Consider the following 57,671-nt stretch of genomic DNA (forward strand, 5'->3'; position numbering starts at 1 on the left):
GGGTAATACCCGAAACTGGGAAGTGACGGGAGCTGTCTCGCTCAATCCCTGTAAACTCGAGGAAATGGAGCGAAATAAAATGGCTGCTTAGACAGTCTTATTTGGACAACTGGGTTGAGTCTCGCTCAATCCCTGTAAACTCGAGGAAATGGAGCGAAATAAAATGGCTGCTTAGACAGTCTTATTTGGACAACTGGGTTGAAAATCACCGATCCTCTGGAGTTTTTCAGGGAGCAAATGGTCGTCTGACAATCCGGTTCTACTTTTTTCTGGGTTGGGAAAATAGTCTTCAAAAGTTACGTAATCTGCTTCCCAGCCTGTCGGCCCAGCGACATGCTCCATATCCTCCGAATTCATGTGTGACTGGCGAAACATTATCGTTTCGCATCCCTGACACTGGATAATTTGGTACTCGTTGTCCCACCCGTAAATCAGTGTCTCTTCGGTCTCCTCTCGCCCTGACAGATCGATGCTCGCCAGCACTTTGTGTTTGGTGCTTCTTTTGCACTCACCGCAAGGAGCATCAACGATATTGTTCAAGGTTTTGTCTTTTTCTAATGTGACTCTGGGCATGAACTGATCCTTGTATAACAGCTAATTAAGCGACAAATGACATCTATGCAGAATGCGCTTATTTTTTGCCAAACATAGACACCCTCATTAAAAAACCAATATTATCAACACCTTACAGCCAAACAAAAGTGGCACATCGATAATTAAGCGACAACTGTCGTTTTTTGCGAAAAATGGTCGTTCGCTTATTTATTTTTATCCACATCAACTATTTCATACTTTTCAGTACTTTATAAGCCTTTAAGCTACAAAATTACGGAGTTTTACGACAACTGTCGTATAACTCCATTTTCGTTAGGCAATGGCGGTAATATCAGCCTGCTCACAGATAAACGCACTGGGGATGAGTTTTCTTGTAAGGTGTTACACAGTAAGATGTTTTTTATTAATCTAATAGTTAACTGACGCTGTAACGCTGCCTAACGGGCTGGATAAGAAAGGGATATGTGATGAAGAAGCTGGCCAAATTCCTACTGGTGTTGGTGCTGGTACTGTTACTGGCCGGCTGGCTGTTGCTGAGTGTATTTGATGCTAACCAGCTAAAAAAGCCGGTATTGGGCTGGCTAAACGAACACGCTGAGCTCGACCTAACAGTCGGCAACCTAGAGTTTAATCCGCTGCACCCTTATACCTTGCTGGCGGAAGATGTGCAGTTAGGTGATTGGTTTAGCGCGGGGCAGGTATATGTGCAGTTGGCGCATTTTTCGCCGCTGTCTAATAACACCCGCATTGCCGCGCTTGATGTTATTGATGCCCAGTTACAGCTCGATAAGGCCGGTGATATTGCACTGCCGAGTAATTTAGCCAATATTCGTATCGATGAATTTACCAGCAAAAACCTAAGCGTTAGCTGGCAAGATTGGCAGGCAAAAGGGGCAGATGTCACCTTAACAAATTGGCAGCCTCGCCTTGATAGCCATTGGCAATGGTGGTCAGACACACAAATAAAGGGCCAGTTACGTCAACTCACGCATCCTCACTTTGCCATGGCACAAATGAGCTTTCATGGTCAGGTAGCCGATCAGCAGTTACAGCTGGCACGGATACAAAGCCGTTTGTTTGATGGGCTATTGGATGCGGCGTTAACGCTGGATGCTCAACAACAAGCACTGACCTTAACCGATGCCTCTTTTAGCCGTAATCGGCTGCAGCTTGAGCAGTTACCGCTCTGGGGTTCTCATTGGCGTGTGCAGCTTAATCGCGCAACATTTTCTGATATTAGTATTACCAGCCCACAGTTAACGAGTAATGGCATTAACGGTGAGCTTCGTTATCTTGAGTGGCAAGCTGGCGGTTTGCCTGAAGCTCGGGGGCACTGGCAAGCTGATGAAGCCGTACTCGATTGGTTACGCCTAGGCAAGCACCAAGGCGAGCTACTCAGTAGCCGCAATAAATTGGGGTTAAGCTTAACGGGGCAAGCTTATGAGGGCACCTTTAACAGCGAGCTAAGTTGGACTCCGGCACAAGCACGCTTAGACATAGACTCGCTGCAACTGGCAGATAATAAGCTGATTTGGCAGCCTGAGCTATATTGGCCCAGCCCAGATGTGCGCTTGCATAAGTTAAATGCCAGCCAAGTTGAGTTGTTATCGTTAGATGCTGAGTTACCACTGTCTATTTTAGGCGCCAATGTATTTGTAACCGACTTGGCTCGCTCTGCTGGGCAGTGGCGTCCGTTAAGTGAGCAAGCCCGATTAGAGGCCAGCTGGAATGAAGTAGCGTTTAACAGCATAGTGGCGCGTCACGGGCACACCAAAGCACGCTTAGATGATACCCAATTGACGGTTGAGCAGCTAACCACTGAGATATTAGAAGGTAAGCTGTCGATGCAAGGAGAGATCAGCCGTTATGCGCCTTATGTGGGGCAATTACAGCTGGCAGCACAAGCGCTAGATATACGGCCGCTGTATCGTTGGCAACAAGGTGAGCATGAGTTTTCTGGCATGATCGATCTTAATGGCAACTTACAGGGTGCATTAGCACAAACTGAAACCTGGCAGGGGCAGCTGGCAATAACAGGCCAAGATGTGTTTATTGAAAAAGTAGGGCTAGATAGCTGGCTTAAGGCGCGATTAGCCGAAGATTATCGACAAGTGCGCCAAGTAGACCCCGCACTCGCCGCATTAGATTTAAACCAAGGCGATGCCTTTATTTATCAGATGCAACTGGCAGGCCCCATCAACCAAGGCCGTTGGCAGTTAGATGGCAGCGCACTACAAAGTGTTCGCCACTTATTGGCCTTGCGCGGTCAGTTAGACTTTGCCGGTGCTTGGCAGCTGGAGCTCGGCGCCATTAACGACAGTGGTTGTAGAGAGTTGGCCATTGCGCTAACCAAAACATGGCGCGCGCCGCAGCTTAGCCTGCATCAACCCAAACTCGCTACCCCTTGCACGCCTTGGTATCGCGGTGACATCCCCTACCCTAAGGCAGGTTTGTCTGGCCCGCTTATTGATGCAGTACGAAAACTTAACTCCACTCACCCCTAGGCTAGTGGGGCATAATAACGTAGCGACCGTTGAAAACGGCGGCTTTTTGCTCACCGCTGTACAGGGTTACTTGTAAGTCAATGCGTACCCGCTTACCGAGCTGCAAAGGCAGTAGTTGCTCTCGTAATCGGCCCTGCACTTCGGCGTTGGGTTCATCCCAAATGGGAGTTAAGTATTTAATATCGCCTTGGCCCTGCACTATGTCGCCAGTTAACCCAAATTCTTGCATTTGTAACCAAATTAGTCCCCAACCCGTTAATACACATTGGCTATAAATGCTGCCGGCAAACATAGACTCATGCAAATTAAGGTTGGCTGTAAGGTTGGCTTTGGTTTTAAAACGACTGCCAGTGTATTGAATAATGCGAATGCCCATTTTCTCGCTAATAGGAATACGCCTATGCCACTGGCTTTGTAGCTCGTCACACAGCTCTGAACAGTGGCGAATTTGATGAATAGAGGTAAGGGCTTTAATCATTTGCCGGTGGGGTATTTTACCAAAACTAATCGGCCCCTCGCCCACCACAGTAAAACCACAACGGCTGTAAAATGCTACCGCTTCTTCACGGGCATTCATCACCAAGCGGCGGGCACTTTGCTGGCGTGCAACCTGCTCTAATGCTTGCACCATACGCGTACCTAAGCCTAAATCTCGGCACTCTGGCACCACGGCCATAAAACGAATTTGCGCTTCATCGCCGCTCATATACAGGCGCCCTACCGCCACTAGTTTATTTGAGCTATCCACCATCATACGATGATGGGCATACTCATCAAATTCATCTCGCTCAGATCCCTCGGGCTGTTGCCAAGGCTTGCGTAGTAGCTGCCAGCGTAGATGATAATAAGACTTTAGCTCCGCGTCCGTTTGCGGGGTTACCACGCGATACATGGCCTGCTCCTAATAATTTGGTAAAGGTAAACCAAGCGGATAAAGAGCAAACTCCCTTACGCCTGCAACCAAAAAGTGACGGGGCCGTCGTTGACTAAGCTCACTTGCATATCTGCAGCAAAGCGACCCGTTGCGGTAGTAATGCCTGACGCTTGGGCTGCGCTTACAAAGTAGTCATACCAAGTTTCAGCCTCAGCAGGAGAGCCTGCGCTAGAAAAGCTGGGCCGCAAGCCGCTGTTGGTATCGGCGGCCAACGTAAACTGCGACACCACCAATAAACTGCCACCCACTTGTTGCACATTCAGGTTCATTTTATCGGCATCATCTGCAAACACCCGATAGCCCAATACTTTACGCAATAGCTTATCAGCATTGTCTTTGGTGTCATTACGCTCAACGCCCAAAAAGACTAATAAACCTGGGCCAATGGCCCCTACCGTGTCTGCGCCAACCACAACCGATGCCGAACTCACACGTTGAATTAGTGCAATCATAACTGAGCTAACTCCTTGGCCATGTGATCGGTAACTTTCACTAGGGCATCTATCATAGGGGGTTCAAAGGCTGAGTGCCCAGCACCGGGCACAATATGTAGCGTTAACTCCGGCCAATGGGCCGCCAGCTCGGTGGCCGCAGCCGGCTTACAAATGGCATCGTAGCGCCCGTGCACTAATACAGCGGGTATGTTGCGCAGTGCGTTTATCTGGCGAATAATGTGATTCTCTTCAATAAAGCACTGATGAATAAAGTAATGGCTTTCAATTCTTGCTAGGGCTAATGCCCCATGTACTTCGCCATAATATTCTTGCGCATCGGCCCTTGGCAATAAGGTAGAAATACGTCCCTCCCAAATCGCCCACGCACGCGCAGCATTAAGTCGCGCCAGCTCGTTGCTACTGGTAAGCAGGCGATAATAATGACTGAGCAAGTGACGCGTATCGCCTTCTAGTGGCGCAATAAAGTCTTGATAATAATCGGGGAATAATTGCGCCGCACCACCATCGGGCTGATATAACCAGCGCAAGTCTTGCTGACGCGCTAAGAAAAGCCCACGCAGTACTAATGCGCGCACTCGCTCGGCATGTTCAATGGCGTAACACAGTGCCAAGGTAGAGCCCCAAGAGCCGCCAAACACGAGCCAAGACTCAACGCCTAATAGCTCACGGATCTGCTCAATATCAGCAATTAAGGCCTGGGTATGGTTATCAGCTAAGTCAGCATGGGGCTTAGATTGCCCCGCACCGCGCTGATCAAACAAAATAATACGATAGCTTTCTGGATCAAAAAACCGACGATGCTGCTCACTAATGCCTGCTCCTGGCCCGCCATGGAGCACTATCACCGGAATACCCAAGGGGTTACCACACTCTTCTATATACAACTGGTGGCGATCACTGACCGTCAGCCAATGCTGATTATAATAACCAATGCTGGGATATAAGGTGCGCATTAGCTTATCTCCTCTTCGGCATCGGGGTTAACGTCTTCAAAGCGTTTGCCTCTTAGGCTTTCGTACTCCCCTAAACCAGCGGTAATTTCAGCCCCTAATAAGGCCACCATCCAGCTTAAATATACCCACACAAAAATGATAGGTATGGTGGCCAAGGTACCGTAAATCGCCTCGTACGAGGGAAACTTCACAATGTAAAAGGCAAAGCCTCGCTTAGCGATTTCAAAAAGTAAGCCTGCCACTAAGGCGCCACAAACTGCGTGACTAAACTTCACGCGGGTATTCGGCACTACCATGTAAAACGCAATAAACATTATGGTAGATAAAATAAAAGGGAACAAAGATAACAAATGCCCCCCTAGCCCCAATACGTCATTCTCAAACAACCGTATACTGGTAACGTAAGAGGTAATTGCCAAACTTGCACCCACCAAAATAGGCCCTAAGGTCAATATCATCCAATAGGTTGCAAAGGCCACCGATACTCGCCGCTTTTGGCTCACTCGCCAAATATAATTAAAGTTTTGATCAATCGCAGAGATTAATAACATGGCGGTAAACGCCAGCGCCACTACCCCCACCGCCGTGGTTTTAGAGGCATTATCCACAAAGCTCTGAATTTTAGTTTGCACCACATCGCCTGCCGCCGGCACAAAATTGGTAAACACAAACTGTTGAATGGTGTCTCTTAGCTCGGCAAACATCGGAAACGCCGACATCATGGCAAAAATAACGGCCAGCATGGGTACTAAAGACAGCAAGGTGATATAGGCTAAATAACCTGCGGTTATTTTTAGCCGATCATCTTTTACACGCTGTAACAAAAAACGTGAAAAGCTCCCACCATGCTCCCGTATGAAATACAGCCGATGAGTAAGCTGTGCAAGTATCTGCTTCATAACGCTCTCTTTTTTATCCCTAAATATTATCATTGTGGCAAATTACCCCACCACAGCGCCAGTCGGATATCACTTACCCTGCAACTTGCCTCACAAAGATATAAAAAAGGGTGCCCTTAGGCACCCTTTTTAGCAAATGTCAGTCGCAATTAACTGCGACCGGCACGCTTACGTTCGTTTTCAGTTAAGTGACGCTTACGAATACGCAAGAATTGTGGCGTAACTTCTACCAACTCGTCATCATCAATAAACTCTAACGCTTGCTCTAGTGTCATCTTGATCGGTGGCACTAAGGTTAGGGCTTCATCGGTACCAGAAGCACGTACGTTGGTTAACTGCTTACCTTTAATACAGTTAACGGTCAGGTCGTTGGCGCGGCTATGAATACCAATCACCATGCCTTCGTACACTTCGGTGGCGTGATCAATAAACAGGCGGCCACGGTCTTGCATATTAAACAGTGAGTAAGCCGATGCTTTACCTTTACTGTTAGAAATTAATACGCCGTTAGTACGAGAGCCAATTTCACCGCCTTTATGTGGACCATAATGGTCGAAGCTGTGGTTCATTAAACCAGAGCCTGAGGTCAGCGTCATAAACTCGGTTTGAAAACCAATAAGACCACGAGCAGGAATGATAAAGTCGATGCGAACACGGCCTTTACCATCGGGAACCATATCGGTCATTTCACCTTTACGCTCGCCCAACTTCTCCATAATGGAGCCTTGGCTTTCTTCTTCAATATCAACCGTTAAGGTCTCAAAAGGTTCTAGCTTAACGCCATTTTCTTCTTTTAAGATAACTTCTGGGCGAGATACTGCCAGCTCGAAGCCTTCACGGCGCATGTTTTCAATCAAAATGCCTAGGTGTAATTCACCACGGCCAGATACACGGAACTTATCGGGATCTGAACCTTGCTCAACGCGCAATGCTACGTTGTGCACCAGCTCAGAGTTTAAGCGCTCCATGATATTACGAGAGGTTACATACTTGCCGTCTAGACCAGCAAAAGGTGAGTTGTTCACCTGAAAGGTCATGGTTACGGTAGGCTCATCAACCGACAACGGTGGCAAGGCTTCTACTTCACCTTGAGCACAAACAGTGTCAGAGATTTTTAGCTCACCTAAACCAGTAATAGCCACAATGTCACCGGCAGAGCCTTCACCTGAATCGGTACGCTCCAGCCCTAAGTAACCCATTACTTGGCCTACTTTACCGTTACGAGTACTACCATCAGCCCCAATCACAGTCACTTGCTGGTTGGTTTTAACGGTACCGCGCTTAATACGACCAATACCAATAACGCCAACATAAGAAGAGTAGTCTAATTGAGAAATCTGCATTTGCAGTGAACCATTAGGATCGGCATCCGGTACTGGCACTTGCTCAACGATGGTTTTAAATAAGGTGGTCATATCTGGTTCAGGTGCATCAACGTCAAGCGTTGCCCAACCGTTAATGCCAGAAGCATAAATAACTTGGAAGTCTAACTGGTCGTCAGTTGCACCTAAGTTATCAAACAAATCAAACACTTGGTCTAGTACCCAGTCTGGACGAGCACCAGGCTTGTCTACTTTGTTGATAACAACAATCGGCTTTAGGCCTTGAGCAAAAGCTTTTTGGGTTACAAAGCGCGTTTGTGGCATCGGGCCTTCTTGGGCATCAACCAGCAATAATACTGAGTCGACCATAGACATAACACGTTCCACTTCACCACCAAAGTCGGCGTGTCCTGGGGTGTCTACTATGTTGATGCGGTATTCTTGATTTTCAGGGGACGTCCAGCGGATAGCGGTGTTTTTGGCAAGAATGGTAATGCCGCGCTCCCGCTCTATGTCGTTGGAGTCCATGACTCTGTCTTCCGCTTCGCCGCGGCTTTCTAGCGTACCAGACTGCTGCAGCAGCTTGTCTACCAAGGTGGTTTTACCATGGTCAACGTGAGCGATGATTGCGATATTACGTAGGTTATCTAACATTCCTGCCTCAAAATACTGGGGGTGGATAATAAATCGTCGGCTATTTTACTCGCCTAGCACGGATCTACCTAGAAGTATCGAAAATAACTGCAAGCGAGCTTTTCAAGTGCCGCCGAATGCACCATGATAACTGGGTATAACAACTCAATACTTCTAGCATGGACTGGCGAACTTAATGCGTACCCAAAACGGCTTGGTGTTTCAAAAATCAAACTGAATGTCATGCGCGCCAGCATTTAACAATGTGACAGAGATTTCGCTTTGTTGTGGTTATTTTCTAATTTGTGCTTTAAATTTCGTGTAGTTTTATCGCTGGCAACTGATGGGGCGCTTGTTCCAACCCCTCATCAAACCATAAAATGATTATTTTTGGAGGTCGAAATCCATGTCAATAGACAACGTAATGGACATGATAAAGGAATATGAGGTCAAATTCATCGATCTGCGCTTTACCGATATAAAAGGTAAAGAGCAGCACATCAGTTTTCCTGCAGGTCAGGTCGATGAAGACTTCTTTGAAGAAGGCAAAATGTTCGACGGCTCGTCCATGACCGCCTGGAAAACCATTCATGAGTCCGACATGGTATTAATGCCCGACCCAAGCAGCGCCGTGCTAGATCCCTTTACTGAAGATGTCACCTTAAATATTCGCTGCGACATTCTAGAACCCAACACTATGCAGGGCTACGACCGTGACCCACGTTCAATTGCTCGCCGCTCAGAAGAATACCTAGTGGCCAGTGGTATTGCCGATAGTGTGCTAATTGGCCCAGAGCCCGAATTCTTTTTATTCGACGATGTACGTTTTCATACCGATATGTCGGGTAGTTTCTTTAAAATTGATGACATAGAAGCTAAATGGAACTCAGGCCGAGAGTATGAAGGTGGCAACAAAGGTCACAGACCCGGCGTAAAAGGCGGTTACTTCCCGGTAGCGCCTACCGATTCATCACAAGATATTCGTGCCGCCATGTGCTTGGTGATGGAAGAAATGGGCTTAGTGGTTGAAGCGCATCACCATGAAGTGGCCACCGCAGGTCAAAATGAAATTGCCTGTAAGTTTAATACACTAACCTTAAAAGCCGATGAAATTCAGGTGTATAAGTATGTGGTGCATAACGTTGCCCATGCCTTTGATAAAACCGCTACCTTTATGCCTAAGCCATTAGTGGGCGATAATGGCTCGGGTATGCACGTACATCAGTCGTTAGTTAAAAATGGCGAAAACTTATTTGCCGGTGACTTATATGGCGGTTTGTCTGAAATGGCGCTGTTCTACATTGGCGGTATTATCAAGCATGCTCGCGCACTTAATGCCATTACCAACCCTTCAACTAACTCCTATAAGCGTTTGGTACCCGGCTTTGAAGCGCCAGTGATGTTGGCTTACTCAGCCCGTAACCGCTCGGCGTCTATTCGTATTCCTTTGGTGAGCTCTCCTAAAGCGCGCCGTATTGAAACGCGCTTCCCTGATCCAGCCGCTAACCCTTATTTGTGTTTTGCCGCCCTACTGATGGCTGGCTTAGATGGTATTCAAAATAAAATCCACCCTGGCGATGCCATGGATAAGGATTTATACGACTTGCCAGCAGAGGAAGCCGCCGAAATTCCAACGGTCGCCGTGTCGTTAGATAATGCGTTGGATTGTTTAGATGCCGATCGCGAGTTTTTAACTCGTGGTGGGGTGTTTAGTGACGAGTTTATTGATGCCTTTATCAAGTATAAGCGTGCAGAAGCCGAAACCATTAATATGGCGACTCACCCGCTAGAGTACGATCTTTACTACTCGATTTAAGCTTATAATAGAGCTGTAAGCCGTCAGCTATCAGCTATCAGCTATCAGCTATCAGCGGTCAGTTAAACAAACCCCGAGCCTGTAAGCTCGGGGTTTTTCTTTGTACGGTGCCTGTTCATTAGCTCAGTATTTGGTGGCGCGTTGAGGGAAACAGATTCAATATTTTGTGCACTAAGTACACACAGCACAAAGTGAGCAAAATGGCGATGGTCATCGAGCTAATGCGATATAAAGCGCTGTACACCAAGTCATGCTCTGGCGACACATATTGCCCAAATAAAATCCCCACAGTGGTTAAACCTGCAAAACCTATGCCCGGCATTCCCTCTTTAACATGCCAGCGGGCAAACACCATCACACATAACCAAAACGACAGCGTGAGCAACAGCAAATTGTGGTAATAGCTGTATAAAAATAGCTGGGTCAACAAACCTAAGCCACAACCCAACAAGGTGCCAATGCAGCGCTGGCGGCCCGACTGTGACGCCCCCACAAAACTCATGGGAAATAATACCAATATAGTGGCTACTTGGGCCGAGAGTGAATCAACCAAGTCGACAGTTTGAAACACAATAAAACTTAACGTAGCGATAATGCCGCCCAATAAAGCCTGATGACGGATCACATTGGCACTTTTAGTTGGCAAGGCTCGTACCACGGGAGCCTCTTGGTTAGGCAAAAAAGTATAGACAATATATGCCAACGCCACCGATAGCAAAGAAGCAATAATATTCAGCGACGCCATTTCGGCCAAATCAAAGTGTGCATAACTCGAAAAGTGCAGCATAATACTCAAACTCACGCAGCCTGAAGCGCCAAATAACATCAAAGGGCCTTTGGCCATCAAGAAAAAACGCCCCAAAAATAGGAAAAATACCATGGCAATAAACGCAGGCGGCCAGTGATTGAGGATGCCTGGCAAAATCATAATCTCCAGTGACGTCAACAAAGAAGAGCCTATAAACTGCATGGCCACAAAGCGATTTAATATCGGCACCATGCCTAACAGCAGCATGGGATACACCGTAAAAAACACCCCAAAATTCCAGTTCATCACTTTAGCCGTTAGCAAACCGGCCGCACTGCCAAAGGCAATGCGCAAGCAGGTGCGCAGTTTATCGTGAGTTAATTCCATACCGACCCTCGCTGAGCGCTTAATATAAATAGCGTAATACGCTAATTACCCGCGACTGCATGGCAGCTAAACCATAAAAAATGGGGTTATCAATAGGGTAGAGTTGCACTGTTGCCTTAGCCCCCGTAGCCAACGGTGGCCAGTCTTCGTCTAGTGCAATATGAGTACGCAAACGCTGTGCATCTCGCACCCAGCGATCTGAGCTAACGGGCTGGGCTAATAAACCGTCTGCGGCTTGCTGCCCCTCTCGTACCCCACTGTCGATACTGGTGACATGCCCAGCAAACACCTGGCCAGGCAAGGCATCAAACACAATATCAACCGGTGTTCCTGCTGCTACATGGCGCAGGCTTTTCTCACGAAAGTCGGCACTCACCCAAGCTTGATCAGAAATTAACGCCATTAACGGCTGACCGGCATTGGCGTGTTGCCCTTGGCGCAATTGCAAGTTACCAATACGACCATTGCTTTCGGCATACACTTGGGTGCGCGCCAACGCAAGCTGTGCCTGATCTAACGCCACTTGTGCCTCTTCTACACTAATGCCCGCGGCTAATACGCTTTGCTCTACTTCTTGGTTTTTCGCTTTGCTTACGGCATTGGCTTCGCGTGCCAAACTAACCTTGGTATTCGCCTGTTCTAATTGTTGCAAAGACATATGCCCTTGACGGTGTAAGCGCGCAATACGGGCCGCTTCTCGTGCTTGCTCATCGGCTTGCAAGGCAGTTTGGTGAGACTCAGCTTTAACTTCAGCTAATGCCGATAAGGCTTTTTGCTGCTCAGTCTTAGCGTGAGAAAGCGCAAGCTCACTACGCTTAACCGCCAACACATAATCGCTATCATCCAACTCAAACAAGCGCTGCCCAACCGTTACCTGTTGATTATTAGTGACATCAACCTTACTGACTTGCCCCGAGACACGAGCAGACACCGGTACCACATAACGTTGTATGCGTGCCTCTGGCGTCATTGGCATGTAGTTATCGGCCATCACAAAATAGATAAACAGCACAAAAAAGATGCTAAGCGCAATTTTTACCCAACGGCTAAAGCTTTGTTCTGGTGTCATTGTTACCTCAAAAGGGAGCCATTATTTATGTTCACACAAACGGTGTAAGTTGTGGCTAATATGCTCAGCAACTCGATTAAACTCAGCAATTTCCTGCTCGCTCAGCCCTGCTAATACTGCTGAGCGAGTGTCATCTAACACGGCATCCATGTCGGCCATAAGCGGGGCAGCCTTAGGGGTTAGATACACCCTTTTACCACGTCTGTCTTGCGGACAAGGCCGACGCTCAACTAAGCCCAATTGCTCTAGTCCATCTAGCGTGCGCACCAAAGAAGGGCTTTCTACGCCCACCATGCGTGCCAATTGGTGTTGCTGCATGCCATCTTGGTATTTTAGATGACTTAAGGTGACCCAGCGGCTTTGCGTTAACCCTAATGGCTGAAGGCGCTCATCGTTAACCCAACGCCAATGTCGAACCAGATAGGATAAAGTCATGCCTAAGGTTTTCATTATCACCTCTTAAATTGGTTAGCATGCTAATTATATTCTTGCTAACTACCTCACACAATCATTAATTCACACACCAGCCAACATTTGTAACAATAAGTGCTAACCAGAAACTGACCGCACATAGGGTTAATCAGGAGCACACCATAATGATAGACGCTAGGTTACCGGTATTAGATTTACACCGTCATTTAGACGGTAATATTCGTCCTGCCACCATATTAGATCTAGGTCAGCAGTTTAATATGGTGCTGCCAGCCAACAATGTGCAGGCATTGCGCCCTTATGTGCAGGTGCAAGATAATGCTCCCGATTTGGTCTCGTTTCTTGCCAAGTTAGACTGGGGGGTCAAGGTGCTGGGCAGTTATGACGCTTGCCGGCGGGTGGCCTATGAAAACGTTGAAGATCTATATTTAGCCGGCATCGACTATGCAGAGCTGCGCTTTAGCCCCGGCTATATGGCTATGAACCACCAGCTTGATCCTCAAGGTGTGGTAGAGGCGGTATTAGATGGCGTGGCGGCGGGCAGTCGCGATTTTCACATCCCTACCAAGCTTATTGGTATTATGAGCCGCACCGTTGGTCAACAAGCCTGCGAGCAAGAACTGGCCGCCTGTTTGGCCTATAAAGATAGATTGGTGGCCATGGACTTAGCCGGTGATGAGTTAGGTTTTCCGGGGGATTTATTTACCGAGCATTTTAAACGCGTGCGCGATGCGGGTTTGCAAATTACCGTGCACGCCGGCGAAGCTGCTGGCAGTGCCAGTATATGGCAGGCCATTCAAGCGCTGGGAGCCGAGCGCATTGGTCATGGGGTTAATGCGGTGCAAGATGCTGCGTTATTGGATTATATCGGTGAGCATAATATTGGTATTGAGTCTTGCCTTACCTCCAATATACAAACCAGTACCGTGGCTAAGTTAAGCGAGCACCCTATTCACACCTTTTTAGCTCAGGATATTCGCGTTTGCCTGAATACCGACGACCCCGCAGTACAAGGCATAGAGTTACGCCACGAATATAATAATGCAGCCAAAGCGGCCGGATTAACCCCCGCCCACACTCGCCGCTGCCAAGAAAACGCCCTCGCCATGGCATTTATGAGTGAAGAAGAAAAGAAGACTTTAAAAACAGCGCCGAGCACCTAGCACCTAGCTACCCCAAACAAAAATACCGAGCACTAGGCTCGGTATTTTTCTGACCGCTGATAGCTGATAGCTATGTTTTAAATTACTCTCGAGAATTGACGGATGCGGGTTTCGCGGCGTAGGTGCACATCAAAACACATGCAAATATTGCGAATAAGCAGTTCGCCTTTTAGCGTCACTTTAATGCCAGTGTCGCTGATAGTAACCAGTTCATCGTCGATAAAGGTTTGTAGTAGCTTAAGATCTTCAGCAAAGTAATCCGCAAAATTAATCTTATATTCCGCTTCAAGTGGAGCGAACTCCAGCTCAAAGTTACAAATTAAGGTCTTAATTAAATCGCGGCGCAAGCAGTCATCTGTGTTTAAGGCATAACCTACCGTTTGCGCATGGCCCAAGCTATCTAGCTGAGCGTAATATTCTTTTAAATCTTTTTTGTTCTGCGAGTAAGCATCGCCAATCATACTAATTGAAGACACCCCAAGGCCCAGTAAGTCACACTCCCCCTGAGTGGTATAACCTTGGAAGTTACGGTGCAACTTGCCCTCGTTTTGCGCTATGGCCAAGCTGTCGTCAGGCAAAGCAAAATGATCCATACCAATAAACTGATAACCTTGCTCAGTTAAAAAGTTAATACTTTGCTCTAGCATCAAGAGTTTATTGGCAGGGCTGGCCATATCCGCTTCGTTTAGCTTACGCTGCGCTGCAAATCGGTTCGGCAGATGTGCATAGTTAAATACCGAGAGCCGCGCCGGCTTTAATGCCACTATTTCTTTTAAGGTATGCTGAAAACTCTCGGGGGTTTGCAAGGGCAAGCCATAAATTAAGTCGAGATTAGTAGAGCGAAAGCCAAGCGCTGCGGCATGAGTGACTAAAGTTTTAATAAAGTCATTGTCTTGCTCGCGGTTTACCATCTGCTGCACGGCTTTATTAAAGTCTTGTACACCTAAGCTAATACGATTAAAGCCGACCTCTTTCAACACATCTAAGATGTTTAGCTCAATTTTTCTGGGGTCGATTTCTATACTGTATTCGCCTGGCTCGGCAAAATGAAAATGCTCGCGCAATAAATTATTTAGGCGGCGAATTTGTGGTTCGGTCAAAAAGGTAGGGGTGCCGCCGCCCCAGTGCAACTGAGTAACGGTACGCCCGGCAAACAAGGGAGCGAGGCGCTTAATTTCTTGCTCTAGATAATCAAGATATAAGTCGGCTTTACTTTGATGGCGGGTGATCACCTTGTTACAACCGCAGTAATAACACAGCTTATGACAAAACGGGATATGCACATATAACGACAAAGGCCGCTCGGGGTAGCGGGCGGCGGCAGCTTCAAGTTCGGTCATGCCAAAAGAGTCGTTAAACTCCATTGCCGTGGGGTAAGACGTATAACGAGGTCCCGAGTAATTATACTTCTCGATAATTGCCTGATCCCATACTATTTTTGCTGACATGACCTCTCCTCGGCTTAGCGAGTGGGCAGTTCTAAGCTTGCCAGTCGCGTCACCTCTGTTTTAATTTGTGCTTCAAGTTCGTGTTCAAAACCCGCTCGCTGCAAATCCATACGCATAATTTGGTTGCGTTTATATTGCTTGCGCGCTTCGTGGGTTGGCATATCTTTAACCTTGTCATACAGGTCATAGACACCTGGGTAGTCAATGGCAAAGTCTTTTGGCTCAGCAAACTGCAAGGCATTTAACAGGTTAGTTAAGCGAATCGCACCTTCAGAAAAATTACACTGGTCTTGGCTCATGGCCAAAGCAATGGTGTGAATACTGTCTAAAATGCGTAAATTACGCTTATCAATCGCCTGCTGCTGATACTGATTTTGCAGTTTTAACCGTGCAAGTAATTTGCCAGCATAAACCGCCAGCCCTACGATAATAAGGCCGCCCGCTAGGGCCGCCATTAACCAAGGAGAGATCATGACTTATCTTCCTTATCGTCATATTGCGCAGGATCAAGTTCTGCATCCATAAAGCGCGTCCATAAATCGTCGCCGTCAACCGCTTCTTCATCATCTGCTTCTAATAAACCCAGTTGTTCTAGTAGCTGTTGATGACGTGCCAAGGTGCTATCTAGCCAGCTGGCGTCGGCTTTATTAAGCTTAGTGCCGGCATCGACTTTATCGAGTAAGTTATTGAGGCGCTCATTGTTTTCTAACTGCTCCAGCTCTTGTTCGGCCGTTAACTCACTTGATGCTTGAGCACGCTCGCTGGCCACTTGTTCCGTCAGCTGCTTTTTAGTCGGCTTAGGGGGCTTTTCAGCGTGAGACGCAGGGGAGCTAGGCGTAAGCGCCACCGGTTTTTTTGAGCCTAAACGCGGATCTTTATTAGCTTTATTACCACCTTGCTTAGTGGTGTGCTCGGCTACATTTTGTCTTGAGCCAGGTGCTAGCCCATTGCGCTTTGCTTTGCGTTTACGCTCTTTAATTTGCTCAGCTGTTTCCCGTTTCTTGTTTTGAGTTCCAGCTTGCCCCGGGCTGCGGGTCTTTTTTATACGTGTCATTGTGACTCCGGTATATGCACAAATATGATATCGGCCTCAAGATGTTATGCCGAACTTGCCTGCCTTATCAGTGAAGTTAAGGGATCTAAAACGCGACCTGACATGGCTACATTATTTTAACCTGCCACAGCAGAAAACGTTAGCAAGATATTGAATAAGGAGGGTACGAATAGTACGGCAGGATAATCTGAGGAGAAAAAGAAAAGTAGGGGGCTGTCGCCCCCAAAATACAAGTATTAACGAAGACCAGCAACGTACTTAGACAGTACTTCTATATCTTCGTCAGTCAGCTTAGCTGCCACACTGCGCATCATGCCGTTAAGATCGTTATTACGCTCTCCACTACGGAACAAGTGCAGCTGCTCGGCAATATACTTAGGATATTGACCCGCTAAGCTTGGAAATTTAGCCGCTTCTAAGCCTTCGCCACGTGGACCGTGACAAGCAATACAGGCGGTAATTCCACGCTCAATATCACCCCCTTGGTATAAAGCAGAACCCTGCTCAACCACGTCTTCTGGGGTAGCAATAGGCGTAATTGCTTGGCTGGCAAAGTAGGCAGCTAAATCTGCGGCATCTTGCTCAGACAAAGGCATAGCCATGCCGGCCATTATAGCGTTAGCGCGCCCTTCTCCGCCGGTAGCCGCTGACTTATAATCAGCTAACTGCTCGGCAAGATAAGAGGCATGCTGCCCAGCCAGTTTAGGGTACATGTCGAGAGGGCTGTTACCATCAGGACCATGGCAAGCTGCACAAGTAGCTGATTTTACTTTACCTGCTTCTGCGTCGCCTTGGGCTTGGGCAACACCAACCACTCCAAGCATTAAGGCGAGTGTAATTATAATTTTTTTCATGACGTTGCGACTTCTCGTTGTAATAGCTTCCAGATCACATACCGACAAGGGCATGCTACAATGCGATTCAAAAAACCACACCATTCTACAATTTTTTTTCAAAAATGTAAGCAAAGCGGGACGAGAACTCAGAGGAATTCACATTGCATAACAAACCGATAAACTTTAATAGCGCCCGCTTCATTACAAGCGCGCCCGATATTACACACATGCCAGAAGACACTGGCGTAGAGATTGCGTTTGCCGGACGCTCAAATGCTGGCAAATCATCCGCCTTAAACACAATAACACAGCAGAAAAGCCTGGCGCGAATTAGTAAAACCCCAGGCCGTACTCAGCTTATTAACGTGTTTGAGCTAAGCGAAGGTAAACGATTAATCGATTTGCCCGGTTACGGCTACGCCAAAGTACCGCAAGAAATGAAGCGAAAATGGCAAGAAGCCTTGTCCATTTACCTGCAACAGCGTGAAAGTCTTAAAGGTTTGGTGGTATTAATGGATATTCGCCATCCCTTAAAAGACATAGATCAACAGCTGCTAGAATGGGCCAGCGACAGTCAGTTGCCAGTATTAGCACTGCTCACTAAGTGCGACAAACTTAAGCCCGGCCAGCGTAACTCTGAAGTGCTGCGCGTTCGCAAAGCTGTGGCCGAGTTTGGCGGAGATATTCGTGTTGAATCATTTAGCTCCCTTAAAACGCTGGGCCTAGATAAAACCAAAGCTATTTTAAGCGAATGGTTATTACAAGAAGATGAGAGTGGAGCAGCAACAGACGGTGACACTCAGTAATGCGCCTTGACCGATTTTTATCTGAAGCCACCGGCATGACTCGCTCTCAGGCAAAAAAGGCCTTACACAATGGTGAGGTTACCCTTGATGGCGAGCTGATAAAAAAAAGCAGCGCGCACATTAACGACCAAACTGTACGCTTAAATGGCCAGCCGCTCAGCCGGCCTACCGATAGATATATTTTGCTGCATAAGCCCGCAGGTTATATTAGTGCCACACAAGATGAAGTACACCCTTGTGTGCTGCAGCTTCTACCTATGGAGCTACGCCGCGGTATGCAGTGTGCTGGTCGCCTCGATTTAGACACCACAGGCGCCTTATTACTGACTGACGATGGCCAATGGTCACACCGGTTGCGCTCGCCCAAAAAAGCCTGCCCTAAAGTGTACCAAGTTGATTTGTCCGACCCATTAACAGACGCTAAAGCTGCTGATATTAGTGAGCGCTTTACCCAAGGCGTACAGCTTAATGGTGAAGACCAACTCACTTTGCCGGCGCAATTAGTGGTGCTTACGCCTACTCGTGTTTTACTCACCATATATGAAGGTAAGTATCATCAAGTTAAACGAATGTTTTCGGCAGTGGGCAATCATGTAATTGGCCTACACCGTTTACAAGTAGGCGAGATCAAGCTGGATGACAGCCTAGCTGAGGGCGAATGGCGTTATCTTACACCTGAAGAGGTAGCAGCAATTTAAGCCTGTATATTGACGGTGAATATTCAGTGTTAAACGTCTGATTGCCCCTCACTTTTACGGGTATGATCAAGGCGTAAAGGGAGCTCTACCCAAAGGTGAGCTCCCTTATCATTATAAAAGCCAATTTGCCCACCCATTAAGGTTATTAACTCTTTACTAATGGTTAACCCAAGGCCGGTTCCTTTATTAGCACGCATAGTGCCGCACTCTGCTTGAGCAAAACGTTCAAATAATGAATCGCGAAAGGCGGCAGGGATGCCACTCCCTTGATCACTCACCCGCAACCGACCGCAAGGCGTAAGCTCAGTGGTTGCCGTAACAACCGCCTGCTTAGGTGAAAACTTAATCGCATTACTGAGCAAGTTATCTAATACTTGCCTAAACCTAAATAGGTCTGTCTCTGCATAGTAGGGTTGGTTAGCCTGCGCCCTCAGCTGAACCTGATATTCTTGCGCCATAGGCTGATTAGCCGCAATAGCCTCATCCACCAGTTCAGTGATGCAACAAGGCTCTATAGCTAACTGCATTTTACCGGCACTTAATTTATTAATATCAAGCAGATCATTAATAATGTGTTGCAGTCGCTCACCATTGCGCAGCGCCAATACGGTTAACTCATCGGCTTTTTCAGGTAATGGACCAGTGACCCCAGAGTGCATCAACTTAAGCGCCCCATTAATCGAGGTAAGCGGAGTGCGTAACTCATGACTGATCACCGCCACAAAATCATCTTTTACGGCACTTAATGCCTTTCGCTCAGCCACTAATTGATTAAAAGCTTGGGCGAGCTGTGCCACTTCGCGCACGCCTGTTTCTGGTAGTGGTGAATTATTAGTGCTTTGGCTGCTCATAGTACGAATTTGCTGTGTCATGGTGGCCAAGGGACGCATAGCACTCCAAGCTAACCCAAACGCGGCCAGCGCCAATATTGCTCCCATTAAAATACTGATACTGGCAAAGTCTAATAATAATGCTTTGGCAGGCCCAATGGCTTGTTCGTAAGGCACAGCACGTACAAACACCCAGCCCAGCTGATTTAAATGCGTATTAGCATAAACCCAACGTTGCTCACCTTTTTCTACCACTCCCACATTAAAGCCTGATAAAGCCGCATCCACTAAGGGGTTTGCTAAGGGCGGAGGCAGTGGCTGAATGCCTTTTTCTGGATGGGTACCGTTATAAATAAAGGTTAAGCTTTGTGCGTCAATAATTTTAAACTCTACGCCCCTTTGCTGCGCTGCAGCTAAACGCTGTTGAGGTAACAATGAGGCTTTAGAGAGATTAATAACGCCAATAAGTATGCCCAGTAACTGGCCATCATCCCCCAAAATAGGATTGACAAACGAGATAAGCGGCATGCCTGTCTTACGCCCGATAACGGGGTGACTAATCACGGGCTTTCGCGTTTTAAGAGCTTGTTTTATATGAGGAACATCAGCATAGTTAGTACCTAGCCGATGAGGAACAAATAGGCTTTCGGCAATCGCCGTTCCTTGCTGATTAAGCACTAATAATCCGTCAGGGAAATACGACTGCAACAGGGCATGGCGTTGTATTTTTTCATTTATCTTGGCCACAGAGTTGAGCTGAGTGCCATTGGTCAGTTGAGAGCTCATGCCCATTAACGCGGCCAAACGCAGAGCAAGCTTGTGCTGCACTTGCTCTGCATCGCGATTCGTTTCTATCATCTGTTGCTGGCGAATTTGCTGTTCTAGGTCATCTCCCAGAATCTGGTAGCTCATCACCAAGATCGCCAATACGGTAAGCAAAGCCGTGGCTAAAATAATCAGAGAAATACGCCCTTTAAGGGATAAGCCCATTCTGTATCTTCCTTGTGATGGCTCTTAGCAGCAGATACGCTATCATGACCACAGAAAGTGGTACATTTTTCTTAATACAGATTGTTATAACGGCTTGGCTTAAGAGAGTCGCTCCCACTCGGGGGACGGGTTAAGGTCAAGTTCGAGTCTTGCACAACCATACATCTACACTGGAGAGGGTAATGGCACCGGAAACAACCGCAATAGAAAATCGGCTGCTCTTGCTGAAAATACGGTTTGCCGAAAAAACCACCACTCAGTTAACAGCATTATTAGCAGCTCTTGCCAGCAAACAGGGAGCAAGAGTTACAGCAACAGAAGTTGAAGACTTATACCAATTACTGCACCGCTTAAGCGGCTCTGCGGGTACGTTTGGCTATCATCAACTGGGCCAGCAGGCCATGTTGTTAGCAGACACCATTAAGCCCACCACTCACGCAACGACTCCAACGACGACGCCGATTGTTGATGCCGATTTTCTCTATTCATTACAACAGTTACTTCTTCTCTTGCAGCAAAACGACACGCCTTCTGCCCCTGAGGTTACTCACCCCCAAGCTGCTATTAAAAATAAAACGCAAATCTTGATTATAGGCCAAGAGCTTAGTCAGTTAGTCACCGCTCTTACCCCCTATGGGTTTACTATCAATCATTGCGAGCAGCCCATTACCAACTGTAACCAATGTTGGCATTACGCCGATATTATTATTGCGCCTGCTCATCAACTCACAACAACGGTCGCTTGGAATAACACCCAAGCGCAACAACATCAGCAACAAGCAGCTGATATTTTGTGTATTGGCACACAAGATACCTTTTCGGCACGTTATGCCCTAGCCTCTAAGGGTGCCAAAGGCTTATTTACCTTGCCTGTAGATATTGCCAAACTGGCTGAAAGAATTGAGCAAATAGGTCAAGAGCGCCGTACTGCTTATACCAGCAAAATACTATTGTTAGATGATGACCAAGAGCTGGCAGAGCATTATCGCTTAGTGCTAACTGCCGCAGGTAAAGACGTAAAAGTCATGCACAGTCCTGAGCATTTATTAACCGTACTCAGTGAATTTAGCCCAGATATTGTGCTGCTTGATGTGCATATACCACCTTATTCTGGGATCACTTTAGCCCGCATGATCCGCTTTGAACCCAAATGGCTGAGTTTACCCATTGTGTATTTATCATCTGAGCAAGACCGTGATCAGCAAATTATGGCCTTGGCACAAGGGGCTGACGACTTTATTACTAAGCCTATTTCTGACCAACAATTAGTAAATAGTGTGCACGCTTTGTGCTATCGCGCTCGCACTTTAGCTAAACTATTATCGTGTGACAGTTTAACCGGCTTGCTTAATCACTCTCATATTAAGCAAGCACTGGATCATGAATATGCTCGCATACAACGCTATGGCCACAGCACCACCATTGCCATACTGGATTTAGACCATTTTAAACAAGTGAATGACCAGCATGGTCATGCCGCAGGCGATCTGGTCATTAAAGCCTTCGCTCACCTTTTAAAGCAGCGGCTGCGCTATACAGATCATATAGGTCGCTATGGCGGAGAAGAGTTTGTCGCTGTGCTGCCAAACTGTGACCTAACACAAGCACAACCCATGTTTAACGCTGTATGTCGCCACTTCTCGCGCTTAAGTTTTCATGGCCGCAAGGGTGAGTTTAATGTCACTGTGAGTATTGGCCTTGCACAGCTTAATCACTTTCCCTTGGCTGAGCATGCGCTTAAAGCCGCCGATCAGGCTCTTTATCAGCGTAAACATCAGGGCCGTAATGGTGTAACTTGCTTTACGCCTAAGGATGCCAACTAAGTGGATATTTTGCTGTTAGAGGATGATCCCTTCATTGCTGAATTGGTCGAGCTAGTATTAAGCGGCACCATAGCGCAAGCAAAAGTGCGCCATGCCACTGGCGTGGCACAAGCCATTAGCGCTTGGCATCAACAGCCGGCACAACTTGTTATTTGCGATCAACATCTGCCCGATGGTTCAGGGTTGGAGTTGGTTAAGCTAATACGCAACCACAATAAAAGCGTGCCCATAGTGATGATTAGCGCCCACTCAGATAGACGTTCAGTGATCAGTGCCGCCCAACAGGGCATTAGTGAATTTATTGCTAAGCCATTTGACGTCAATATGTTACAGCAGCGTTTATTGCCCATTTTACAGACCGTCACTACCGTTAACTGCGATAAAGCCTTAGTGTCCAGCCTAGATACTTGGTTAAAAACCGCCTTTGCCGATCAAATACGTCTACCCGCTGAGCTGGCTCCAGATGCGGTATTACCGCTACTGGCAAAAAGTGAGCAGCTATCCCCTCAGGCGCTTACTCAGCAATGGCAAACAGAGCCGTTATTGTCTGCCCGTCTACTTAAACTGGCGAACAGTGCGTCGTTAAAACGCAGCGGCAAACCCGTAAACCGATTAGATGAAGCGATTGCGATGCTAGGCGTCGATATGGCGTTGCGGGCCGCTATGGCGTTAGCGCTAGATATCACAGGCTCCTTGCATAATGAGTTATTAATAACACAAGCGAAGTATCACCAAGGTATCTCTGAACAAATAGCCAGCACAGCACGGGCAATGGCCACCAGCCTAGGTCTAGATGGGTTAAGCTGTTATACCGCTGGGCTATTGAGTCGGGCCGGTGAAATGGCGGTACTGCGCACCTTACAAGACTTTATTGCCTTAGGCGGCCAACTGAATGAGTCGCAGGTTAGCCTACAATTAGCGCAGTGGGCGCCACAGTATGGCAATAAAATAAAGCAACAATGGGGGCTCCCTTTACCCATGCGTGAGCTTATTGGGGCTATTCATATGCCACCCACGCATATTACCCAGCGTATTTTACTGGTGATGCATTTGGCCGCCTTAAAAGTGGCCTCACAGCTAGATACTCCAAAGGCATTACGCATGTTACGCCAGTCTGGATTAGATCAAGAAAAATGGCTCACGAGTGAGCCAGATGCAACAGAAGTTAGCGTATATACATTAACCGACACCCCGGCTTCATCATCCCATACCTCAGGAACAAACAGTGTCACACAAAAACCTTAATCGCATATTATATGTAGAAGATGACGCAGATATTCGCGAAATTGCTCAACTGGCATTAGAAGTAGTGGGTGGCTTTAACGTATTACTGTGTGCCTCGGGTCAGCAAGCGCTAGAGCAGGCTGGCGACTTTGCACCGGATCTTATTTTGCTAGATGTCATGATGCCCGATATGGACGGCCCCACCACGCTCAAGGCAATGCAGCAGCAAGCAGAGCTTGCTCATATTCCCATTGCATTTATGACCGCTAAAACTCAACCCCAAGCGGTAGCCGCCTATAAAGCCTTGGGCGCTGTCGATGTAATAGCTAAACCTTTCGATCCCATGCGCTTACCACAGCAAGTTACCGATATTTGGCAAAGCTGTCAGTGATAAGAGAACTGGGGACTGGCTTGATTAAAGAAAAAGCCGAACTTAAAGTTCGGCTTTAATATTGGGGCACTATTTTTAGTAAGTCTAATCTTCATCCCGTGGTTTAGGGGCACTGCGTAGTCGATGAGTTTTAAGATCGTAACGTTCTTTAATCACGTCTTTTACCGTTCCTTCCCATAGCTTAATACCCACAAAGTAACCCGCCCTCGCCAACACATGCGCCGCCACTGGCGCAGTTACAATCACAAACATAATCATGGCGAGCGCACGAACTATCAAACTAAAGTCATCATGGTAAAACACTACAAAACCACAGGTCATTAACCCTATACCTAATGCCCCTGCTTTACTGGTTGCGTGCATACGCGTTAGCAAGTCGGGCATACGAATAATACCCACCCCAGACAACAGCATTAAAAACGCCCCCAGTAATAAAAATATACTAGTAAAGATCTCAGTCATTATCGCGCTGCCCCCCTCGCTCAAGATATCGAGCAAAGCCGACCGCCGCCATAAAGGAAGTTAACGCCAGTACTAAGGCAACATCAATTAACTGTGGTACCTCATAACTAATGCTATAAAGCACAATAAAGCCCACCGTCATAGAGGCAATCACCTCTAACGCCACTACCCGATCGGGTAAGGTAGGCCCACGCAACAGGCGAATAGTGGCCAGCACTAGCCCGAAACTTAAAAAAATAAACGATAATTTAATGGTAATTTCCAGCATAGCTTACCTCAACAAATTCAATACTCGGGCTTCTAATGCCTTGAGCTCAGCTAATTGGCTTGCTTCATCATCTAAATACATCAAATGCACATAAAGCACCTTACGATCACTGGACACGTCCAGCGATAACGACCCAGGCGTAACCGTAATCAGGTTGGCAAACACACTAATCCCCGCCTCATCTTTAAGATCTAACGGAATCGCAATCACCCCTGGGCGCATTAAATGCCTTGGGGTTAATACATCATACGCAACCCGCGCGTTCGCCTTGGTTAAGTCCCAGATAAAAAACAAAATAAAGCTGATAATTTTAGGCAGTTTGCCAAAGTAATTAGCAAACATGGGCTTATCACGCGCCACATAAGCTAATATCAAATAGCTGAGTAGCATGCCAACAAAGAGGTTACCAATGCTGTAATTACCCGATAAAATGACCCAAAACAGGGCCAATAACATATTCCAGCCAAACGCCTTCATGAGGAACCCCCTGTTGCAATAGGTGCTAGGTCTGTCGACCCTAATACCGCCTCAATATAACGGCTAGGCGTTAATAACTGCTCGGCCGTATCAATAGATAGCTGCACAAACCACTCAGCCCCTAAGCCTATGGTTAGCGTCATAACGGCTAATACAATCACAGGGGCATACAATACATAACGACTAGGATCTGTCTCGCCTCGCATGGGTTTCGCATCTTCGGGCAGGGGCTTCCAAAACGCTTCGGCCCAAATTTTTACCATCGAATAGAGGGTTAACAAGCCCACCAACAAGGCGATGCCTACCATCCACCAAGCACCTTCTAATACGCCGGCTTTAATCACAGTATATTTCGCGAAAAAGCCCGACAAGGGTGGGATCCCTGCCAGAGACATAGCGGGGATAAGAAACAAAAATGCCAGCCAAGGTGCCGAGCGATACAGGCCCCCAAGCTTTGCCAAGTCGTAACTGCCGTGATAGCGATACATAATACCGCTAATCAAAAATAGGTTTGTTTTTACTATAATATGGTGAAAGATATAGAAAACACCGCCGGCAATGGCAAGTGGAGTAAAGAGCGCCAGCCCCACCAGCATATAGCCAATTTGGCTCACAATATGAAACGATAAAATACGGCGCACTTCAAACTGCGCGGCCGCCCCCAATACCCCTGTAAGCATAGTAAAAATACCCATGCCCATTAAGATGTTATGGTGCGTTAAGCTGATATCTTGCACAAAAATCAGACTAAATACGCGATAAAGAGCATAAACCCCCACCTTAGTTAACAAACCCGCAAATACTGCAGAGATTGCCACCGGCGGCGTGTGATAAGACGCAGGCAACCAGAAAAACAGCGGAAATGCCGCCGCTTTAATACCAAATGCCACCAAAAACAACATGGCAATCACACTCACCAAGCCTGGTTGCTCATCGCCCCCCAGCTTAAGCGCTAAGTCTGCCATATTAAGGGTGCCCGCATAGCCATATAACAAGCCCACTGCGGTTAGGAATAATGCCGACGATAATAGGTTTAGCGTGACATATTTAAGCGCCCCTTCCATTTGCGCTCGCTCGCCGCCCAAAATCATCAAGCCAAAGGAGGCAATCAGCATTATTTCAAACCACACATAGAGGTTAAAAATATCGCCGGTTAAAAATGCCCCCACTACACCTGCAAGCATCAAATGTAATAACGGGTAATAGCCAAAAGCTTCGTGGCTGCGGCTCATGGTAGCCAGTGAATAAATGGCCACACTTAAGCCAATAATTCCGGTAACAACCACCATAATGGCACTGAGTAGATCGGCAACCAAGGTAATGCCAAACGGCGCCTGCCAGTTACCCATATAGGCCACCACCAGGCCTTGTTGGCGAACTTGCATAAACAGGTAAATACCGGCCAACAGTAAGCCTGCACCTGAAATTACAGACAACCAACGCTGCGCTTGGCGCGAACGCCAGCAGGCTAAGGTAAGCGCACCGGCCAACATGGGTATAAAAATAGGTAATACAACGGCTATATTCACAGGTCGGTACTCTTTATTTCGTTCATATCATCGGCGCCTATCACGGCATAGGCACGGTGAATTAACACCACAGCAAAAGCCAGCACCCCAAAGCTAATCACAATGGCCGTTAAAATTAATGCTTGTGGTAAGGGATCGGCAATAGGCATGACGGCTTGCTCTAATCCATCAGGGATCAGCGGCGGTGCTCCCCGCACCAAGCCGCCACCGGTTAGGATTAATAAATTGGCCGCGTTAGATAAAATCATTAGCCCGATCACCAATTTAGCGATGCTTCGCCGCAACATCATAAATAAGGCGGTGGCGTATAAACCGCCAATCACGAAAGCAAAAAGATCTTCCATTATTCACCTACCTTATCGAGTGACAGTAATATGGTGGACACCACGCCAATCACCACCAGATACACACCAATATCAAATACCAAGGGCGTGCTTAACGCTAAATCACCAATACCGGGCACATAAATATTCAACCACTGACTGGTTAAAAAAGACTGCCCCCGAAATATTACCCCCACCATACCACTCAGCAGTGCCAATATTAGCCCTACACTCATCAGTAATTGCGTTTCTACTTTTAATAGCTTTTTAGTGCTGCTGGCATCAAAAGCAAATAAATGCAGCGCAAAGGCACTCGAGGCTACTAGGCCGGCAATAAAACCGCCCCCTGGCTCGTTATGGCCACGCAACAATAAGAAAATAGAAAACAGCAATAGCAAGGGCACCAACATGCGCGTGGAAGTTTGTAAAATTATCGAGCTATCTGATCTCATTTTTGTGACTCCCAACGAAAACGGATCATGGCGTTAACGCCAATCGCGGCCAGCGCCAACACAAAGATTTCCCCTAAGGTATCGAGGGCACGAAAGTCCACCAAAATCACGTTTACAATATTGCGCCCATGAGCCATTACATAACTGTTTTCCACCAAGTATTCACTAATGCCCATGCTGGGTAGCGACGACTCATTTACCGTGAGCAGCATCATGGTCACTAGCACACCAAAGGCTCCCGCAACAGCCGCATCTCGCCAACGCACTAATGGGCTCGACAAATCATGGAAGCCCGGCAAGCGGAACAACACTAAAACCAGCATAATGACTGTTAGGGTTTCCACTAGCACTTGAGTAATGGCCAAATCGGGTGCACTAAAGAACACATATACCATTGTCATGGCAAAACCTAACACCCCTAACGCGGCCACCGAACCTAAACGCAGCGGCGTTACACAGGCGTACAGCACAGCCACTAACATCAGTAGCGCAATAACCACCTCATAAAAACGCACATCGGTGAAGGAAATGACGTAGATAAAGGCGTCTTCAAACCAAAAGACATAGGTTAATAAGGCGATAGTACTGATCAGTATGGTGAGAATATAATTCGCCATATAGCCATTTTGCAGGATGCGAGTTTGCGTTCTGGCCAACCACACCAAACCATTCATCATATGCTCGTAGCCACGCTCAGGCCCATAAGCTAAGGGGTAGACCGCTTTGGCTAAGGGTTGATAGATTAACTGCCAATAACGATAGACAAAGGCACCACACACTAAGGCTAAGCCACTCAACATTAGCGGTACATTAATGCCATGCCATAAGGCGAGATCTAGCTCAACATCCGCCTCTGCACCACTAATAGCGGCTATTGCCACTTGTAATAAAGGCGAAATAAGACCGGGAATTAGGCCGAGCAATAAGCTCACCACAGCCAATACCGAAAAACCTAATCGCATTGCCCAAGGGGCTTCGTGAGGTGTTTGCGGCGTGGTTTTATAGGCACCATAAAACGGCTTAATGGCCACCAAGGCACTGGCAGCCACTATACAAATAGCGGTAATCACCGACAACACAATAAGAAAGCCCGATAGATTAGCGCTGGTTAAGGCTGCGCTAAACATCAGCTCTTTGGCAATAAAGCCAAATAAGGGAGGAATGCCCGCTAATGACAAGGCCGCTATGGTAACAAACACGGTAGTGTGAGGCATATATTGGCGCAAGCCACCCAGCTCTCGCACATCTTTAGTGCCCGTTACATGGTCTAAAGTACCTGCCGCCATAAACAGCGCGCCTTTATATAAAGCGTGCGCCAGCAAAAAGACCATGGCCGCTTCTAGTGCATGCGGGGTACCAATGCCAATTAACATGGTGAGCGTGCCTAAGGCCATGACGGTAGAAAACGCCAAAATACGTTTTAAGTCCGTGCTGCACACCGCCATAATCGCGCCCAGCGTCATGGTGACACCACCAAACACCGACAGCGTGACCGCCCAAGGTTCGTAACCCGCCATCATGGGTTGTAAGCGCGCCATTAAATATACGCCCGCTTTTACCATAGTCGCCGAGTGTAAGTAGGCACTTACTGGTGTAGGAGCGGCCATGGCGTTCGGTAGCCAAAAATGAAACGGCGTTTGCGCAGACTTGGTAAAGGTGCCTAATAAAATTAAGCCCATCATTGCCAAAAACAGTGGATTATCTTGTAAAGAGGTGCCCTGAGCCAACAGCTCTGTTATTTCAAAACTGCCGCCAATATAGCCCAGCAAAATCAGGCCCGTCATTAACGCTAAACCACCGCCAACGGTAATAAAGAAGCCTTGCAAAGCCGCCTTACGGGCTTTTTCTTGTTCGTGATTAAAGCCAATCAGTAGATAAGAGGTAAAACTGGTGAGCTCCCAAAACACAAACATCGCAATCAGGTTACTGGATAGCACCAGCCCCAACATGGCCGCCATAAAGGCCTGCAAGTACATAAGTAGCTTGTGAATATCTTTATGACCATGCAGATAACAGCCTGCATAAATAAAAATAAAGGTACCAATGCCGGTGATCAATAAGGCAAACATTAAGCTAAGGCCATCGACCATAAAGCTTAAGTTGATGTCTAGACTGGGTATCCATGTATAACTGTAATGAAGGGTCTCACCCGCCGTTACTTCAGGCCAAAAGCCTAAGAAATACACAAACAAGAGTGCAGGCAGCACAGACAGGTACCAACCAATTTTATCTCCCACCAAAGGAGCTAATCGGGGCACCAGTAAGGCTAAAATAAAACCCGCTAAAATGGCAACAAGCATAGGAAATACGCCTCCTTTCCTTGCCTGTTCAGGCAATAGAATAAGCTAAAAATAAGGGGGAGATGGCACAGTGCAGAGGCTATAGTAAGGAATTTTTTTGATTTTATTCAATCGGTTAATCGATTGTTATAATATTATTTTTATAGTTGAAGATACTACAATTCGAGTTAACAAAAGGCAAGTAACGCTCTATGTTTAGCCCAACTTGCCACACTAATTGAGAGCTAGATCAAAGCTCGCAACAATAAAACATCTTGTATATTAACAAGATATAATACATTTACCCTTCAACTTACAATGCAAAAAAGTGCTCAACGGGTCCGCGTCCTTGGCCTATGCGCACACGACTACCAGCCAAAATAGCCTGATCAATATAACGTTTAGCACGCTCGGTCGCATCGCTCATGGTGAAGCCTTGCCCTAAATAACTCGCCAGTGCAGCAGATAAGGTACAACCCGTGCCGTGGGTGTTGGGCGTCATAATTCTAGGGGTATCAAAGCAGCGCACCTGATCGCCATTTAGTAACCAATCGGGGCTACGATCTTCTTGTTGTAAGAAGCCCCCTTTTAATAATACAGCCCCACAATCTAGCTGACCTAACCCTGAGAACAAAGATTCAACATCCGTCATTTTTTGCGGCAACGTCGCTCCTAACAGCGCTGCTGCTTCCGGAAGATTAGGGGTAATCACATCAGCTAATGGTAATAGCTCTTCGCGTAGGCACTGCACTGCATCTTCGACTAACAACATATCGCCGTTGGCAGTGACCATCACCGGATCCACCACTAGGTGTGCAGGTTTATATTTGCGCAATGCCGATGCAACCGTACCTATGGTCTCACTATCTCCCAACATACCCACTTTAACGGCGGTGACCGCTAAATCGCTAAATATCGCATCAAGTTGCGCTTCAATCATGGCTTGTGGCGTTGGGTGTACTGCGCTAACACCTTGAGTATTTTGTGCCGTCAGTGCGGTAATCACCGAGCAGGCATAGCCACCCGTTGCTGAAATGGCTTTAATGTCTGCTTGTATACCAGCACCACCACTACAGTCAGATCCCGCAATGGTTAGGACTACCGGTTTTTGTTTATTAACATATCGCTCAGTAACGGCTTGAGCTTTAACAATATGATGGGGCATTTCCTTGGCTCCTTCGGGCGAAGAAACCACCGACAAGCTAAACGCTGCCCGTTAGTTTCCTACGCCAGCATTAACTGGATCAGGTACCGCGGGTCCGGTGTACACCGTCTCAGCCTTTAATCGTTTAAATAAGGCCCCCCGACTAACAATGGGGCTGATAGTAACCATCTCACCCAAAAAAAGAAAGCCGTATCCCTTCGGGAGCTATCAGCTTGAAGCTCTAAGCCGTAAGTTAAAGATTAAGAATAAACACTAACGCTAGATCTGCAACAAAACCCGCTAAACCCAAGTGAAAGGCAATGTTGAATTAAGAAGTTCATTCAACACTGTAATTCTGTCGTCCTCTTCACCCCTTACACCTCACCCATTACGGCTTTTTGTAGGCTAAAGCGGTGAATATCATTAGCCAGAAGTGAGTCGGTGTAAGCAACCGCTGCCTTTATATATACGCCACTATCGTCAACGAATACTCTAGTTCTTATCCTTTACCATTAAAGATCTCTTTCAGATTTAATCTCTGTTTTTCCGTGTTCTTCCGTGTATTCCGTGGCAGAAAATATTTAGCCTTTAAAGCTTTAGGGCGAGATCCTGACCTTCGTCAGGATGACAGCATAAAAAAACCGAACGTCTCAGTTCGGTTTTATCTTTAACTTATTCTTTTTGGCTGGGCGCTTGGTGCTCGGCGCTGTTATTAGTTAATGCGCCTGATCCCAGTTGTCGCCTTCACCGGCTTCTACCAATAGCGGTACATCTATGCTGGCGGCCTGTTCCATTAATTCGCAAATTTGTTGCTTAAACGATGCAACTTTATCTTCACGAATTTCAAAGATCAGCTCATCGTGTACCTGCATGATCATGCGTACATCATTATCTGCTTGCTCAGACAGCCAGTGTGCAACCTTGATCATGGCTTTTTTAATAATATCTGCCGCAGTTCCCTGCATAGGCGCGTTAATAGCGGCACGTTCGGCACCTTTACGACGCGCGCCGTTTTTAGCGTTAATTTCAGGTAAATATAAACGACGACCAAATAAAGTTTCTACATAACCTTTTTCTGCCGCCAAGGCGCGAGTCTCCTCCATGTATTTGAGCACACCGGGATAGCGCTCAAAGTAGATATCCATATAAGACTGAGACTCATGGCGTGGAATACCTAGCTGGCGAGATAAACCGAAGGCACTCATGCCATAAATAAGCCCAAAGTTAATCGCCTTAGCACGACGGCGCTGCTCTGTGGTAACGCTATCAAGATCAACGCCAAACACTTCGGCGGCGGTGGCCTTATGCACATCTAATCCCTTAGCAAAGGCATCAAGCAGGCCTTTGTCTTGAGACAAGTGCGCCATAATACGCAGTTCAATTTGCGAGTAATCCGCCGCCACAATTTTATAGCCCGGCTCGGCAATAAAGGCTTGGCGAATACGACGCCCTTCTGGGGTACGAATTGGAATATTTTGTAAGTTAGGATCTGAGGACGATAAACGTCCGGTAGCGGCATTGGCCTGATGATAAGATGTGTGAATACGACCACTATGATCATTCACCATCTTCGGTAACTTGTCGGTATAAGTCGACTTTAGCTTACTTAAACCGCGATATTCCATCAATAACTTAGGCAAGGGGTAATCTAGCGCCAGCTCTTGCAACACTTCTTCTGCAGTGGAGGGGGCGCCCTTAGGCGTTTTCTTTATAATGGGCAATTCAAGCTTAGTAAACAGCACTTCACCTAATTGTTTAGGCGAGCTTAAATTAAAGGGTTCACCAGCGAGCTCATGGGCTTTGTGCTCTAACTCTTTGAGGCGCTTGGCAATTTCATCACTCTGTATCGCCAATAATTGACTGTCTATCTTAACACCAGTGTATTCCATATCGGCCAAAATCTGTACCAGCGGCATTTCAATCTCATCGAATACCGCTTGTAACTCAGGCTCTGCCGCTAACTGCTCAGATAAATGATGATGTAAACGCAGTGTAATATCAGCATCTTCTGCGGCATAAAATGCCGCTTCTTCCAGTGGAATTTGATTAAAGGTAAGCTGCTTAGCGCCTTTACCCGCAATGGCCTCGAAGGGTGTGGTGGCATGATTTAAGAAAAAATTAGCCATGCTGTCCATATCGTGACGGGTTTGCACTGAGTTCAGTACATAAGACTCCAACATGGTGTCTAGCCCAATACCTTGCATATGAATACCGTGGTTTTTTAGCACATTGGCATCATATTTAAGATTTTGGCCCAGTTTTATCGGAACTTCAGCCTCTAATAATGGTTTTAAGGCCGCTAATACCACGGTTTCGCTTAACTGTTCTGGGGCATCTAAATAGTCGTGACCAAAGGGCACATAAGCCGCTTCACCAGCTTTAATGGCAAATGACATCCCCACCACGCGCGCATCACGATAATTAAGGCTGGTGGTTTCGCTATCAAAAGCAAAATAGGGCGCCTTTTCTAGCCGCTTAACCCATTCTTGTAGCTCAGCCTCGGTTAAAATGGTGTGGTAATTTACTTCCATGGCAGGTACAACGGGTTTGGCATCCGCCTGTGCTTGTTCAGGGTCAAGTTCGGCCAACAAATTACGAAACTCAAATTCTTGATACAAGGCTTTAAGGGCCTCAGTATCCGGCGGCGTTTGTACTAACTCTGCTGGGCCACAATGCAACTCAACATCTGTCTTAATAGTGGCTAAAGTATAAGATAAGTCTAAGATCTCTTTATGTTCAGCGAACTTAGCAGCAAAACTCTTAGATCCACGAAAGCCCAGACTCGCCACTTTATCAAGCTGGCTAGCAATCTGCTCAATGGATCCTAACCCTTGCAGCAAGGCCAAGGCGGTTTTTTCACCCACACCCGGCATACCCGGAATGTTATCGACCTTATCGCCCACCAACGCCAGTAGATCGATAATTAATTCGGGCGGTACGCCAAATTTATCGATCACACCGTCGCGATCCATAAACTCATTTTTCATGGTATCCATCAATAGCACATGATCGGTCACCAACTGCGCCATATCTTTATCACCCGTGCTTATCACCACATCTAGCTGCTGCTCAGTGGCTTGGCGCGCCAAGGTACCAATAACATCATCTGCCTCTACACCACTTTCTATAATTAAAGGCAGCCCCATGGCTTTAATGATGTTGTGGATAGGTTCAATTTGGCTACGCAAATCGTCCGGCATAGTAGGGCGCTGCGCTTTATATTCAGCGTACAGCTCATCACGAAATGTTTTGCCTTTAGCATCAAATATCACGGCAACTTGCGAGTCAGGAAACTGCTTATGCAAGCTGCGCAGCATATTGGTGACCACACGAATCGCACCACTGGGGCGGCCATCTGTGGTACGGAGATCAGCTTTTAAAGAAGCAAAATAGGCACGGTAAAGATAAGAAGATCCATCTACTAGGATCAGAGGTTTAGAGGAAATGGCAGCCATGATGTCGTTCTCGTTAATGCGTTGGCCGCTAGCATGCCACAGCCAAGCTGTTGGCACCATGGTCGCCCTTAAACAGCCTGTGGATAACTCTGTGCAAAGGTGATCTTGATATGATCATAACTTCACAACCAAACTTTTAAATATCAATAACTTAAGTATATCACCCCGATCTGTAGTTAAGATCTTATAATGTGTAAAAACTTTATTAACTATGATCTTAATAATCGATGATCGTATTAATATCACAAGGCAGGTGGCTATACCCAGCAGTCAGTAAACGCTAAGCTGGCAGGGTGAGAAGGTAAAGTACTTATCTGTTGTTCATCCTTTAATAGGTACCTTTCTCAAGCTATCCCTTTATACGAGGAGTTTATCATGCAAAAAGTTGCCGTTATTTTAAGTGGTTGTGGTGTGTTTGATGGCTCAGAAATTCATGAAGCCGTGTTATGTATGCTGCATTTAACAAAGCAAGGCGCCAGCTATCAGTGCTTTGCCCCCGATAAACCTCAAGGCCAAGTCATTAATCACTTAAATAGTGAGCCGGAGCAAAGCAGCCGCAATACATTAATTGAAGCCGCACGTATTGCACGAGGCGACATTAAACCACTGACTGAGCTCAATGCTGAAGACTTTGATGCCCTGCTGTTACCCGGCGGTTTTGGGGTAGCAAAAACATTAAGTGATTTTGCTACCCAAGGGGCAGATGCCACAGTAGATGAGCAAGTGCTGGCGGCCTGTAAAGCCTTTGCTAGTGCGCGCAAGCCCGCAGGGTATTGCTGTATTGCACCAGTATTGATCCCTCGTGTTTATCCCGCTGGGGTAAAAGGCACCATAGGCACAGAAGCGGATGTGGCAGCAGCATTTTCTGCCATGGGCGGTGAGCATATTGGCTGTGTGGTAACAGATGTAGTAGAAGATGCCCGTTATCAAGTCATTTCTACCCCAGCTTATATGTTGGCTGAAAACATTGCCGAAGCAGACATAGGTATCGGTAAGTTGGTAAAGCGCCTACTCGAAATGTAAAAACAGCGCCTAACTCAATAGAGAGTACCGATTTATTCGCAACGGAATCCACGGAACCCGCAGAAAAATTAAGATGAGATAAACTCGAAAAGTGACAAGATCATATTATAGTAAGACCTCTCTTTCTTCTGGCTTGGGGGTAGCTCTTACCATAAAAACCACTTTCAGATTTGCTCTCTATTTTTCTGCGTTTTTCTGCGGATTCCGTTGCAAAAATCTCTTTTTAAAGTGTTAGAACAAAAAAAAGGCCAGCAAAACGCTGGCCTAAAAACTCTGGAAGCAATGTGAGCAATGTCGCGCTTTCAAAATCTGTCTCCACTTACTACACAAAGAGTAAGATTGAGGAGCCTTCCATCAAAAGCAAGTTAACAGTAACTATTATCATTTGTATTTGCAAGTAAAGCTTCCCATCTTTATATTTTATTTCTCTTTAACCGTATTCCTCGCAACTGAACTACACTGGGTTAGGTAACAACAAAAGGGGAATAGTATGAATAAACACTGGTTATGGGGCCGCTATATTGCTACCCAGCATGCTACTTGCTGATGAAGCCGAAGACGCCCACGTAGCAGTTACGCTGTTTGATTATGTGGCGACCTTAATTCGCCAATTGCAGGCTGGCGAACTGGGTAAGCTATTTCCCGAACCATTAGCCGGCTGGAAAGCAAACTAAACTGTAAAGCAGATATACGTTCAACCAGGGTGCCTAAAATTAGCTTGCCTTTTCGATACTGTAGCTGACACAGTTAAGACGTTGGAGTTACCGCCGCTTGCTCTGTTAGTAGCTGTAAAAAAAGATCCTTCAATCGACTTTGACGGCCATGACTGCGGGTAATAGCGGCAATGCCTAATGGATGACTTTTTTGCTCTGGGAGTATCGTCTTTAAACGTCCTTGCTCGACCCAGCGACGGGCAAAGTTTTCCGGCAAAAAGCCAACATAGTGACCCGATAATATAAGGGCCGCCCTTGGCTCATAATGATAAGCACGGCCCGCACTCCTTAACCCTTGCACTTGAGCACTTGCCTCGGGGTTGGTGTAGATACCCGGGTGAATAAACTTAGCATCTGCCAGCTTTTTTTCTAATACATTAGAGTCTTGCTCGTTAAACAGCGGATGAGTGTCACTACAATATAAAAAACAACGCACCTGATAGAGTGGATGGTAGTCCAACCCATCTAAGTCCCTGTGGTAGTGAATAAACCCCACATCGGCATCTTCACTTAAAACCCGCCGTTCAATCTCACTCATTTGGGCGACATCGACACTTACATTTACTTCCGGTGCGACCTCTCCTAAGCGAGCAAAAACATCAACCATTGAAAATTCATTTTCCAGCCATAAATTATCGCTAGACACAATTTTAAGCTCACCGCTTAGTTGCTCATGCAGCTCGTTTACCGAGTAACGAAATTCTTCTAACTTAGTGAATAGGCGCTTCGCGGATTCATAAACCACAGCCCCATCATCGGTTAATGCAAAGCCAGATCGCCCACGCCGACACAGCTTAAGCTTAAGTCGGCTTTCTAGATTAGACATATGAATACTAATAGTAGAACGACTGATGTTTAGCTCGGTTTCTGCCGCCGAAAACCCCCCGCACTCCACCACCGTCTTAAACAATTTAAGCAGGCGAATTTCGTAATCACCTATCTGACCCAATACTAGCCTGTTTGCATGACTCATAGTTTTACAGCTCTCAATGTTAAAGTTTATATGTAGCTATTTATAAAACTTTCACTTGCAGGTTAACATGCCTGCAACCTGTGGCCAATGTGATGCCACATATTTTTTAACATTTAGGGTGGTCATAATGGGCATATCAAAGGTAAAGCAGCGTTTAGTTAAACAAGCCGGCTACATTAATGGTCAGTGGTGCCAAGCAAACAGTGCGAATACCATTACTGTGTATAACCCTGCAACCGGCGATGAGCTTGGTCAAGTGCCTGATATGGGCCCAGAAGAGACACAAGCCGCCATAGATGCAGCACATACAGCGCTGGCTAGCTGGCGTGAGGTAACACCTAAAGAGCGAGCGCGTTTATTACGTCGTTGGTTTGAGCTGGTGCTAGAACATCAAGAAGATTTAGCTCATTTAATGACGCTAGAGCAAGGCAAGCCGTTATTTGAGACCCGAGGTGAGGTGCTGTATGGCGCTTCTTATATTGAATGGTATGCCGAAGAAGGTAAGCGGGCCTACGGCAAAACGTTTGCCACGCCCTCTAATGATAAGCGCGCCTTAAGCATGTCGCAGCCAATAGGGGTAGTTGCGGCTATTACTCCTTGGAACTTCCCCAATGCAATGATCACCCGCAAAGTTGCGCCCGCATTAGCAGCAGGTTGTACCGTGGTGCTCAAGCCATCTGAAGAAACGCCTTACTCGGCGTTAGCGTTAATGGCGCTAGCCGAGCAAGCGGGTATTCCTGCCGGCGTGATTAATATGATTACCTCTCGCCAAGCCGCCGTGGTTGGCAAGGTATTAACCGACGACAGTCGAGTACGCAAATTGTCTTTTACCGGCTCTACGCGCGTTGGCAAATTATTATATAGCCAAAGTGCCGATACCGTTAAAAAGCTCAGCCTAGAGCTGGGCGGCAACGCGCCCTTTATTGTATTTGATGATGCCGACCTAGATGCCGCCGTGGCAGGCGCGGTTATTTCTAAGTTTCGTAACGCGGGACAAACCTGTGTCTGTGCCAACCGCATCTTAGTACAAGACGGTATTTACGATGCCTTTGTGTCGCGTTTTAAAGACGCAGTCGAGCAGCTAGTGGTTGGTAATGGCTTTGATGATGCGACCACCTTAGGGCCCGTTATTAACCAAGCGGCCATCGATAAAATTGCCGGCCTTGTGGATACCGCACAATCACAAGGGGCAAAGCTTATCACCGGCGGACACCGCCATCATGCAGGCGCCTTATTTTTTGCACCAACCATTCTGGCCAACGTCACCCAAGACATGGAGATTGCACAGCAAGAAATTTTTGGCCCAGTGGCACCGGTTATTCGCTTTAGCGATGACGCCGAGGCGATTGCCATGGCCAACGATACGCCCTACGGCTTAGCCGCTTATTTTTATACCGAAAAACACAGCCGCATTTGGAAGGTTGCCGAAGCACTCGAGTTTGGCATGGTGGGGATCAACGAATGCATTCTTTCTAATGAGATAGCACCCTTTGGGGGAGTCAAAGAATCAGGCCAAGGAAGGGAGGGATCTTCTTTGGGGTTAGACGATTACATGGAAACAAAATATCTCTGTATGGGCGGTATTCGCTAGCTAAACGCTAACGAAAAGCGCCCTGCGAGCCACCACTCAAGGTAAGCGTATTTTGGAGATAAATCGCAACCGATGAGTTATCAGCATAGTTAAATGGTAAGGAAACATAACAATGCCGCATGAATCGAATGAAGATCATAAAAAAGTACTTTCTAGACTGGATGTCTTGTTTCTCGCTTTTGGTGCCATGATTGGCTGGGGCTGGGTAGTACTGTCGGGCAACTGGATTATTGGGGCCGGCACCTTAGGCGCTATGTTGGCGTTTGTATTAGGGGGCGTGCTGGTTATTTTTGTTGGCCTCGCCTATGCCGAACTCGCCTCTGCTATGCCCACCACAGGAGGGGCACTAATCTATGTGCTAAGAGGGATTGGCTACAAAACAGGGTTTGTTGCCGCTTGGGCACTGGCTCTGGGCTATATCTCTGTGGTTTCTTTTGAAGCTGTGGCATTACCGACCGTGATTGAATACATATTTCCTGATTACAAAGTCGGCTTGATGTACTCAATTCAAGGCTACGACGTCTACGCCTCTTGGGTACTGGTGGGTATGCTGGGGTCAGTATTTATTACCGTTGTTAACTTGATGGGCGTTAAGTTTGCCGCCTTACTGCAAATGATACTGACAATTATTATTGGCATTATCGGCTTAATGTTAATCTTTGGCGCGGCGGTGAACGGCAGTGTGCACAATGCCGACCCCTTGCTCATTGGTGGTGTGGCTGGTGTGCTAACGGTGGCTATTATGACGCCCTTTATGTTTGTGGGCTTCGACGTGATTCCACAAACCGCCGAAGAAATGAAAATTCCTCCTCGCTCAATTGGCCGTATTCTTATCGTGTCGGTGGTGGCTGCGGTTATCTGGTATGTAGCAATTATCTTTGCCGTGGGCTTTGGTCTAGATCAAACCGCATTAGTCAGCTCAGTACTACCTACCGCCGATGCCATGAGTAATGTTTTTGGCCATACTGGCTTTGGCATAGTGCTTATTTTGGGTGGCGTGGCCGGTATTATTACCAGCTGGAACTCCTTTATTATTGGTGGCAGCCGCATTTTATGCGCCATGGCCGAGCGCAAGATGATCCCCGCTTGGTTTAGCCGTCGACACGCACGCTATCACACGCCAATAAATGCCATTTTATTCATTGGTACCTTGTCTACCTTGGCCCCTTTGCTAGGTCGCCCCATGCTGATTTGGCTAGTAGATGCCGGTGGTTTAGCCATAGTGCTCGCGTATGCCTTAGTGGCCGTGGCCTTCGTTAGATTACGTCGCAATGAGCCAAACATGGCGCGCCCCTTTAGAGCCGGACAATCCAGCTTTGTGGGTTGGGCTGCCGTCATCTTTAGTGTGTTGTTTATTGCACTGTATCTGCCGGGTATGCCAGCGGCACTCTTGTGGCCTTATGAGTGGCTTATCTTTGCCGGCTGGTGGGGTGTAGGTTGCTTGCTAATGTTACAAATGCGCTCGGCACGACGAGCCGTAGACCCAAAGCAGCTAGTCTCTACCGCCGTTAAAGAAGAAGAAGCACAATGCACCAACTCAGTACTAAACAAAAGCCTACGAGGCAGAACAGCATTGAAGCCATCATCAATGTAACAGTAGCACGCTGGAAAGGCCTATAGAGGTAAAGCCCTACCAGCAAACAAGATGGTGTCATCATTTGGCGAGCATTATGCTCGCCTTTTTTGTGTGTGAAATTCCTATTAAAAGACACACCACGACATAAGGTTGACGTCAGTCAAACTAAGAATTTAAACATTGTGATTTATCAAACATACCGTTTTATTCACACTATAGTGACAAATTCGTTACATCATCATTATTTTGAGATTCAGAGGGAGTGCCAACATGAGCGCAAACAAATTATCAGCACACTGGATGCCATTTACCGCCAATAAAAGCTTTAAAGAAAAGCCACGCATGCTAAGTGCCGCCAAAGGCATGTATTGGACGACGGACGACCAACGCCAAGTGTTGGATATGACGGCAGGCCTGTGGTGCTGTAACGCGGGGCACGCTCACCCTCATATTGCCGAAGCCATCGCCAAGCAAGCAAGAACGCTAGACTATGCGCCCAGCTTTGGTTTTGGCCATGAGTTGTCTTTTGAATTAGCCGACCGTTTAGCAAGCTTGGCGCCGGGTAATTTAAATAGGGTGTTTTACACCAACTCGGGCTCTGAGTCGGTAGATACCGCCCTTAAAATGGCATTGGCGTATCACTACGCTAAAGGTAACATCGGCAAGCAGATGTTTATTAGTCGAGAAAAAGGTTACCACGGCGTTAACTTTGGCGGTGTCTCGGTTGCAGGACTAACGAATAACCACAAAGCGTTTGGCCAGTGGCTGCCCAACGACCGACTAAACCATACCCAAGATTTAGCACTAAACTCCTTTGCTCATGGCTTGCCGCTACATGGTGGTGTAGAAAAAGCCAATGAGTTAGAAGATTTAATCCAGCGTCACGATACCAGTCGTATTGCCGCTGTTATTATCGAGCCCATTACCGGTGCCGGTGGCGTATTGCCGCCGCCAGTAGGCTACTTGAAGCGTATTCGCGAGATTTGCGATAAGCACGATATTTTGCTTATTTTTGACGAAGTGATTACAGGCTTTGGTCGTACCGGTGATGTGTTTGCCAGCCAAACCTTCGACGTCATCCCCGATATTATGACCACAGCGAAAGGCTTAACCAACGGCGCCGCACCTATGGGTGCCGTATTAGCAGGTGATCATATTTATGATGCGATTGCTAATAACAGTAGCGCTGGCGTCGAGTTTTTCCATGGTTATACCTATTCGGCGCACCCACTAGCGTGCGCAGCCGCCATGGCCACCCTTGATGTATATGAACAAGAAGACTTATATAAGCGCGGTGCGGCAAACGGTGAAATATCTAAGTACTTTGAGCAAGGCCTGCATAGCTTAAAAGGGCTGCCGGGGGTGATTGATATTCGTAACTACTCTTTTATTGCCGCAGTAGAGTTTGAGCCGTTAGCTGGCAAGCCAGGTGCCACCGGTAGTTTGGTACAAACCAGCTCGTGGGAGCAAGGTCTGATGCTACGCTCTTTGGGTGATGCTATAGCCATGTCACCACCACTGATTATGGAAAAAGAGCATGTCGATCAGACCATTGGCACTCTTGAGCGCAGCATTAAACAGCACTTTGGCTAAACGTATCTCGTAAAACGCATCAATCATATAAAGGACTGCTTAGGCAGTCCTTTTTTATCGTAAAAACGTAAAAGCTAAGACCTTTTTTGCAACGAAACCCACTAAATCCACGAAAAATAGAGATTAGATCTAAAAGTACTCTCAATGGTAAAAGAAAAATGTGGCATTTGTAAAAGTGACAGCCCGACAGACGAAGCCCACGGGCTAGTGTTGAGTTTGTAGTGCGCGCACTTGTTCGGCGGCGAAGCAGGAGGTTTTTAATAGTAAGGACAGCTCTTAGGATAGCGGTAAGCTTGGAGCAATCAGCGCTCAGATAAGCAAAAAACTAAACCGACTGAAGAGTTCAGGGATAAAAGCTCATAGTGTAAGCGTCCCCCTCTCATTCAAGCTAGGTGTGTGACTCTTAGCATTAATGGTCATTGTCGGATCTGATCACTACTTTTCCGTGGGTTCAGTGGATTCCGTTGCGAAAAGGCTTTGAGCAGTTAATTTTACAGAAGGATTTAAGGTACGAAACTGAGTTTTGTAGATGGCGGGGAAGGTTCCCCGCCATGGGCTGGGCCCGTTAGGCAGCCACAGATCCTTGCTCTACTTGCTGCTTCACCTTCTCCACAATGTAGCCGCCAATGGGAATGGCAGAGGTGGCCGCGGGTGAAGGCGCATTACAGACGTTAATAGTGCGCTGGGTGTTAACAAATAAAAAGTCATCCACCAAGTTACCGTCTTTCGATACCGCCTGAGCACGAATACCGGCCGGGTATGGCGTTAAATCATCAAGCTGTAAGCTAGGGCAATACTTACGTACCAAATCTAAGTAACCGCCTTTATTAAGGGAGTTTTTCATCTCAACTAAGCCGGGTTTTAGATTTTTCATTAGCACTTTTAAAATGCCTGGATAAGTAAACATCTCTAGTGTGTCGCGCAGCGAAATATCCCGCTTATTATAGCCTTCACGTTTAAACGCCAATACCGCATTGGGGCCAACGGTCACTGTACCATCAATCATACGAGTGAGGTGTACGCCCAAGAACGGCATATTGGGGTCGGGGATCGGGTAAATAAGATGATTCACAATTTGATTATGCTCAGGCTTAAGCAGGTAATATTCGCCTCTAAACGGGCAAATTTTAAACTCTGGCTCAATGCCTAGCATGCGTACTACTCGATCGGCCATCAGGCCTGAGCAAGAAATAAGATACTTACCCTGAATATCACCTTGGCGAGTTTCTAATACCACTTGCGTCGCTTCTTCTTTAAGCCCGATGACCTCGGCGTTATAACGAATTTCGCCGCCGAGTCGCTCAAACTCCTTACTCATGGCCTCTGTCACTTGCTGATAGTTAACAATACCGCTGGCCGGCACAAAAATCCCCCCCACGCCGGTAATGTTAGGCTCACGCTCTTTTAGTTGCTCGGCATTAAGCCAGTAACGCTCTAGGCCATTGGCCTCGCTACGATCCCAAAGCGCTTGCATGTGCGCCATTTCTTGCTCGTTGGTTGCCACTAGCAACTTGCCACATTCGTCGAAGGGAATATGATGCTCACGGCAGAATTCCTTAGTGGCAATATTACCTTCTAAGCAAAATTTGGCTTTTAGACTACCCGGAGTGTAATACACTCCCGCATGTATCACGCCGCTATTATGGCCCGTTTGGTGCTGAGCGGGGCCAGATTCTTTTTCTAGCAAGAGTATTGTGTGGTCGGGATAGGTTTTCTTTAGCTGCCACGCGGTGGACATGCCAACGATACCGCCGCCGATAATGATGAAATCAAACACAGTTGGACCACCTTCGTTAAAGAGGCAAATGCCGAGGACCAGCCCCGGCGAAAGAGTATGCCATTATGAGAGTTAAGAGTGTCGGCGCAGCCGTCATCTCACTAAAGCTTTATCCTTGATTAGGCTGTTTTAAGGTTTTTGCATGAGTAAAGTAGCCGCGTTGGCGCATTAACTCACGGCGTAAGCCATCATGAGCAGTAAACTTATCACGACCGTGCAACCAAAAATGGTTATTGATTAGCAAGAAAGAGCCCGGTGCTACCGGCACCGACAACCGCTGATTACTGGTTTCTATCGCCTCAGAAAGACTGGCTAGCCACACGCCTTCATCAAAGTCTTTTGGCTGCACAAATTGATCGATATAAGACATGATCGGCTGACCACTCACATCGGTATCAAACACCGCATGGTATACATCTTTTTGGGTGTTTTTACTTGGTGGTGCACCCCAACGCATCACGCGACGTGCCATAGGGTCGTTATAAAACTCGGCCAAATGCTCCCAATCATCTAAGTGCAGTAGCAAAGAGTTACCGCCTTCCATGTTCTGCTCATCTATTTTTAGCATCAGCACATAGTCGGTGTCTTGCTCAACGAAGGTACCATCGTTATGTAACTCCATTACGCGGTGAGCTTGGCGAAGGTAACTATCTGAATTATCGTCATTTTTAACTACAAAACGTGCATAGTATTGCCCACTCATGGCATCAAAATTAGAGCGACCAAATAAATGGGCTACGGCAGTGGTGAACTTCACCATGTCTTCTGCTTGTTCTACTTGATTTAACCCTTCTGGGGTAATTAACAAGCCCCCGGTATCGCGGTTTACCAAAGTCTTGATCAATAACGGCTGCAACGCCTGACCGCACAAATCATTCAGTAACTGCGCCACCTTAAAGCGCAAGAAAGACTTGTACTCCAGTGCTTGAACCGGCCATTCGGCGGTAGCATCTAAAAAGGCTTTTACTGTTTGTTCGTCAAAGCGAAGCTCTAACAAACGTCGAGAATGAGTAGACGGCGCTAAGGTAAAGCCTTGGTATTTATGGTGAGTAAAGTCGGCAGTGGCAACGTTAGACATGATAGCTTCCTTGTTCTTTCTAGTGTGTGGGTCGAACAACTAAAAAATCGTTGTAAATTGATAATGTCGACATTATTGATTTATGTCAATCTTATGTGGCAATTTTATGATCTAGATTACAATTTCGTTATAATCGAATAACAGCATGATTTAGGGATCCGCGAACAATGACCAACCAGCCACGAGAAAACCTCGCTCGAGCAGCTTATCAGCAGCTAAAACAAGACATTATTCAGAGCCACTTTCGCCCTCACGAAAAACTACTGATGAGCACGCTAAAAACACGCTATGGCTTAGGCGTGAGTCCGTTAAGGGAAGCATTATCGCAGTTGGTATCTGAGCGCTTGGTCACCACAGAAAGTCAGCGAGGCTTTCGCGTTAGCAGCATGTCGATTGCCGAACTCAAAGATATTTATGACGCAAGAGCGCAATTAGAAGGGTTAATCGTGGAGCTGGCCATGGCGCGGGGCGATGACTTATGGGAGGCAGGAGTGGTCGCGGCGCATCATGCGCTGAGTAAGGTGAATCATATTGAAACCGTGGAAGACCAGCTAACACAGTGGGATCTGCGTCATCAAGCTTTTCACCAAGCGGTGGCTAACGGCTGCCAGTCACCGCAACTGCTGGTGGTGCGCCAAACCCTTATGGATCAGGCGGCTCGTTATCGCTACTTGTGGCTTAAACAAACCGTATTTAGCCAGCAGGCATTAAAAGAAAAGCAGCAAGAGCACTTAGTGTTGTTTAATGCCTTATTGGCGCGAGACAGTGGCGCAAACCGCATGATGCGTGAGCACCTAATGGGCCCTGTGCCTATTATTAGCCAAGTATTAGGCGAACAAGGTGTTCGCTAATGGCTGGTTTGTACCTGCACGCCCTGCTCACCCACAAACTTACTGGTTAGGTATTTAAGCAGCAAGCCATACGCAGGCACAAATAAAGCAAGACTAAATATTAGCTTAACACCGTAGTCGACCATGGCAATTTCTACCCAGTGCTCAGCCATAAAGGCGTCGGGCGAGCGGTAAAACGCCAGCCCAAAAAAGACTAAGGTATCGACTAAGTTGCCAAATATTGTCGAACAAGTCGGGGCAATCCACCAAGCTTTAATTTGGCGTAGGCGATTAAACACAGATACATCCATGATCTGTCCCAACACATAGGCCATAAAACTGGCCAGTGCGATGCGCGCCACAAACAAGTTAAACTCAGATAATGCCGCCAGACCTTGGTATTTTGCTTCAAAAAATAATACCGATAACACATAGGAGCTGGCGAGTGCTGGCAGCATCACTAATAAAATGATACGTCTCGCCATGGGCGCGCCAAAGATACGCACCGTAAGATCGGTAGCCAAGTAAATAAATGGAAAGCTTAGCGCCCCCCAAGTGGTATGAAAACCAAATAGCGTGAAGGGTAGCTGCACCAGATAGTTACTGGCGGCAATAATAGCAACGTGGAATAAAGACAGCCTAAATAAGGCGGTATTGTACTGCTGAGGTGAAATAACCATGTTTTACCTTTTTTAATATGGGGTTAGGGAACCCATTCCGGAAACGGCACTCAGTATAACGAGCCGCACGGCATTAACAACTGCTTTAGTTTTAACCTGAACCGGAATGTATGCGCGGCTATACTACCCTTTCATCACGCACTTGTCTTTATTTGAAAGTAAATTCCATAGTCGTAAACCAAATACGTTCAACCCCAGCCCTAACATCACTAGCCCAGCGCCAGCCCATTGCATCAACGTCAATTGTTCATCAAGCAACCACACCGCTGAACTTAATCCCACCACTGGCACCAAGAGTGAGAAAGGTGCCACCATGCTAGTGGGATAGCGTTGTAATAAACGGCTCCAAAGCCCGTATCCCAGTAACGTTGCGACAAAAGCTAAATACACCAAAGAAAACAAAGTATTGCTGCCAACATGGCGCAAGGCCTCTATTATTTGTGTCGGCCCCTCTAGCCACAGTGATAAAGCTAGAAAAGGTAAAGGCGGCACCAAGTTTCCCCATATAATAAGACCAATAAGGTTCACTCGGCCTATTTTTTTGGTCACTATATTACCCAATGCCCACATCGCCGAGGCTGCCAGCGTTAACCCTAATCCCAGCATAGTCATGGTACCGTCACCGCCGTAACCTATGGTTGCCAAGCCACCTGCTGCCACCATTAAGCCCGCCAAATGCACAGGCTTAATCTGTTCGCCTAAGAATAATGCCGCGAACAACAGGCTAAAAAATGCTTGGGATTGCAGTACCAGAGACGCCAGTCCAGCAGGCATACCATTGGCCATGGCGTAAAACAGCAAGGCAAACTGGCCTAAAGAGATGGTACCACCATAGGCGATTAACCAGCGCCAAGGAATAGCAGGCCGCTTAACAAATAGCACGGCAGGAAATGCCACTAAAGTAAAACGCAGGGCTCCCAGCAGCATAGGCGGTACTTCATCTAGACCCACAAGGATCACTACAAAGTTCATACCCCATACGCCGATTACCACCAAGGCCAATAATATGTCTTTAGGTGCCATCATCAGGCTTCCTGTTTGCTTCTCGAGAAACACAGCGGTACTGCGTATAGCGTACCGCTTTCATCTTTCACTGACTGCTGACGGCTGACGGCTGATCGCTTCCATTTGTCGATTCCACTGTTGAGTAAGCCAATCAGCAACATCTTGGTCTATGGTACTGACTGGCTGTAACCAGGCGCAGTCGGCATAATGTTGAAAGCACAAGAACAACTGACAGCCTTCAAAACACAATAACCATTGGTGATAATCCGCCCCTTGTTCACGCTCAATTACCTCTAATTCTAACTCTCTTATTAACCCTTCTGCCCATGGTGCAAAATGAGTAAAGGTGAGTGGCTGCGTTGTAGTCAATATAGTCTTGGTCATAAGTATTGCATCACTTATTGTTAAATGGGAAGCGCTGAGTATAAGCCTAGGAGCTACAAGAAATTTCTAAGTCGCTGGCCCAGTCGGGAGCCGGCATGGCGTAGGCATTAAATTCGGGCTGCTCATCAAAAGGATTCGCCAGCAATCTTAATAAGGTATCCGCTTCAGCCATGTCGCCCTGCTCTGCTTGATCTATCGCCTGCTGCGCCAAATGATTACGCAAAATATACTTAGGGTTAACGGCATTCATTTGTGCTGCTTTATCGGCTTGCGTACGGTTTTCTTGTGCTAATCGCGCCTGATAACGCACAAACCACGGTTGCCACGCTTCCACATCATTGACCAGCGTTAATAACTCAGTCGGTATCGCAGCCGAGGGAGTCAATTCGGCCAAACGACGGAACCAGCAGGTGTAATCCACTTGTTGCGCCTTCATTAACGCAAACATATCGCGAAATAACGCCGGATCCTCATCTTGCCACTGCAATAAACCCAATTTTTGGCGCATGCCCTCAGAATATGCCGTCATTAACCGCTGCTCGTAGCCACCCAGCGCTTGCTGCAACGCATCCATTTCAATGACCCCAGACAAAGCTTGTGCCAAACGCTGCAAGTTCCAATAGCCCACTGCGGGTTGTTGATCGTAAGCATAGCGTCCGGTGTGGTCAGAATGATTACAAATATGATCAGGGTTATAAGCATCTAAAAAGCCGTAGGGGCCATAATCAAGCGTAAGCCCCAGCATCGACATATTATCGGTATTCAGCACCCCATGACAAAAGCCCACCAGCTGCCACTGGGCAATTAAGGTGGCCGTTTTTTCAACAACGCGTGCAAACAAGCTGGCATAGCCTGTCGCATCTTTTGTTAAATCTGGCCATTGGGTATCAATTAAATAATTCAGTAAGGTAGGAATACATTCAGGCTGACCACTGTAATAAAAGAACTCAAAGTGACCAAACCGTAAGTGGCTATGCGCCGCTCGCAGCAAACCCGCACCCGATTCAACCTGCTCACGATATACCGGCTCTTGGCTCCCCACTAACGCTAACGCTCGCGTGGTCGCAATGCCCAAATGATGCATGGCTTCTGATGCCAAATACTCGCGTAATGAGGAGCGCAATACGGCTCGACCATCACCGAAGCGTGAATAAGGGGTTTTACCCGCACCTTTTAAGTGTAAATCCCAACGCTGATTATCAGGGGCAATCACCTCAGCCAATAACATGGCACGGCCGTCACCTAGCTGTGGGCTAAAACCACCAAATTGATGGCCCGCATACACTTGAGCAAACGGTTGCATACCCGTCACTAGCTGCAGGCCCGCAGTCATGTCTCGCCACTGCGCCTCAGACAAGGCCATGCCTAACTCATCGGCTAAATCTCGATTTAATAACAGTAACCTAGGCGAGCGCAACGGCGCTGGGGTAACTAAGGTGCCCGCCCAATCAAACTGGGCGTATTGGTTATCCATGCGCATGTTTCTGTCCTCTTAAGGTTAAACTTTGTTTAATGTTACTTTTAACTTCTTTTATACTGCCGCACATTGCATAACGAAGGCGAATAAAGCAATACAAAGCCATCAGCCAACATCATGCAAAAGCCATGTAATGAGAAAAATAATAACGGAGTTGTCATGAAAACACGAATTGCTGCCATTGCAGCCTTAGCCCTACTTAGCGCCCCTGCTTTTGCTGATGGTAACCCAGACGCCGGTAAGGCAAAGTCTGCCGTATGTGCTGCTTGCCATGGCCCAGAGGGGATATCTTCTATGGATATTTATCCTAACTTAGCCGGTCAAAAGGAAGGTTATTTGGTGAGCCAATTACAGCACTTTCGTGACGGCGAGCGCAACAACGCCATTATGGCCCCCATGGCAAAGCCCTTATCAGACGATGACATTGCCGACCTGGCTGCCTATTACGCCAGCCTTTAAGATCCGCTGCAAGCCGTCAGCGGTAAGCGTTCAGCTAACAGAAGAACAACACAGTGCCGAATGCCGATGCTATGAAGACAACACCGACCAACAGGTTCGGCGCTTTCCTTAAGCTCGGCGCTCGGCATTGAATTTATTGTTTGTCTGACAGCTGAAAGCTTAAAGCTGACGGCTTTTTTATCAGTCTTGCTGGCGCAATAGCGTAATAAAAGCGCTGCCGTAACGGGCCAGCTTAGTGGCGCCAATGCCATTAATTCTTAGCAGTTCGGCTTCAGTTTTAGGGCGATAACGTGCCAGCTCAGTTAGTGTTGCATCACTAAACACCACATAAGGCGGCACGTCTGCTTCATCGGCCAGTTGTTTGCGTAACTGGCGCAGTTCTTGAAATAGCGCTTTGTCTTCGGGGCGGGATAATGCCGCCTCCCCTTTGTCTTTTTGTTTTACTCGTACTACCAGTCGCGGCTCAGCCAGTTCTAATGAGACTTGGCCTCGTAGTACGGGTCTGGCGGCTTCGGTGAGTTGTAACACCATATTGCGGGTAATATTTTGGCTCAGTAAGCCTGAGTGAATAAGCTGGCGGATCACACTCACCCAATGCTCTTGGCTGTTATCTTTACCAATACCATAGGTTGAGAGCTTATCGTGACCGTATTCGCGAATACGTTGCGTATCAGCCCCACGCAGCACTTCAACCACATAAATAACACCAAAGTTTTGCCCTACTCGATACACACATGAGAGGGCTTTTTGTGCATCTTGAGTGCCGTCGTAACGGGTAGGAGGATCTAGGCAAATATCACAGTTACCACAAGGCTCGCGCTGATATTCGCCAAAGTAATTAAGCAATACCTGACGCCGGCAGGTTAACGACTCAGCAAAGGCGGCCATCACATTTAATTTATATAGCTCAACCTGCACTTGCTGCGCATTTTCGCTCTTTTCTAATAAACGACGTACCCGGCCAACATCGCCAGGATCATATAAAAGTAGCGCTTCTGCGGGCAGACCATCGCGGCCGCCGCGGCCGGTTTCTTGATAATAAGACTCGATATTTTTCGGAATATCAAAATGCACCACATAGCGCACATTAGGCTTATCAATCCCCATACCAAAGGCCACTGTGGCCACCACTATATCGAGGTCGTCACGAATAAAGCGCTCTTGCACCGATTGACGAACCTCAAGCGGCAAGCCCGCATGATAGCTGGCGGCTTTGTGGCCACGAGCGATTAAGCGCTCGGCCATCTCTTCAACGCGTTTGCGGCTCGAGCAATAGACAATGCCGCACAGGCCTTGCTGTTCAGACACATAACGCAGTAGTTGATCGGCGCCTTTAAATTTTTCCACCAAGGTATAGCGAATATTAGGGCGGTCGAAGCTGGCGATATGAATCAGCGGGTCGGTGAGATTTAACCGATTCAGCATATCTTGCTGCGTGGCTTCATCGGCGGTGGCGGTCAGCGCCATCACCGGAATATGGGGAAACCACTGTTTTAAGCGACCCAACAAGGCATATTCAGGGCGAAAGTCATGGCCCCACTGCGAGATACAATGCGCTTCGTCTATGGCAAATAAGCCCAGTTCCAGCTCGCCGAGGCGCTCCATAAACTCATGCTGTAATAAGCGCTCTGGCGACACATACACCAACTTCACTTCACCACGGCGCATAGCGGTAAAATGGCGATGCATGACTTCGCGACTCAGCGAGCTATTAATATACACAGCCGCCACACCGTTCGCCACCAAGGTATCTACCTGATCTTTCATTAAAGAAATCAGCGGCGATACCACTATGGTCAGGCCTGGGCGCAGTAGGGCAGGAATTTGATAACAGATGGACTTACCACCACCTGTTGGCTTAATAACGAGTGCATCGCGCCCAGCAATGGCGGAGTCGATGATCTCTTGCTGGCCATCACGAAAGCTCTGATAGCCAAACACCTGCTGCAACACCGCCAACGGCGTGTCGGGGATGGGAGCGGGATCAGCGTGTTCGATTAAAGAGGTCATGTCAGCCTGCAAGATAAAAGCGGGTAAGTATTGTAAAGCAGGGGGGGCAAACAATGAAGCTCACCGCGCCCATCGCTTATAAGCTTAGCCTGTATCGCATTTTGTTTTGCACAACTTAAGCTAGTCAATATAGGCCAATGCTCGTCACCTTCGCGCTGATCTGGTGCTCTACAGCTGGGATGGCATTAAATAGCGCAAAAAAGCAGTGGTATGCCAAACGCCTTAAACTCTACCTTTAATAAAAAAGCACCGAGTTTCAGGCTTGGTGCTTTTTCGCTTGGTGTTAATTTTTCTTATATCTGACCGCTGAGAGCTTACCGCTTTCTTACAAAGCCTCTAATCGCGCGTAAGCGGTGACCAGCCATTTGCTGCCGCTGCCCTCAAAGTTAACTTGCACGCGGCTATGATTGCCGGCGCCCTCAAAGTTTAACACTATGCCTTCACCAAATTTGGGATGGGTGACGCGCTGACCTAGCTTAAAGCCGGTTTCATTAAAGGTGTCTTGTACCCGATCTTGGCTAAAGCGGCCATTGGGCATGGCACGGCTCACCGTGGCCTTAAGGCGCACTTCATCTAAGCAATCATTGGGCAGCTCTTTTATAAAGCGGCTGGGGCGATGAAACATTTCTTTGCCGTATAAACGACGCGTTTCGGCGTGGCTAATATAGAGTTTGCTCATGGCACGGGTAATGCCCACATAAGCCAAGCGGCGCTCTTCTTCTAGGCGCTGACTTTCTTCTGCCGACTGTTGGCTAGGGAACATGCCCTCTTCTACCCCCACCATAAACACCAGCGGAAACTCTAGGCCCTTGGCCGAGTGCAAGGTCATCAATTGCACCGCATCGGTAAATTTATCGGCCTGACCTTCACCGGCCTCCAGTGCTGCATGAGATAAAAACGCGGACAGCAGCGACATATCGTCATCTTCTGCAGGCGTAAACTGGCGCGTGGCACTGACTAGCTCTTCTAAATTTTCTACTCGAGCTTGAGCTTTTTCGCCACGTTCAGCTTGATACATGGCTTTTAACCCTGAGGTTTCAATCACCCGATCAGTTTGCACATGCAAAGGGAGCTCTCGAGTATCATCTTCGAGTTGATTAATGAGTGCTAAAAAGCGGCTTACCGCAGAAGCTGCACGGCCGGCCAGTATTTTTTCTTCTACTAGTCGCCACGCTGCTTGCCACAGGGTTAGCTCGCGCTCTTTGGCCGCATCGCGTATTAAGCCCAAGGTACGCTCACCTATGCCTCGGGTAGGAGTATTAACCACTCGCTCAAAGGCGGCTTCGTCATCACGATTATTCATCAGTCGTAAATAGGCCAGCGCATCTTTAATTTCTTGGCGCTCAAAAAAGCGCAAGCCGCCGTAAATTCGATAAGGCAACTGCGCCTGAATCAAAGATTCTTCTAATACTCGTGATTGGGCGTTATTACGATACAAAATGGCCGCTTCGCTTAACGCATTGCCTTGGTTATGCCATTGCTTAATGCGCTCAACAACAAAACGAGATTCATCCACTTCGTTAAAGGCGGCATATACAGAGATGGGCTCACCGGCTTCATCTTGAGTCCACAACTCTTTGCCCATGCGCTCGGCATTATTGGCAATTAAAGTATTGGCAGCTTTTAAAATGGTGCTGGTCGAGCGATAGTTTTGCTCGAGGCGGATGGTTTCTGAACCCGGAAAGTCTTGTAAAAAGCGGGCGATATTTTCAACTTTAGCGCCGCGCCAGCCGTAAATAGACTGATCATCATCGCCCACTATCATCACTCTGGCCTGAGTGCCCGCCAGCATCTGTAACCACGCATATTGAATGCTGTTGGTATCTTGAAACTCATCCACCAAAATATGGCGAAAACGGTCTTGATAGTGCGCCAAAATATGCGGTTTATGAAGCCATAACTCATGGGCGCGCAATAACAGCTCGGCAAAATCTACAAGACCCGCACGGTCGCAAGTATCTTGATATACCTGATAAATACGCTGATAAGTTTGCTGTACGGGATCGTGCAATATTTGAATATCTTTAGGCCTTAGACCTTCATCTTTGCGGGCATTAATAAAACCGGAGGCTTGGCGCACCGGCCACTGCTTTTCATCCAAATTCATGCCTTTTAGAATACGACGCAGCAAGCGCTTTTGATCGTCTGAGTCAAGAATTTGAAAGTCTTGGGGCAGCTTGGCATCTAAATGATGAGCGCGTAATAAACGATGAGCTAAGCCGTGAAAGGTACCCAACCATAAGCCAAATAAGCGCCCGCCCAGTAACTCTTCTACCCGGCCACGCATTTCTGATGAAGCTTTATTGGTAAAGGTTACTGCCAAAATCGCCGAGGCAGGTACTTGCTCGACTCGCATTAACCAGGCGATACGATGTACCAGCACCCGGGTTTTGCCACTGCCGGCACCGGCCAGCACCAACATATTTTGTGCTGGGGCGGCCACCGCTTCCCGTTGCTCGTCGTTCATGCCGTCAAGCAGGCTGGATACATCCATTACAACTCCTGAGTTTATTTACAGTATTAAGTGATTATAGCAGCTCTAGCATTTGCTCCAACCGTGTCAGCTCTACGTGGGGCAAACACTGTAAATCATAGGCTGAGCGGCCTTGGTCATTCAGCCAAATGGCTTGGCAGCCAGCGTGTACTGCACCCGCTACATCGGTATTAATATGATCGCCAATATGTAGTATTTCAGAGCGTTGCACGCCAGTTTGCTGGGCAAGACTGTTAAACATATCGGCAGCGGGCTTCATGCGTCCATCAATACCGGCACGCAATACCGTTTTAAAGTAGGGTGCTAAGGCAGTATTTTCTAGAGGGAGATTCCCATTGGTGATCACCGCCAACTGATAACGCTGACCCAATTCAGTCAATACTTTATGGCTAGTTTCTGGCACCGTTATTTTACCGCGCTCATTTAAAAAGCCCTGATAAAACTCATCCGCCATACTCGCCGCTTCAGCCTCCCCCATGCCCTGCTGACGTAACCCCTCGCTAAGTAGGCGCATACGCAATGCGCTTACATTGTGGCTAAGTTCGGGCTCAAGCTGCAAAATTTGCCGTTTAATCGCCGCTAAGTTTTCGCCGCTCAACAACGTTGACTCAGGCCTATGATGTTTTAGCGCCTGTAACAACCAAGCTTCGGCCGCTACTATTACCGGCACGTTATCGTACAAGGTGTCATCTAAGTCGAAACTAATCACCTTTACTTGTGTTAATCGTTTATAAAAACGCATGAAAATCCTTAATACATAAAGCGATAAGCCATCAGCTTTCAGCTGTCAGTTAAGGGCAATATCACAAACATTCAGCTACACCGAACTAATCTTTAGCTGACAGCTTACGGCTGAAAGCTGACAGCTAGCTTTTGTCGCGTTTCGCTCTGGGGTGTGCGTTGTCGTAGGCGTTGGCGAGATGTTGAAAGTCTAGGTGAGTATAAATTTGGGTGGTGGCTAAATCGGCATGACCGAGTAATTCTTGCACCGCGCGTAAGTCGCCGCTGGATTCCAACATATGGGTGGCAAATGAATGGCGTAACTTGTGGGGGTGGATATGGCTGGATAACGACTGTTTACCGCCCCACTCGGCCATGCGTAATTGCACACTACGGTGGCTAATGCGCCGCTGGCGTTGACTCACAAATAAGGCAAACTCTTCACCACCAGCCAAAGTTGGCCGTACAGCCAGCCACTTATGCAGCCACTCTAATGCCATGCGCCCCACGGGTAAAATACGCTCTTTATTACCTTTACCTATTACTCGTACTTGACGTTCTGCAAACTGAATATCACCCACATTTAAGTCGACAAGTTCGGCCAAACGTAAGCCCGATGAATACATTAGCTCCATAATAGCGCGATCGCGCACCGCTAATGGGTCTGACTCATCCATATTCATCAGCTGATGCAGCTCATCAACGTCGAGATTTTTTGGTAATGGCCGACCTTGCTTAGGTGCACTCACGCCGCGAGCCGGGTTGGCTTGTAATTGACCTTGTAAGATCAACCAATCACAAAAGCTGCGTAACGCGCTAAGCTTAGTGGCAATAGAGCGCGGCGATAAGCCTTTTTTATGCATACGCGTGGCAATACCACGCACATGATTAACGGTTAGCGCCGGCCAAGCTGTGAGCGAGAGTTCACTCAGTTGCTCGGCCATATCATTTAAGTTACGGCCATAAGCGCTGCGAGTATTAACGCTTAATTGCCGCTCTACTCGCAGATATTCCAAAAAGCGCTCAATCACGCTCACCAGCTCGTCTTTAGCTCCCCTCGCCTCTTTAGTCACCACTGGGCTCCTGTGCAATAAGTTTGGGAAGTATCTGCGCCAGCACCTCAGCTAACTGGTTAATGAGTAAGGTGTCCATGCCGGTTCCATAATGGCCACCATCGGCACTGCCAAAAGCCAGCAAGCCCATTTCGCCATGATGCCCAATACGAATAAGCGCACAAGAATTGACGAGTGAGTCTTGAAATAAGCGCCGCTTTTCTTCTTTACCCAGTCGCCCTAAATACACCATTTGGCTGCTCATACGCTCTTGATATAAACGCGCTAACGGCTCACTGGCGGTTTTATCAGCCTGCACAAAGGTACGCGCATCTAAAATAAGACGTACGGCAGGCACCCGCAGCTTATCTTGCAGTGTACGACGAATATATGACTCAAGCTCAGTAACGCTGGTGCATTTAAATAACTGCGGTATCAAGTCCATATAGACTCGAAAAATACGCTCGTTATCACTGGCCACCGTCATTAGCTCTGTGATGTCATCTTCTAACTCATAAATGCGCAGCCGCTGTTGTTCTAACTTAGCTTCAACTAACGACAAACTGCCCCTTTGTGCATGAGGCAGGCGTAGTTGTCTAAGTAGGCTTGGGTTGCGTGCAAAAAAATGCGGTTCATCCTGTAAATATTCAGCAATGGTTGCATCATCTAGCGCTACCGCCTCATTCGGGCTGATATCGCTTGCTTGTTCGCTCATAAATTAATGTGTCCGTCATAAACATGTTCAGCCGGCCCCGTCATATACACGGGGTTACCTGGTCCTTGCCAAGCAACAATCAGCTCACCACAAGGGAACTTGACGCTCACTCTGTCTGCCAGTTTCCCCCAGATCATACCCATTATTGCTGCGGCACAGGCGCCTGTGCCATGCGACCGAGTTTCACCTGTACCACGCCCGTGCACCCTGAGTTTAATTTCGCGAGCATTAATAATTTGCATAAAGCCGACATTAACGCCAGACGGAAAACGCTCATGATCTTCTAATTCAGGGCCAAGGCTGGCAATGGAGCAGGTATCAATATTGTCCACTTCAATAACACAATGCGGATTGCCCAATGACACCACGCCACAAAGTACCGTTTGCAAAGCGGAGGGAACCAAGTAGGTTTTTTCGGCCTTTTGCGCCTTAAAAGGAATTTTCCCTGGCTCAAACTCTGGCACACCCAGATTGACCGTCACCTTATGATCTTTTTCAAGCTGTAATATGATGCTGCCTTTTTGGGTGCTCATACTAATGCGGTCTCTATGAATCAAGCCCTTAGCACGAACAAAACGAGCAATACAGCGCGCCCCATTACCACATTGCTCAGACTCGCTACCATCGGCGTTAAATATACGATAGTGAAAATCAAGATCGGGATCATAAGGTGGCTCAACCAGCAATAACTGATCAAAACCAATACCAAAATGACGATCGGCTAATTGCCTAATCACCTCGGGATTAAAGAATACCTTTTGGGTGACGGCATCGACGACTACAAAGTCATTGCCAAGCCCCTGCATTTTGGAAAATTGGATCACAAAGCTCCCCTCAGGATGCTGGTAATAAGCTTTCGTTATGCCATAAATCCGCTAATACTTCGCGTTCACGCACCACAAAGGCCTGATCGCCATCCACCATCACTTCCGCTGCACGCGGGCGGCTATTATAGTTAGAGGCCATCACAAAACCGTACGCACCTGCTGAACGTACTGCTAACAGGTCACCTTCGGTAATGGCTAGTTCGCGATCTTTACCAATAAAGTCACCGGTTTCACAGATAGGACCCACTACATCATAAACATCAGAGGGACGCTCTAAGGTTTTATCGACGGGAATAATCGCCTGCCAAGCGCTGTAGAGAGCTGGGCGAATTAAA

General features: G+C 47.4%; 52 protein-coding genes and 1 riboswitch (1 of these 53 running past the window's edge). Of the genes, 15 read left to right on the top strand and 37 right to left on the bottom strand.

The genetic code is table 11. The features are described 5' to 3' along the window. Nucleotides 1–171: 171 nt before the first annotated feature. Nucleotides 172–573 carry a hypothetical protein gene (locus J3U76_RS12840; RefSeq protein WP_208006376.1) on the bottom strand — a complete coding sequence of 134 codons (402 nt, stop codon included), beginning with the start codon at nt 571–573 and terminating at the stop codon, nt 172–174. A 449-nt stretch (nt 574–1,022) separates the two neighbouring features. On the opposite strand from J3U76_RS12840, the gene J3U76_RS12845 reads away from it, so the two are divergent. After that, nucleotides 1,023–3,059: an AsmA family protein gene (locus J3U76_RS12845; protein WP_208006377.1), complete on the top strand. Its 2,037-nt coding sequence runs from the start codon at nt 1,023–1,025 to the stop codon at nt 3,057–3,059. A 1-nt stretch (nt 3,060) separates the two neighbouring features. Here J3U76_RS12845 and J3U76_RS12850 read toward each other — a convergent pair whose 3' ends face one another. The 5 genes from J3U76_RS12850 to typA form a co-directional block, all read right to left on the bottom strand. After that, entirely contained in the window at nt 3,061–3,951 is an 891-nt protein-coding gene (locus J3U76_RS12850; RefSeq protein WP_208006378.1) for a bifunctional GNAT family N-acetyltransferase/hotdog fold thioesterase, read from the bottom strand. A gap of 56 nt (nt 3,952–4,007) precedes the next feature. Continuing rightward, nucleotides 4,008–4,445 (bottom strand): D-aminoacyl-tRNA deacylase, encoded by a 438-nt coding sequence (gene dtd / locus J3U76_RS12855; protein ID WP_208006379.1) that lies wholly within the window; start codon nt 4,443–4,445, stop codon nt 4,008–4,010. After that, the gene (pip, locus tag J3U76_RS12860; protein WP_208006380.1) at nt 4,442–5,401 is read right to left on the bottom strand and encodes a prolyl aminopeptidase; all 960 of its coding nucleotides are present in this window, start codon (nt 5,399–5,401) and stop codon (nt 4,442–4,444) included. The genes dtd and pip overlap by 4 nt, the downstream gene beginning before the upstream one ends. Beyond that, nucleotides 5,401–6,300: a virulence factor BrkB family protein gene (locus J3U76_RS12865; protein WP_208006381.1), complete on the bottom strand. Its 900-nt coding sequence runs from the start codon at nt 6,298–6,300 to the stop codon at nt 5,401–5,403. Before J3U76_RS12865 ends, pip begins: the two co-directional genes overlap by 1 nt. Nucleotides 6,301–6,449: 149 nt before the next feature. Then, entirely contained in the window at nt 6,450–8,276 is a 1,827-nt protein-coding gene (typA, locus tag J3U76_RS12870) for a translational GTPase TypA (RefSeq protein WP_208006382.1), read from the bottom strand. Between the two features lie 385 nt (nt 8,277–8,661). Here typA and glnA point away from each other — a divergent pair, with 385 nt between their 5' ends. After that, nucleotides 8,662–10,071, top strand: coding sequence for a glutamate--ammonia ligase (glnA, locus tag J3U76_RS12875; protein ID WP_208006383.1), 1,410 nt, complete (start codon nt 8,662–8,664; stop codon nt 10,069–10,071). 118 nt (nt 10,072–10,189) lie between these two features. Here the strand turns inward: glnA and J3U76_RS12880 are convergent, their stop codons facing one another. From J3U76_RS12880 to slyA, 3 genes are read right to left on the bottom strand one after another with little or no spacing between them, the layout of a single operon-like run. Further along, nucleotides 10,190–11,206 (bottom strand): DUF2955 domain-containing protein, encoded by a 1,017-nt coding sequence (locus J3U76_RS12880; protein ID WP_208006384.1) that lies wholly within the window; start codon nt 11,204–11,206, stop codon nt 10,190–10,192. 19 nt (nt 11,207–11,225) lie between these two features. Further along, on the bottom strand, nt 11,226–12,275 hold the full coding sequence (locus tag J3U76_RS12885) for an HlyD family secretion protein (RefSeq protein ID WP_208006385.1): 1,050 nt from the start codon (nt 12,273–12,275) through the stop codon (nt 11,226–11,228). 21 nt (nt 12,276–12,296) lie between these two features. Then, a complete protein-coding gene (slyA, locus tag J3U76_RS12890; RefSeq protein WP_208006386.1) occupies nt 12,297–12,725 on the bottom strand; it encodes a transcriptional regulator SlyA in 429 nt (142 codons plus the stop codon). A 146-nt stretch (nt 12,726–12,871) separates the two neighbouring features. Here slyA and add point away from each other — a divergent pair, with 146 nt between their 5' ends. Then, a complete protein-coding gene (gene add / locus J3U76_RS12895) occupies nt 12,872–13,870 on the top strand; it encodes an adenosine deaminase (RefSeq protein WP_208006387.1) in 999 nt (332 codons plus the stop codon). A gap of 77 nt (nt 13,871–13,947) precedes the next feature. Here the strand turns inward: add and hemN are convergent, their stop codons facing one another. From hemN to J3U76_RS12915, 4 genes are all read right to left on the bottom strand, one after another. Beyond that, the gene (gene hemN / locus J3U76_RS12900; RefSeq protein ID WP_208006388.1) at nt 13,948–15,318 is read right to left on the bottom strand and encodes an oxygen-independent coproporphyrinogen III oxidase; all 1,371 of its coding nucleotides are present in this window, start codon (nt 15,316–15,318) and stop codon (nt 13,948–13,950) included. 14 nt (nt 15,319–15,332) lie between these two features. Further along, the gene (locus J3U76_RS12905; protein ID WP_208006389.1) at nt 15,333–15,791 is read right to left on the bottom strand and encodes a DUF2489 domain-containing protein; all 459 of its coding nucleotides are present in this window, start codon (nt 15,789–15,791) and stop codon (nt 15,333–15,335) included. Beyond that, nucleotides 15,788–16,372, bottom strand: coding sequence for a Der GTPase-activating protein YihI (yihI, locus tag J3U76_RS12910; RefSeq protein WP_208006390.1), 585 nt, complete (start codon nt 16,370–16,372; stop codon nt 15,788–15,790). The genes J3U76_RS12905 and yihI overlap by 4 nt, the downstream gene beginning before the upstream one ends. 236 nt (nt 16,373–16,608) lie before the next feature. Next, nucleotides 16,609–17,226 carry a c-type cytochrome gene (locus tag J3U76_RS12915; RefSeq protein WP_208006391.1) on the bottom strand — a complete coding sequence of 206 codons (618 nt, stop codon included), beginning with the start codon at nt 17,224–17,226 and terminating at the stop codon, nt 16,609–16,611. 143 nt (nt 17,227–17,369) lie between these two features. Between J3U76_RS12915 and yihA the strand changes: the two genes are divergently transcribed. Both yihA and J3U76_RS12925 read left to right on the top strand, forming a co-directional pair. After that, on the top strand, nt 17,370–18,014 hold the full coding sequence (yihA, locus tag J3U76_RS12920) for a ribosome biogenesis GTP-binding protein YihA/YsxC (RefSeq protein ID WP_208006392.1): 645 nt from the start codon (nt 17,370–17,372) through the stop codon (nt 18,012–18,014). After that, nucleotides 18,014–18,712 carry a pseudouridine synthase gene (locus J3U76_RS12925; protein WP_208006393.1) on the top strand — a complete coding sequence of 233 codons (699 nt, stop codon included), beginning with the start codon at nt 18,014–18,016 and terminating at the stop codon, nt 18,710–18,712. Before yihA ends, J3U76_RS12925 begins: the two co-directional genes overlap by 1 nt. A gap of 29 nt (nt 18,713–18,741) precedes the next feature. Here J3U76_RS12925 and J3U76_RS12930 read toward each other — a convergent pair whose 3' ends face one another. Continuing rightward, nucleotides 18,742–20,532: an ATP-binding protein gene (locus J3U76_RS12930; RefSeq protein WP_208006394.1), complete on the bottom strand. Its 1,791-nt coding sequence runs from the start codon at nt 20,530–20,532 to the stop codon at nt 18,742–18,744. 182 nt (nt 20,533–20,714) lie between these two features. Here J3U76_RS12930 and J3U76_RS12935 point away from each other — a divergent pair, with 182 nt between their 5' ends. Genes J3U76_RS12935 through J3U76_RS12945 form a run of 3 tightly spaced genes read left to right on the top strand, consistent with a single transcriptional unit; the run spans nt 20,715 to nt 23,970 of the window. Then, nucleotides 20,715–22,355, top strand: coding sequence for a GGDEF domain-containing response regulator (locus J3U76_RS12935; protein WP_208006395.1), 1,641 nt, complete (start codon nt 20,715–20,717; stop codon nt 22,353–22,355). Next, a complete protein-coding gene (locus tag J3U76_RS12940; protein ID WP_208006396.1) occupies nt 22,356–23,600 on the top strand; it encodes a response regulator in 1,245 nt (414 codons plus the stop codon). After that, nucleotides 23,581–23,970: a response regulator gene (locus J3U76_RS12945; protein WP_208006397.1), complete on the top strand. Its 390-nt coding sequence runs from the start codon at nt 23,581–23,583 to the stop codon at nt 23,968–23,970. The genes J3U76_RS12940 and J3U76_RS12945 overlap by 20 nt, the downstream gene beginning before the upstream one ends. A gap of 84 nt (nt 23,971–24,054) precedes the next feature. Here the strand turns inward: J3U76_RS12945 and mnhG are convergent, their stop codons facing one another. From mnhG to polA, 9 genes are all read right to left on the bottom strand, one after another. Continuing rightward, the gene (gene mnhG / locus J3U76_RS12950) at nt 24,055–24,432 is read right to left on the bottom strand and encodes a monovalent cation/H(+) antiporter subunit G (RefSeq protein ID WP_243454253.1); all 378 of its coding nucleotides are present in this window, start codon (nt 24,430–24,432) and stop codon (nt 24,055–24,057) included. Then, the gene (locus tag J3U76_RS12955; RefSeq protein ID WP_208006398.1) at nt 24,425–24,700 is read right to left on the bottom strand and encodes an MrpF/PhaF family protein; all 276 of its coding nucleotides are present in this window, start codon (nt 24,698–24,700) and stop codon (nt 24,425–24,427) included. The genes mnhG and J3U76_RS12955 overlap by 8 nt, the downstream gene beginning before the upstream one ends. 3 nt (nt 24,701–24,703) lie before the next feature. Continuing rightward, the gene (locus J3U76_RS12960) at nt 24,704–25,177 is read right to left on the bottom strand and encodes a Na+/H+ antiporter subunit E (RefSeq protein ID WP_208006399.1); all 474 of its coding nucleotides are present in this window, start codon (nt 25,175–25,177) and stop codon (nt 24,704–24,706) included. Then, entirely contained in the window at nt 25,174–26,706 is a 1,533-nt protein-coding gene (locus J3U76_RS12965; RefSeq protein ID WP_208006400.1) for a Na+/H+ antiporter subunit D, read from the bottom strand. The genes J3U76_RS12960 and J3U76_RS12965 overlap by 4 nt, the downstream gene beginning before the upstream one ends. Then, entirely contained in the window at nt 26,703–27,050 is a 348-nt protein-coding gene (locus J3U76_RS12970; protein ID WP_208006401.1) for a Na+/H+ antiporter subunit C, read from the bottom strand. The genes J3U76_RS12965 and J3U76_RS12970 overlap by 4 nt, the downstream gene beginning before the upstream one ends. Beyond that, a complete protein-coding gene (locus J3U76_RS12975; RefSeq protein ID WP_208006402.1) occupies nt 27,050–27,481 on the bottom strand; it encodes a Na+/H+ antiporter subunit B in 432 nt (143 codons plus the stop codon). The genes J3U76_RS12970 and J3U76_RS12975 overlap by 1 nt, the downstream gene beginning before the upstream one ends. Beyond that, nucleotides 27,478–29,781 carry a putative monovalent cation/H+ antiporter subunit A gene (locus J3U76_RS12980; protein WP_208006403.1) on the bottom strand — a complete coding sequence of 768 codons (2,304 nt, stop codon included), beginning with the start codon at nt 29,779–29,781 and terminating at the stop codon, nt 27,478–27,480. The genes J3U76_RS12975 and J3U76_RS12980 overlap by 4 nt, the downstream gene beginning before the upstream one ends. A 292-nt stretch (nt 29,782–30,073) precedes the next feature. Further along, nucleotides 30,074–30,925: a bifunctional hydroxymethylpyrimidine kinase/phosphomethylpyrimidine kinase gene (thiD, locus tag J3U76_RS12985; protein WP_208006404.1), complete on the bottom strand. Its 852-nt coding sequence runs from the start codon at nt 30,923–30,925 to the stop codon at nt 30,074–30,076. A 39-nt stretch (nt 30,926–30,964) separates the two neighbouring features. Beyond that, a riboswitch (TPP riboswitch) is annotated at nt 30,965–31,076 on the bottom strand. A 544-nt stretch (nt 31,077–31,620) separates the two neighbouring features. Next, on the bottom strand, nt 31,621–34,359 hold the full coding sequence (gene polA / locus J3U76_RS12990) for a DNA polymerase I (RefSeq protein WP_208006449.1): 2,739 nt from the start codon (nt 34,357–34,359) through the stop codon (nt 31,621–31,623). A 375-nt stretch (nt 34,360–34,734) separates the two neighbouring features. Here polA and elbB point away from each other — a divergent pair, with 375 nt between their 5' ends. Continuing rightward, nucleotides 34,735–35,382, top strand: coding sequence for an isoprenoid biosynthesis glyoxalase ElbB (gene elbB, locus J3U76_RS12995; RefSeq protein WP_208006405.1), 648 nt, complete (start codon nt 34,735–34,737; stop codon nt 35,380–35,382). 521 nt (nt 35,383–35,903) lie between these two features. Beyond that, complete coding sequence (locus tag J3U76_RS13000; RefSeq protein WP_208006406.1) at nt 35,904–36,056, top strand: hypothetical protein; 153 nt, start codon at nt 35,904–35,906, stop codon at nt 36,054–36,056. A 73-nt stretch (nt 36,057–36,129) separates the two neighbouring features. On the opposite strand, the gene J3U76_RS13005 is transcribed toward J3U76_RS13000, so the two are convergent. After that, nucleotides 36,130–37,068 carry a LysR family transcriptional regulator gene (locus tag J3U76_RS13005; RefSeq protein WP_208006407.1) on the bottom strand — a complete coding sequence of 313 codons (939 nt, stop codon included), beginning with the start codon at nt 37,066–37,068 and terminating at the stop codon, nt 36,130–36,132. A 127-nt stretch (nt 37,069–37,195) separates the two neighbouring features. Between J3U76_RS13005 and J3U76_RS13010 the strand changes: the two genes are divergently transcribed. From J3U76_RS13010 to aptA, 3 genes are all read left to right on the top strand, one after another. After that, a complete protein-coding gene (locus J3U76_RS13010) occupies nt 37,196–38,659 on the top strand; it encodes an NAD-dependent succinate-semialdehyde dehydrogenase (protein WP_208006408.1) in 1,464 nt (487 codons plus the stop codon). 112 nt (nt 38,660–38,771) lie between these two features. Beyond that, nucleotides 38,772–40,253, top strand: a complete 1,482-nt coding sequence (locus tag J3U76_RS13015; protein WP_208006409.1) for an APC family permease — start codon at nt 38,772–38,774, stop codon at nt 40,251–40,253. Between the two features lie 252 nt (nt 40,254–40,505). Next, on the top strand, nt 40,506–41,828 hold the full coding sequence (gene aptA / locus J3U76_RS13020; protein WP_208006410.1) for an omega-aminotransferase AptA: 1,323 nt from the start codon (nt 40,506–40,508) through the stop codon (nt 41,826–41,828). A 565-nt stretch (nt 41,829–42,393) separates the two neighbouring features. On the opposite strand, the gene lhgO is transcribed toward aptA, so the two are convergent. Further along, nucleotides 42,394–43,605, bottom strand: a complete 1,212-nt coding sequence (gene lhgO, locus J3U76_RS13025; protein WP_208006411.1) for an L-2-hydroxyglutarate oxidase — start codon at nt 43,603–43,605, stop codon at nt 42,394–42,396. A gap of 109 nt (nt 43,606–43,714) precedes the next feature. Continuing rightward, nucleotides 43,715–44,683: a glutarate dioxygenase GlaH gene (gene glaH / locus J3U76_RS13030; protein WP_208006412.1), complete on the bottom strand. Its 969-nt coding sequence runs from the start codon at nt 44,681–44,683 to the stop codon at nt 43,715–43,717. A gap of 167 nt (nt 44,684–44,850) precedes the next feature. Between glaH and csiR the strand changes: the two genes are divergently transcribed. Beyond that, nucleotides 44,851–45,534, top strand: a complete 684-nt coding sequence (csiR, locus tag J3U76_RS13035; RefSeq protein WP_208006413.1) for a DNA-binding transcriptional regulator CsiR — start codon at nt 44,851–44,853, stop codon at nt 45,532–45,534. Here the strand turns inward: csiR and J3U76_RS13040 are convergent. From J3U76_RS13040 to J3U76_RS13055, 4 genes are all read right to left on the bottom strand, one after another. Next, entirely contained in the window at nt 45,531–46,193 is a 663-nt protein-coding gene (locus tag J3U76_RS13040) for a 7-cyano-7-deazaguanine/7-aminomethyl-7-deazaguanine transporter (protein WP_208006414.1), read from the bottom strand. The two genes, csiR and J3U76_RS13040, sit on opposite strands and share 4 nt — an antisense overlap. A gap of 123 nt (nt 46,194–46,316) precedes the next feature. Beyond that, nucleotides 46,317–47,216 carry an EamA family transporter gene (locus J3U76_RS13045; protein ID WP_208006450.1) on the bottom strand — a complete coding sequence of 300 codons (900 nt, stop codon included), beginning with the start codon at nt 47,214–47,216 and terminating at the stop codon, nt 46,317–46,319. 60 nt (nt 47,217–47,276) lie between these two features. After that, complete coding sequence (locus tag J3U76_RS13050) at nt 47,277–47,582, bottom strand: DUF3630 family protein (RefSeq protein ID WP_208006415.1); 306 nt, start codon at nt 47,580–47,582, stop codon at nt 47,277–47,279. Between the two features lie 46 nt (nt 47,583–47,628). Beyond that, on the bottom strand, nt 47,629–49,062 hold the full coding sequence (locus J3U76_RS13055) for a protein adenylyltransferase SelO (protein ID WP_208006416.1): 1,434 nt from the start codon (nt 49,060–49,062) through the stop codon (nt 47,629–47,631). 156 nt (nt 49,063–49,218) lie between these two features. On the opposite strand from J3U76_RS13055, the gene J3U76_RS13060 reads away from it, so the two are divergent. Beyond that, nucleotides 49,219–49,518: a c-type cytochrome gene (locus tag J3U76_RS13060; RefSeq protein WP_208006417.1), complete on the top strand. Its 300-nt coding sequence runs from the start codon at nt 49,219–49,221 to the stop codon at nt 49,516–49,518. 180 nt (nt 49,519–49,698) lie between these two features. Here J3U76_RS13060 and recQ read toward each other — a convergent pair whose 3' ends face one another. The 7 genes from recQ to lysA form a co-directional block, all read right to left on the bottom strand. After that, entirely contained in the window at nt 49,699–51,528 is a 1,830-nt protein-coding gene (gene recQ, locus J3U76_RS13065; RefSeq protein WP_208006418.1) for a DNA helicase RecQ, read from the bottom strand. 325 nt (nt 51,529–51,853) lie between these two features. Next, entirely contained in the window at nt 51,854–54,022 is a 2,169-nt protein-coding gene (gene uvrD / locus J3U76_RS13070) for a DNA helicase II (protein WP_208006419.1), read from the bottom strand. A 34-nt stretch (nt 54,023–54,056) separates the two neighbouring features. Next, nucleotides 54,057–54,764, bottom strand: a complete 708-nt coding sequence (locus tag J3U76_RS13075) for an HAD-IA family hydrolase (protein WP_208006420.1) — start codon at nt 54,762–54,764, stop codon at nt 54,057–54,059. Nucleotides 54,765–54,888: 124 nt separating this feature from the next. After that, complete coding sequence (gene xerC, locus J3U76_RS13080) at nt 54,889–55,815, bottom strand: tyrosine recombinase XerC (RefSeq protein WP_341534353.1); 927 nt, start codon at nt 55,813–55,815, stop codon at nt 54,889–54,891. Beyond that, nucleotides 55,808–56,509 (bottom strand): DUF484 family protein, encoded by a 702-nt coding sequence (locus tag J3U76_RS13085; protein ID WP_208006422.1) that lies wholly within the window; start codon nt 56,507–56,509, stop codon nt 55,808–55,810. The genes xerC and J3U76_RS13085 overlap by 8 nt, the downstream gene beginning before the upstream one ends. Then, nucleotides 56,506–57,333, bottom strand: a complete 828-nt coding sequence (gene dapF, locus J3U76_RS13090) for a diaminopimelate epimerase (protein WP_341534354.1) — start codon at nt 57,331–57,333, stop codon at nt 56,506–56,508. The genes J3U76_RS13085 and dapF overlap by 4 nt, the downstream gene beginning before the upstream one ends. Before the next feature lie 10 nt (nt 57,334–57,343). Beyond that, nucleotides 57,344–57,671, bottom strand: the end of a protein-coding gene (gene lysA, locus J3U76_RS13095) for a diaminopimelate decarboxylase (protein WP_208006423.1). It continues 929 nt past the right edge of the window; the window shows 328 of its 1,257 coding nt (coding positions 930–1,257); its start codon lies off the right edge, out of view; the stop codon is at nt 57,344–57,346.

The organism is Oceanisphaera pacifica (assembly GCF_017498065.1).
Classification (GTDB): Bacteria; Pseudomonadota; Gammaproteobacteria; order Enterobacterales; family Aeromonadaceae; genus Oceanimonas; species Oceanimonas pacifica.

Bases quoted from the DNA above. Each gene is read 5' to 3' on its own strand.
- J3U76_RS12840 (WP_208006376.1), bottom strand. From the start codon at position 573: ATGCCCAGAGTCACATTAGAAAAAGACAAAACCTTGAACAATATCGTT.
- J3U76_RS12845 (WP_208006377.1), top strand. From the start codon at position 1,023: ATGAAGAAGCTGGCCAAATTCCTACTGGTGTTGGTGCTGGTACTGTTA.
- J3U76_RS12850 (WP_208006378.1), bottom strand. From the start codon at position 3,951: ATGTATCGCGTGGTAACCCCGCAAACGGACGCGGAGCTAAAGTCTTAT.
- dtd (WP_208006379.1), bottom strand. From the start codon at position 4,445: ATGATTGCACTAATTCAACGTGTGAGTTCGGCATCGGTTGTGGTTGGC.
- pip (WP_208006380.1), bottom strand. From the start codon at position 5,401: ATGCGCACCTTATATCCCAGCATTGGTTATTATAATCAGCATTGGCTG.
- J3U76_RS12865 (WP_208006381.1), bottom strand. From the start codon at position 6,300: ATGAAGCAGATACTTGCACAGCTTACTCATCGGCTGTATTTCATACGG.
- typA (WP_208006382.1), bottom strand. From the start codon at position 8,276: ATGTTAGATAACCTACGTAATATCGCAATCATCGCTCACGTTGACCAT.
- glnA (WP_208006383.1), top strand. From the start codon at position 8,662: ATGTCAATAGACAACGTAATGGACATGATAAAGGAATATGAGGTCAAA.
- J3U76_RS12880 (WP_208006384.1), bottom strand. From the start codon at position 11,206: ATGGAATTAACTCACGATAAACTGCGCACCTGCTTGCGCATTGCCTTT.
- J3U76_RS12885 (WP_208006385.1), bottom strand. From the start codon at position 12,275: ATGACACCAGAACAAAGCTTTAGCCGTTGGGTAAAAATTGCGCTTAGC.
- slyA (WP_208006386.1), bottom strand. From the start codon at position 12,725: ATGAAAACCTTAGGCATGACTTTATCCTATCTGGTTCGACATTGGCGT.
- add (WP_208006387.1), top strand. From the start codon at position 12,872: ATGATAGACGCTAGGTTACCGGTATTAGATTTACACCGTCATTTAGAC.
- hemN (WP_208006388.1), bottom strand. From the start codon at position 15,318: ATGTCAGCAAAAATAGTATGGGATCAGGCAATTATCGAGAAGTATAAT.
- J3U76_RS12905 (WP_208006389.1), bottom strand. From the start codon at position 15,791: ATGATCTCTCCTTGGTTAATGGCGGCCCTAGCGGGCGGCCTTATTATC.
- yihI (WP_208006390.1), bottom strand. From the start codon at position 16,372: ATGACACGTATAAAAAAGACCCGCAGCCCGGGGCAAGCTGGAACTCAA.
- J3U76_RS12915 (WP_208006391.1), bottom strand. From the start codon at position 17,226: ATGAAAAAAATTATAATTACACTCGCCTTAATGCTTGGAGTGGTTGGT.
- J3U76_RS12925 (WP_208006393.1), top strand. From the start codon at position 18,014: ATGCGCCTTGACCGATTTTTATCTGAAGCCACCGGCATGACTCGCTCT.
- J3U76_RS12930 (WP_208006394.1), bottom strand. From the start codon at position 20,532: ATGGGCTTATCCCTTAAAGGGCGTATTTCTCTGATTATTTTAGCCACG.
- J3U76_RS12935 (WP_208006395.1), top strand. From the start codon at position 20,715: ATGGCACCGGAAACAACCGCAATAGAAAATCGGCTGCTCTTGCTGAAA.
- mnhG (WP_243454253.1), bottom strand. From the start codon at position 24,432: ATGACTGAGATCTTTACTAGTATATTTTTATTACTGGGGGCGTTTTTA.
- J3U76_RS12955 (WP_208006398.1), bottom strand. From the start codon at position 24,700: ATGCTGGAAATTACCATTAAATTATCGTTTATTTTTTTAAGTTTCGGG.
- J3U76_RS12960 (WP_208006399.1), bottom strand. From the start codon at position 25,177: ATGAAGGCGTTTGGCTGGAATATGTTATTGGCCCTGTTTTGGGTCATT.
- J3U76_RS12970 (WP_208006401.1), bottom strand. From the start codon at position 27,050: ATGGAAGATCTTTTTGCTTTCGTGATTGGCGGTTTATACGCCACCGCC.
- J3U76_RS12975 (WP_208006402.1), bottom strand. From the start codon at position 27,481: ATGAGATCAGATAGCTCGATAATTTTACAAACTTCCACGCGCATGTTG.
- J3U76_RS12980 (WP_208006403.1), bottom strand. From the start codon at position 29,781: ATGCTTGTTGCCATTTTAGCGGGTTTTATTTTAGCCTTACTGGTGCCC.
- thiD (WP_208006404.1), bottom strand. From the start codon at position 30,925: ATGCCCCATCATATTGTTAAAGCTCAAGCCGTTACTGAGCGATATGTT.
- polA (WP_208006449.1), bottom strand. From the start codon at position 34,359: ATGGCTGCCATTTCCTCTAAACCTCTGATCCTAGTAGATGGATCTTCT.
- elbB (WP_208006405.1), top strand. From the start codon at position 34,735: ATGCAAAAAGTTGCCGTTATTTTAAGTGGTTGTGGTGTGTTTGATGGC.
- J3U76_RS13005 (WP_208006407.1), bottom strand. From the start codon at position 37,068: ATGAGTCATGCAAACAGGCTAGTATTGGGTCAGATAGGTGATTACGAA.
- J3U76_RS13010 (WP_208006408.1), top strand. From the start codon at position 37,196: ATGGGCATATCAAAGGTAAAGCAGCGTTTAGTTAAACAAGCCGGCTAC.
- J3U76_RS13015 (WP_208006409.1), top strand. From the start codon at position 38,772: ATGCCGCATGAATCGAATGAAGATCATAAAAAAGTACTTTCTAGACTG.
- aptA (WP_208006410.1), top strand. From the start codon at position 40,506: ATGAGCGCAAACAAATTATCAGCACACTGGATGCCATTTACCGCCAAT.
- glaH (WP_208006412.1), bottom strand. From the start codon at position 44,683: ATGTCTAACGTTGCCACTGCCGACTTTACTCACCATAAATACCAAGGC.
- csiR (WP_208006413.1), top strand. From the start codon at position 44,851: ATGACCAACCAGCCACGAGAAAACCTCGCTCGAGCAGCTTATCAGCAG.
- J3U76_RS13040 (WP_208006414.1), bottom strand. From the start codon at position 46,193: ATGGTTATTTCACCTCAGCAGTACAATACCGCCTTATTTAGGCTGTCT.
- J3U76_RS13045 (WP_208006450.1), bottom strand. From the start codon at position 47,216: ATGGCACCTAAAGACATATTATTGGCCTTGGTGGTAATCGGCGTATGG.
- J3U76_RS13050 (WP_208006415.1), bottom strand. From the start codon at position 47,582: ATGACCAAGACTATATTGACTACAACGCAGCCACTCACCTTTACTCAT.
- J3U76_RS13055 (WP_208006416.1), bottom strand. From the start codon at position 49,062: ATGCGCATGGATAACCAATACGCCCAGTTTGATTGGGCGGGCACCTTA.
- J3U76_RS13060 (WP_208006417.1), top strand. From the start codon at position 49,219: ATGAAAACACGAATTGCTGCCATTGCAGCCTTAGCCCTACTTAGCGCC.
- recQ (WP_208006418.1), bottom strand. From the start codon at position 51,528: ATGACCTCTTTAATCGAACACGCTGATCCCGCTCCCATCCCCGACACG.
- uvrD (WP_208006419.1), bottom strand. From the start codon at position 54,022: ATGGATGTATCCAGCCTGCTTGACGGCATGAACGACGAGCAACGGGAA.
- J3U76_RS13075 (WP_208006420.1), bottom strand. From the start codon at position 54,764: ATGCGTTTTTATAAACGATTAACACAAGTAAAGGTGATTAGTTTCGAC.
- J3U76_RS13085 (WP_208006422.1), bottom strand. From the start codon at position 56,509: ATGAGCGAACAAGCAAGCGATATCAGCCCGAATGAGGCGGTAGCGCTA.